Annotated in this window: 32 protein-coding genes (1 of these 32 running past the window's edge); 15 read left to right on the plus strand and 17 right to left on the minus strand. The window is 37.0% G+C overall.

What is annotated here, in order from left to right; all coding sequences use genetic code 11:
* Positions 1-1440 precede the first annotated feature (1440 nt).
* Positions 1441-1944: an invasion associated locus B family protein gene (locus PVV63_RS00800; protein WP_273790192.1), complete on the plus strand. Its 504-nt coding sequence runs from the start codon at positions 1441-1443 to the stop codon at positions 1942-1944.
* Positions 1945-1986: 42 nt separating this feature from the next.
* Positions 1987-3213, plus strand: a complete 1227-nt coding sequence (rlmN, locus tag PVV63_RS00805; protein WP_273790193.1) for a 23S rRNA (adenine(2503)-C(2))-methyltransferase RlmN — start codon at positions 1987-1989, stop codon at positions 3211-3213.
* A gap of 779 nt (positions 3214-3992) precedes the next feature.
* Here the strand turns inward: rlmN and PVV63_RS00810 are convergent.
* Positions 3993-4634, minus strand: coding sequence for a LysE family translocator (locus PVV63_RS00810; protein WP_273790194.1), 642 nt, complete (start codon positions 4632-4634; stop codon positions 3993-3995).
* Positions 4635-4805: 171 nt separating this feature from the next.
* Between PVV63_RS00810 and PVV63_RS00815 the strand changes: the two genes are divergently transcribed.
* The 3 genes from PVV63_RS00815 (at position 4806) to PVV63_RS00825 (ending at position 9641) form a co-directional block, all read left to right on the plus strand.
* Complete coding sequence (locus tag PVV63_RS00815; RefSeq protein ID WP_273790195.1) at positions 4806-6041, plus strand: argininosuccinate synthase; 1236 nt, start codon at positions 4806-4808, stop codon at positions 6039-6041.
* A 364-nt stretch (positions 6042-6405) separates the two neighbouring features.
* Positions 6406-8067, plus strand: coding sequence for a lysine--tRNA ligase (locus PVV63_RS00820; protein ID WP_273790196.1), 1662 nt, complete (start codon positions 6406-6408; stop codon positions 8065-8067).
* Positions 8067-9641 (plus strand): peptide chain release factor 3, encoded by a 1575-nt coding sequence (locus PVV63_RS00825; RefSeq protein ID WP_273790197.1) that lies wholly within the window; start codon positions 8067-8069, stop codon positions 9639-9641. Before PVV63_RS00820 ends, PVV63_RS00825 begins: the two co-directional genes overlap by 1 nt.
* Before the next feature lie 547 nt (positions 9642-10188).
* Here the strand turns inward: PVV63_RS00825 and PVV63_RS10420 are convergent.
* Positions 10189-10305, minus strand: a complete 117-nt coding sequence (locus PVV63_RS10420) for a type II toxin-antitoxin system RelE/ParE family toxin (protein ID WP_375645451.1) — start codon at positions 10303-10305, stop codon at positions 10189-10191.
* Between the two features lie 318 nt (positions 10306-10623).
* On the opposite strand from PVV63_RS10420, the gene addB reads away from it, so the two are divergent.
* From addB to trxA, 3 genes are all read left to right on the plus strand, one after another.
* On the plus strand, positions 10624-13743 hold the full coding sequence (addB, locus tag PVV63_RS00830) for a double-strand break repair protein AddB (RefSeq protein WP_273790198.1): 3120 nt from the start codon (positions 10624-10626) through the stop codon (positions 13741-13743).
* Positions 13744-13745: 2 nt separating this feature from the next.
* Positions 13746-17222, plus strand: coding sequence for a double-strand break repair helicase AddA (addA, locus tag PVV63_RS00835; RefSeq protein ID WP_273790199.1), 3477 nt, complete (start codon positions 13746-13748; stop codon positions 17220-17222).
* Positions 17223-17399: 177 nt separating this feature from the next.
* A complete protein-coding gene (gene trxA / locus PVV63_RS00840; RefSeq protein WP_273790200.1) occupies positions 17400-17723 on the plus strand; it encodes a thioredoxin in 324 nt (107 codons plus the stop codon).
* 687 nt (positions 17724-18410) lie between these two features.
* On the opposite strand, the gene tsaE is transcribed toward trxA, so the two are convergent.
* The 6 genes from tsaE to accD all read right to left on the minus strand — a co-directional run bounded on the left by tsaE (position 18411) and on the right by accD (position 26830).
* Entirely contained in the window at positions 18411-18881 is a 471-nt protein-coding gene (gene tsaE / locus PVV63_RS00845; RefSeq protein ID WP_273790201.1) for a tRNA (adenosine(37)-N6)-threonylcarbamoyltransferase complex ATPase subunit type 1 TsaE, read from the minus strand.
* A gap of 51 nt (positions 18882-18932) precedes the next feature.
* On the minus strand, positions 18933-21398 hold the full coding sequence (locus PVV63_RS00850) for a PAS-domain containing protein (protein WP_273790202.1): 2466 nt from the start codon (positions 21396-21398) through the stop codon (positions 18933-18935).
* 34 nt (positions 21399-21432) lie between these two features.
* Positions 21433-22830 (minus strand): adenosylhomocysteinase, encoded by a 1398-nt coding sequence (gene ahcY / locus PVV63_RS00855; RefSeq protein WP_273790203.1) that lies wholly within the window; start codon positions 22828-22830, stop codon positions 21433-21435.
* Between the two features lie 713 nt (positions 22831-23543).
* Positions 23544-24542: a complex I NDUFA9 subunit family protein gene (locus PVV63_RS00860; RefSeq protein ID WP_273790204.1), complete on the minus strand. Its 999-nt coding sequence runs from the start codon at positions 24540-24542 to the stop codon at positions 23544-23546.
* Between the two features lie 43 nt (positions 24543-24585).
* Entirely contained in the window at positions 24586-25905 is a 1320-nt protein-coding gene (locus tag PVV63_RS00865) for a folylpolyglutamate synthase/dihydrofolate synthase family protein (RefSeq protein WP_273790205.1), read from the minus strand.
* Positions 25906-25909: 4 nt separating this feature from the next.
* Entirely contained in the window at positions 25910-26830 is a 921-nt protein-coding gene (gene accD / locus PVV63_RS00870) for an acetyl-CoA carboxylase, carboxyltransferase subunit beta (RefSeq protein ID WP_273790206.1), read from the minus strand.
* A 974-nt stretch (positions 26831-27804) separates the two neighbouring features.
* On the opposite strand from accD, the gene PVV63_RS00875 reads away from it, so the two are divergent.
* Positions 27805-28524, plus strand: a complete 720-nt coding sequence (locus tag PVV63_RS00875) for a sulfate transporter family protein (RefSeq protein ID WP_273790207.1) — start codon at positions 27805-27807, stop codon at positions 28522-28524.
* A gap of 1852 nt (positions 28525-30376) precedes the next feature.
* On the opposite strand, the gene coaBC is transcribed toward PVV63_RS00875, so the two are convergent.
* From coaBC to gyrB, 4 genes are all read right to left on the minus strand, one after another.
* Complete coding sequence (gene coaBC, locus PVV63_RS00880) at positions 30377-31798, minus strand: bifunctional phosphopantothenoylcysteine decarboxylase/phosphopantothenate--cysteine ligase CoaBC (protein WP_273790208.1); 1422 nt, start codon at positions 31796-31798, stop codon at positions 30377-30379.
* A gap of 68 nt (positions 31799-31866) precedes the next feature.
* The gene (ubiB, locus tag PVV63_RS00885; RefSeq protein WP_273790209.1) at positions 31867-33453 is read right to left on the minus strand and encodes a 2-polyprenylphenol 6-hydroxylase; all 1587 of its coding nucleotides are present in this window, start codon (positions 33451-33453) and stop codon (positions 31867-31869) included.
* A gap of 2 nt (positions 33454-33455) precedes the next feature.
* A complete protein-coding gene (gene ubiE / locus PVV63_RS00890) occupies positions 33456-34238 on the minus strand; it encodes a bifunctional demethylmenaquinone methyltransferase/2-methoxy-6-polyprenyl-1,4-benzoquinol methylase UbiE (RefSeq protein ID WP_273790210.1) in 783 nt (260 codons plus the stop codon).
* A gap of 118 nt (positions 34239-34356) precedes the next feature.
* Positions 34357-36789, minus strand: a complete 2433-nt coding sequence (gene gyrB / locus PVV63_RS00895) for a DNA topoisomerase (ATP-hydrolyzing) subunit B (protein ID WP_273790211.1) — start codon at positions 36787-36789, stop codon at positions 34357-34359.
* A gap of 1304 nt (positions 36790-38093) precedes the next feature.
* On the opposite strand from gyrB, the gene PVV63_RS00900 reads away from it, so the two are divergent.
* Positions 38094-38999 (plus strand): transporter substrate-binding domain-containing protein, encoded by a 906-nt coding sequence (locus PVV63_RS00900; protein WP_273790212.1) that lies wholly within the window; start codon positions 38094-38096, stop codon positions 38997-38999.
* Positions 39000-39010: 11 nt separating this feature from the next.
* On the opposite strand, the gene PVV63_RS00905 is transcribed toward PVV63_RS00900, so the two are convergent.
* Positions 39011-40543, minus strand: a complete 1533-nt coding sequence (locus PVV63_RS00905) for a YifB family Mg chelatase-like AAA ATPase (RefSeq protein ID WP_273790213.1) — start codon at positions 40541-40543, stop codon at positions 39011-39013.
* 407 nt (positions 40544-40950) lie between these two features.
* Between PVV63_RS00905 and PVV63_RS00910 the strand changes: the two genes are divergently transcribed.
* Together PVV63_RS00910 and PVV63_RS00915 are read left to right on the plus strand one after the other, a co-directional pair.
* A complete protein-coding gene (locus PVV63_RS00910) occupies positions 40951-42915 on the plus strand; it encodes an autotransporter assembly complex family protein (protein ID WP_273790214.1) in 1965 nt (654 codons plus the stop codon).
* Complete coding sequence (locus tag PVV63_RS00915) at positions 42915-47573, plus strand: translocation/assembly module TamB domain-containing protein (protein ID WP_273790215.1); 4659 nt, start codon at positions 42915-42917, stop codon at positions 47571-47573. The genes PVV63_RS00910 and PVV63_RS00915 overlap by 1 nt, the downstream gene beginning before the upstream one ends.
* A 1439-nt stretch (positions 47574-49012) precedes the next feature.
* On the opposite strand, the gene PVV63_RS00920 is transcribed toward PVV63_RS00915, so the two are convergent.
* From PVV63_RS00920 to infC, 3 genes are all read right to left on the minus strand, one after another.
* Entirely contained in the window at positions 49013-50779 is a 1767-nt protein-coding gene (locus PVV63_RS00920; RefSeq protein WP_273790216.1) for an ABC transporter ATP-binding protein, read from the minus strand.
* A 64-nt stretch (positions 50780-50843) separates the two neighbouring features.
* Positions 50844-51029: a hypothetical protein gene (locus tag PVV63_RS00925; RefSeq protein WP_273790217.1), complete on the minus strand. Its 186-nt coding sequence runs from the start codon at positions 51027-51029 to the stop codon at positions 50844-50846.
* A 345-nt stretch (positions 51030-51374) separates the two neighbouring features.
* Positions 51375-51893 carry a translation initiation factor IF-3 gene (gene infC, locus PVV63_RS00930; protein ID WP_273790218.1) on the minus strand — a complete coding sequence of 173 codons (519 nt, stop codon included), beginning with the start codon at positions 51891-51893 and terminating at the stop codon, positions 51375-51377.
* A 195-nt stretch (positions 51894-52088) separates the two neighbouring features.
* On the opposite strand from infC, the gene PVV63_RS00935 reads away from it, so the two are divergent.
* The 3 genes from PVV63_RS00935 (at position 52089) to dapE (ending at position 55041) form a co-directional block, all read left to right on the plus strand.
* Positions 52089-52868, plus strand: a complete 780-nt coding sequence (locus tag PVV63_RS00935) for a carboxylesterase (RefSeq protein WP_273790219.1) — start codon at positions 52089-52091, stop codon at positions 52866-52868.
* Between the two features lie 31 nt (positions 52869-52899).
* Entirely contained in the window at positions 52900-53646 is a 747-nt protein-coding gene (locus tag PVV63_RS00940) for a M48 family metallopeptidase (RefSeq protein WP_273790220.1), read from the plus strand.
* Positions 53647-53868: 222 nt separating this feature from the next.
* The gene (gene dapE / locus PVV63_RS00945; protein ID WP_273790221.1) at positions 53869-55041 is read left to right on the plus strand and encodes a succinyl-diaminopimelate desuccinylase; all 1173 of its coding nucleotides are present in this window, start codon (positions 53869-53871) and stop codon (positions 55039-55041) included.
* Between the two features lie 1598 nt (positions 55042-56639).
* On the opposite strand, the gene hemW is transcribed toward dapE, so the two are convergent.
* On the minus strand, positions 56640-57671 hold the 3' portion of the coding sequence (gene hemW / locus PVV63_RS00950) for a radical SAM family heme chaperone HemW (protein WP_273790222.1). Its footprint extends 168 nt past the window's final position; only the last 1032 of its 1200 coding nucleotides appear in the window; its start codon lies beyond the right edge, outside the window; the stop codon is at positions 56640-56642.

Raw genomic sequence — 57671 nt, forward strand, 5'->3', positions numbered from 1 at the left:
CTTATACACCAAATTGGGTTAAAAATCTTCACCCTCTGAGGGTGGGGCAGTAATCAATAGAAAAGTTTATTCGTGCATTGAATTTTTTTGTAAATTAAATTTTGGTACTTAGGGATAATATTATTAAGATTCAAGTAGAAAATAGGGGATATTGTATCCCGTGTGTGTCAATATATTGATTTATAAAGATAATTTACTGTTTTACATGTTGAATGAGAGATCCGAATATCATAAGATTCCCTCATGCCGAACCTATTTATGTTAAATCAATCAAAACCATTCACTTACACGATTACAATCAAGGAAAGCCGTGTGGATAAGACTGTATAAGACAAACTGTATGAGACAAGGAGTAAAAATGCTTCTTATGAACCATCTCAAGTGCCAAGGGCTGTAGCAATATTGGAAGCTGGCAAAGTGTGATTAAGTATGATTTAGATGTCAGCTGTTGTATAGAGCTCATACTAAAAAATAATTTTGTACGGTAAGAATGAAAACTATACCTTTAGGTTGGGTGAAAGAGTTTTTGTGCATAAGAAGATTTATTCAAGTGTCTTTAATTGATTAAAATGTTGTTTAAAAAACGGTAATGTTAGAACTTCTATAGAAAAAAGTTTTATATTTCTTGTTATAAATTACTTAGAAATAAGATAAGAGAACTTGTCAAAAAATTCTTAAAACGTTTTTGGTAACAGGAAGAAAGGAATTGTCTAATACATTTAAAATAATATGTTTAAGCTATTATAAGCTACTAGAATCACTTTAGAACTTAAAAATTGGAGATGAAATATATAGGAAGAGTTAATAGGAGCAAAAGAAACAAAGTTACATGTAGTTGTTGAGACAAAATCTAAGTACTTTATGTTTCATGACCAATGTAGTGATAATAGTCTATTATTTTTTTAAGATATTTTGAAGATTATGAAAAGGCGATATGGGAACGATGTTGAATACGAAGTATGAATGCACTATAATGGATAAAAGGTGAGGTATTTACGAACATAAATGTATTGAATGTGTGAAGTCGAGAAGTGATATTCGCAAGGCTGTGAAATTTTTGGGGAGGTCAGGGTGTGTTTGCAAAATTTTGCAGCAGATTTCTTGTGATATTAAAGAGTATAGTTTATTTCTTAACAGAGTGGTAGTGTATTTTCATCTCGTTTTGAAGTTCTATTGCTTAAAGAAATCGTTTTTTATACAAAAACGAAATGAGTAGCATAAAATGAAAATGTTATTTTTTAATGTGGTTATTGAATAAGAAGTTTATATTTTGGTAACACCTAAAAGGTCACAATGAAACGTAGAGATCTATTTTAATTGGTGTGAAAATATTTTGCTTATTGGAAGAATTAGGACAGTGATACATGAGTATCGAGGTTTTTTTGAATTTTTCCAATGAAGAGAATCTTGTTAGAGACTAAAGAAGTGAGCTAAATAAAGATGTTTGAAAAGACTGTTATTGCTGCATCTGTAATGGTTCTGGTTACAGCTGGGGCAGCATGTGCACAAACGCCAAATCGTTTAAATCAATTTGAAGCATGGGGGGTCTATTCTTATAAATCGCCCCAAAATACGATTTGCTATGTGTTATCGGTACCTTTGAAGGCTCTTCCAACGACGGTTAATCATGGTGATAACTTTTTCTTAATTACCAAGCGTTCTCATTCACCTGTTTCGTTCGAACCGCAGTTTATGGCTGGTTATACGCTTCAAGAAGGATCGAGAGTGACAGTGACCATTGGAAATAAGGACTTTAATTTTTTCACGAAGGATTCCTCAGCTTGGTTGGCGTCATCAGAGCTAGAAAAGCAGCTTGTTTCTGCTATACGTGCTGGAAACAATATGACAGTGCAAGCTATATCAAAAAGAGGAACGCATACCACCTATACTTATTCCTTAAAAGGGGTCACTGCTGCATTAAACGCAGCTCAAAAGTGCCATTAAGGTTTCGATAACTTCTAAAATAGTGATGTGAATTGGAAAGCAATGGCCATTTCCTATGACCTTAGACCAGTTGGTTCATGTTTTGCACGAAAAACAGATAATGTGGTCGTGAAGGAGAGTTCTAAGCTCTCTTTAATTGGTTTGTCGCAAGATGAAATGATACAAGCTTTAAAGACAGTTGGTGTACCAGAGCATCAAACGCGTATGCGTATGCGTCAGCTTTGGCATTGGCTTTATGTGCGTGGTGTTTCAAATTTTGATGAGATGCTGAATATTTCTAAAGCAATGCAAGAAACACTTAAGTGTCATTTTTCCATTATGCGTCCAGAAATTGTTGGAGAACAAATATCAAAAGACGGTACACGTAAATGGCTTTTACGTTTTCCTGCACGTGGAGCTGGAAGACCTGTTGAAATTGAAACGGTTTATATCCCTGAAGAAGGACGTGGTACTTTATGTCTTTCATCGCAAGTAGGGTGTACGTTAACCTGCTCTTTTTGCCATACGGGAACGCAGATGCTTGTTCGTAATCTGACCGCAGAAGAGATTTTAGCACAACTATTAGTTGCACGTGATTGTTTGGGTGATTTTCCTGATAAGAATACCCCTGATGGAGCAATTGTTCCCATTGAAGGACGAAAAATTACCAATATTGTTATGATGGGAATGGGAGAACCTCTTTATAATTTTGAAGCTGTTAAAAAAGCTTTATTGATTGCCTCTGATGGCGATGGCCTTTCTTTATCAAAACGTCGAATTACGCTTTCAACTAGTGGGGTTGTTCCTGGAATTATCCGAACCGGAGAAGAAATTGGTGTTATGTTAGCAATTTCACTCCACGCAGTACACGATACACTAAGGGATATGCTTGTTCCCATTAATAAAAAATATCCGCTTGCTTTACTAATGGAGGCTTGCCGTAATTATCCTGGTCTTTCCAATGCAAAACGAATCACATTTGAATATGTTATGCTGAAAGATATCAATGACACTTTAGATGATGCTAAGCGATTGATTCAGTTATTGAAAGGGATTCCTGCTAAGATTAATTTAATCCCTTTTAATCCGTGGCCAGGGAGTAATTATCAGTGTTCTGATTGGGAGCAAATCGAGCGTTTTGCTGATGTCGTTAATCAAGCGGGCTATGCTTCTCCTATTCGGATACCGCGTGGACGCGATATTTTAGCTGCATGTGGACAGCTTAAATCAGCTTCAGAGCGCTTACGTAAATCTGAACGGTTACGACTTGAAAATGCCATTGGTCATTAGTTAACGCAATTTTCAGCGATATCGAGGCCTATGCTTTTTTTCAGTAAATCATCATATAATAGCATGTGTGAGACAGAGATTAAGATAGATAAGTGCTAGACGAACAGTCTCAGCTTTTATATGCTAAAAGGGGTAAGATATTGTCTATAGTCTATTTGCATAATCTCTGAAATAAGAAGGAAGCCTAATTTAGAGGGAATATGAGGTCTTAAGGATTGTAACTAATTTCTACCTTATTATCATACTCTTTAATTCGGTTTTATGTCTTTTAAAAGCATCTACGGTAATATCTTTTAAAAAGTGGAGATGGTGCACTGCCTCATGCTTTTGTTTATTACGTTCTTTAATAAGATCACGCTTCACAAGCACAACAGAGGATCTAAAATATAAATACCATTGTGTTGTCCATTGATATGTTTTTTAGGTATCTCTGAGTGCACTCTTCATATCACGACAATGCCTGTGAAGAGTATAACAAAAAGGCTCTGTGAAATGTACTATACTCCTACACCTTTATGTTTAATAAAGGTGTAAGTTGATACCACCATTCTATTTTTTAGCTCCCAATGTTGTAAACAGCTTTTGGCACTTAAGATGGTTCATAAGAGGTATTTTTATTCTTTTCTTAGACAGTTTTTATCCATACGAAAACTCCAGCTTCGCTTGTGATGTGCAAAGGAAAGGTATTGTTTTATTCAACATAAACGGGTTTGAAATGAAAAAATCTTATAATATTTGTTTTTTTATTTAAATTAAAAGCGATACATTACACATATAAATCAATGTTTTGTAACGATAAGGAGATGGAGGGCAAAGCTGGTAAAAGTACCAGCAATAAGCCAGTCGAGAAAGCGAATATAAAGAGGGTTCTTTTTGAGAGTTTTGGTAAGTTTATGCGCTGTAAAAACGATTGCAATTGTAATGGGGAAAGAAATAGGAATATAAGAGAGTCCTAAAAAGAGCAATTTTTGTGTTGCCATAGGATCATTCGCATTGATAAATTGTGGTAAGAATGTCGCGTTAAAGAGTATAACTTTAGGATTGAGAAGATTAATTCCAATACCAGCAAGATAGTTACGTTTAGCGCTTTGAGATTTAGAAGATGTCTGTTCAAAGGAAAAAGTGGGGTTTTTCCGTAACGCTTGAAAGGAAAACCATAAAAGATAAAAGGCGCCAACAATTTTCAGAAGAACAAAAGTATGTGGTGCAGCAAAAATAAGCGCTGATAAGCCAAGTGCTACAGCGGTAACCTGAATGGCAAACCCTGTTGCACTACCCAAGGCGCACATAATTCCAGCTTTTTTGCTTTGTGTAATGGTTCGTCCTACAGAAAGCATCATATCTGGTCCTGGAATAAGTGCTAAAATCAACGATGCTAAAGCAAATTGTACAACAATAGACCACTCCGGTAGAAATGACACGTAAATCTCCTTTTATTTTTAAGCAGTGTTCACTATTTATACTTTGAGGCACCTTTATTTACGCTTTTTACGTCTTTTTAATGTTGCTTAAAAAGAATTTATTTTTATATTTCTTGTATCGTTTTGATTTTTGGGTAGAAATAAAAAAAGTAGCTCATATAGAACGTTAAAATGAAAAAGTGGCAAAATATTAGAAAAGTTGTTTTGGCTTATTCAGGTGGATTGGATACGTCAATTATTCTTAAATGGTTGCAAAGTACGCTAGGCGTTGAAGTTGTAACTTTTACAGCAGATTTGGGGCAGGGGGAAGAGCTGGAACTTGCTCGTCGTAAAGCTGAAATGCTAGGTGTTAAAGAAATTTATATTGAAGATTTGCGTGAAGAGTTTGTGCGTGATTTTGTTTTTCCGATGTTTCGAGCCAATACCATTTATGAGGGGACTTATCTTTTAGGAACATCAATTGCACGTCCACTTATTTCAAAACGCCTTATTGAAATTGCTAAGGAAACAGGGGCTGATGCCATTGCTCATGGGGCAACAGGAAAAGGCAATGATCAGGTACGCTTTGAGCTTTCCGCTTATGCGCTTAATCCTGATATAAAGATTATTGCTCCATGGCGTGATTGGGATTTTAAGAGTCGGACAGATCTGTTTGAATTTGCTCGTATTCATCAAATTCCTGTAGAAAAGGATAAGCAAGGTGAAGCGCCTTTTTCAGTGGATGCAAATTTATTGCATTCTTCATCAGAAGGAAAGATTTTAGAAGATCCAGCACTTCCTGCTCCTGAATATGTATATATGCGTACTCTTTCGCCGGAAGATGCTCCAGATCAAGCAACCAGAATTACTCTTGGCTTTAAAAAAGGCGATGCTGTTTCAATCAATGGAAAAAATTTATCTCCTGCAACTTTACTTGCAGAATTAAATCATTATGGGCGCGATAATGGTATCGGTCGGTTAGATTTGGTAGAAAATCGCTTTGTGGGTATGAAATCGCGGGGTATTTATGAAACACCAGGTGGAACCATTCTTTTGACGGCTCACAGAGCGATAGAATCTTTAACGTTAGATCGTGGCGCAGCTCATTTGAAAGATGAATTGATGCCACGTTATGCAGAACTCATTTATTATGGATTTTGGTTTTCGCCGGAACGTAAGATGTTGCAGGCAGCTATTGATTTATCTCAAGAACATGTTGAAGGTGAAGTCACGTTAAAGCTTTATAAGGGGAATGTAATTATTGAAGGGCGCCAAAGTAAAAAATCACTTTATTCTAGTGAGTTGGTAACTTTCGAGGATGATCAAGGTGTTTATGATCAAAGAGATGCAACTGGTTTTATTAAATTAAATGCTCTACGTTTGCGTACATTAGCAATGCGTCATCAAGGTGATAAAGAAAAGAAATAGAAAATTACGGTGACAAGTGTAATATGGATTAGTGCTTTTGTATGAAATGCCTAATTTAAGCATTTTTTCTGTTGGTTTTTACCGTTCTTTCATTCAATGTTAGAGGCTTATCTTTTGCGCTAATAAATATAATAAGCATAATAATAGCAATGAAGGCTTCGATAATCAAAACAAGTCAATTTTGCTTTATAATATTGAATGTTTTTGATTTTTATCAGAACAAAATATGTTTATAACGAGGGCGGTTTTTGTATTGTGACTTAAGAGTATAAAGAAATTTTCATCTTTTTGCTTGCTATTATTGACGAATAAATTCAAGAACCATACACCCTATTTTAAAAGAGTGTAATTTTTAGGATAAATAATGATGCGTGATCAGTGTGATACCCTCAACCTTACGCCTGAATTAAAAGATGCAGCTTCTCAATCGAGAACTTGGCCATTTGAAGAAGCACGTAAGATTATCAAACGGTATGAAAAAACGGGTTATCCAGACAATGTGATATTTGAAACAGGTTATGGCCCTTCTGGTTTACCGCATATTGGAACTTTTGGGGAAGTTGCACGTACAACCATGGTGCGTCATGCATTTCATATTCTCACGGAGAATAAAGTAAAAACAAAATTACTTTGTTTTTCTGATGATATGGATGGTTTGCGCAAGGTTCCTGAGAATGTGCCTGATCGCGAAAGGATGGAACATTATCTTGGTCAACCGTTGAGTCGTGTACCCGACCCTTTTGGAGATGATTATCCTTCTTTTGGGGCAGCGAATAATGCGCGGTTACGGGCTTTCCTTGATCGTTTTGGTTTTGATTATGAATTTGCAAGTGCTACGGATTATTACAATTCTGGTCGTTTTGATGAAACACTTTTGAAAATCCTTGCCTGTTATGACAAGGTTATGGCAATTATTTTACCAACATTAGGTGAAGAACGGCAAGCGACCTATTCACTCTTTCTACCGATTTCTCCCTTTTCTGGAAAAGTATTACAGGTACCGATGATTGCGCGTAATGTTGAAAAAGGTACAGTCACTTATATTGAGCCAGAAACAGGAGAAACTATAGAAACAGAGGTTACGGGGGGCAAAGTTAAGTGTCAGTGGAAGGTAGATTGGGCAATGCGTTGGACAGCACTTAGCATTGATTATGAAATGGCCGGAAAAGACCTTATCGATTCCACAAATCTTTCTTCTAAAATTTGTAAAGTATTAGGTGGAAAGCCCCCAGAAGGATTCAACTATGAGCTCTTTTTAGATGAGAAAGGGCAGAAAATTTCCAAATCCAAGGGAAATGGCTTAACCATTGATGAATGGCTTACTTATGCCCCAACAGAGAGTTTAGGGCTTTATATGTTTTCAAAACCTAAAACAGCAAAAAGGCTTTATTTTGATGTTATTCCTAAAGCTGTAGATGAATACTATGCGCATCTTTCAGCCTATGGTCGTCAAAAATGGCAAGAACGGCTTAGTAATCCTGTATGGCATATTCATAATGGTTGTCCACCGCAGGTTGATTTGCCTGTATCCTTTGCGATGCTTTTAAATTTGGTAAGTGCTTCAAATGCGGAGAATGCAGAAGTTCTTTGGGGTTTTATTTCTCGTTACGCTAAAGGAGCGAATGCACAAACTTATCCAGAACTTGATCAATTGGTGAAGTTTGCTATTAAATATTTTGATGTTTTTGTTAAACCAAACAAGAAATTTCGTATACCAGATGATAGCGAACGAGAAACATTAGCACAAATTGATGAAAAATTAGCTCATTTACCTGAAACTGTTGATGGCAACATATTACAAAATATGCTTCTTGATGTTGCACGATTAACGGAACGCTATCAAGATCATAGCAAAAAAAGCCCTGAAGGTGGGCCTGGTGTTTCTAATGTTTTTTTTCAAATGTTGTATGAAGTCCTTCTTGGACAAGAGCGAGGTCCACGATGGGGATCATTTATAGCGCTTTATGGGATTAATGAAATGCGTGCACTGATTGCTGAAACACTTGCACGGCCGACGGAGGAATAATGGAACGAAGAGTGCAGGAAGTAAAGCGACGCCGTACATTTGCAATTATTGCTCACCCAGATGCGGGGAAAACAACATTAACAGAAAAGCTTTTATTGTTTGGTGGTGCTATTCAACTTGCAGGAGAAGTAAAAGCCAAAAAAGATCGTATTCAAACCCGTTCTGATTGGATGAATATTGAGCGTGATCGTGGTATTTCCGTTGTGACTTCGGTGATGACGTTTGAATATGAAAATCATATTTTTAATCTCCTAGATACTCCAGGACATGAAGATTTTTCAGACGATACCTATCGCACACTCACAGCTGTTGATAGTGCTGTCATGGTGTTGGATGGGGCCCGCGGGATTGAGCCTAGAACATTAAAATTGTTTGAAGTGTGTCGGATGCGGGATATTCCTATTGTTACGTTTATCAATAAAATGGATCGTGAGGCACGTGATCCTATAGAGCTTTTAGATGAAATTGAAGAAAAGCTTGCTCTTGATACTGCGCCTATAACATGGCCAATTGGGTCGGGTAAAGATTTTGTTGGTACCTATGACCTTCATCATAATCGTTTTCGTCAAAAAGATGATGAGATAATACAGCAGATAGTTTCAAATCCCAGAGAGGTTGTCCATTTACTCCCTGAATATCAACGTTCAACTTTTATTGAAGGGGTAGAACTTGCTCAAAGTGTTTGCAAGAATTTTGATCTGCAAGCTTTCCGTGAAGGTCATATGACACCGGTTTATTTTGGTTCAGCTTTGCGAAATTTTGGTGTTCGTGATTTGATCAATGCGCTTATAGATTTTGGTCAAAGTCCTCGTGATCAAAGTGCAGATCAGCGCAATGTCATAGCAACTGAACCTAAAATGACGGGATTTGTTTTTAAAATTCAAGCGAATATGGACCCTAATCATCGTGATCGTATTGCATTTTTTCGGGTATGTTCGGGAACGCTTGAACGTGGTATGAAAACAAAGTTGGTTCGAACAGGAAAACCGATGACACTTTCGGCTCCACAATTTTTCTTTGCGCGTTCGCGCCAAATTGCTGATCAAGCCTATGCTGGTGATATCGTAGGGATCCCTAATCATGGAACATTGCGTATCGGCGATACTTTGACTGAAGGAGAAGATATCCTCTTTAAGGGAGTACCGAATTTTGCACCAGAGATTTTGCGTCGTGTTTGTTTAGGCGATCCAATGAAAGCAAAAAAGCTCAAAGAAGCTTTGCAACAAATGGCTGAAGAAGGGGTTGTACAATTGTTTATTCCTGATGATGGGTCGCCTTCTCTCATTGGTGTTATTGGTGCTTTGCAAATTGATGTCTTAAAAGAACGATTAAAAATAGAATATTCTTTGCCAGTGAATTTTGAGTCTGCGCGCTTTAATTTATGCCGTTGGATTTCAGCGCAGAGCAAAGATGAGTTGCAAAAGTTTCTCAGCAATCACCGCTCTGCTATTGCGTATGATTTAGAAGGTGATCCAGTTTTTTTAGCGGAGAACCATTTTTCATTGAATTATGAGGCAGAAAGAGCTCCTAAAATAAAATTTTCTGCTTTTAAAGATTATCAAGTACGCTCTTAAAATAAAGAAAAATCTTTTCTACAATAATTTGATTTATAATGATAATTTATCGTTTTTTATATGGGAACAATCAAAATCATTTGTTTAAAAATCATAAGTATGATTGGTGTGTGCGTAAAACACTTGAAGCAAGAAATACAATACCTCTTATAGATCTTCTCTATAGCCAAGAGCTTTCAAAATATTGGGTGAGGGTAAAAATGATGATGGTGGTTATAGCGTTATGATGTAACGATGGTGGTGTGTGATGTATCTCATCCCATTCACGGAAGTTTACGTTATACTATTCATTTATATTATTTACGGGATGACATGACGAGGTAAGATCAAGTACAATAAAAAATGTCCCTTTAAAAACAAACATATAAAATTGCAACATAATGATATTTTTGGGCATTCTATTTTGCATAAGGGATGTAATTCTAGCAAGATAGAGGCTTGCACGATAAAATTTCGCAAAACTCTCTCTCTCAAAGTAATCTGTTTTCGCTGTGAAATGTGGAAATATTATTATTTTTTTCCAAGCTTTTTATGGGATTCTAAAATATTATTTATGAAACTGATTTTTTAAGTTTTGCAATATCATGATATCTATTTTTTTCTGAAAGTGATGGAGTATGTAAAGGATATTTTTAGATTGAACTGTATAAAAAATACGGTAAATTTATTTATTATTAAAAGAGTTACAGCGCACTGGTACCTCTAGAACCTTTTAAAACTTTAATATTTATTTTTATATTACCTATTTGAGTTAGAGAATAAACTGTAGCCAATTCTACGTTGAAAAATATCAGAAAAATTTTATATATTTTTTCGCGATGACTTAAGACATATAATTTATTTCGATATTTTTTAAATCTAAACTAAAAAATCTGCTTTATAAACATAGCTTTTCAGTTTTTCCTTGTATAAATATTGTATACAGTCAAAATAATACAAATAATCAATAAGCTGAAATTTGTTATCCCAAATATGAGATCATATGACCTATAAACCGCATGTCTTTTCTATTTCTCCGGGAACTGCTTTTTTGCCTCACTTTGTTGATGCACTACTTTCTGGTAGCCTTATTGATAATTTCGCTTCAAGTGGAGACATTCAAACTGCCCTTGCCGATAGCCTTATTTATGTTCCGACACGTCGTGCTGCTCGCGCTTTGCGTTTAGCCTTTGTTGAAAGAAGTGATACACAATCAACATTTTTGCCAACCATTCGTGCTCTAGGAGATGTCGATGAAGACAGTTTTCTTTTTGTTGAAAATCATACCAGCGCTCTCGATCCACCTATTGGAGAAAGCGAACGTCTTTTACTTTTAGCGCGTCTTATCCGTCCATGGCGTGAAAATTTGCCTGCGCATCTGCGTGCCATGTTTGGTACAGAAGATGTACTTATTCCGGCTCATAGTGCTGATGCGATTTGGCTTGCGCAAGATTTAGCACATTTGATGGACGAAATTGAAGCAGAAGGAGCAGATTGGTCAGAACTTAAAAATATTGCACCTGATATGGTCGCTGAATGGTGGCAAATAACGCTCGATTTCTTGACTATTGTTACGCAAAATTGGCCAAAAATCTTGAAAGAAAAACAACGAAGTAATCCCGCTGAATGGCGTAATCAAGTACTCACAATGCATGCAGAGACTTTACGATGCATGCAGCCTGATAAACCGATCATTGCAGCTGGTGTGTCAGGTTCTATGCCCGCAGTTTCTCATCTTTTAAAGGTTATATCTTCTCTGCCCAAAGGGGCTGTTGTTCTTCCTGGTCTTGATCTTCATATGGATGAAGAACAATGGAATGCACTAAGCACAAGCAATAAAGAAAAAACAGCTTGTGATTTTTTTGATCCTGCAGAAAATGTTTTTAGCCATCCTCAATATCATTTAAAAAAACTTCTAACTCTCATGGAGTGTCAACGTCATCATGTTTGCGAAATTGGCCAACAGAGTAGCATAAAGAAAAAACGAATGGCTCTTTTATCAGAAGCACTCCGACCAGCTTCTACAACAGATAAATGGGTACAAATTGTCCGTAACGATTATGAAAATCTTTGTGCAGATTGGTCATTTATTGAAGCTATAAATGAACGTGAAGAAGCTCTTGCGATAGCTGTTACCTTACGCAAAGCTATTGAAGAACCCAAAAAAACTGCAGCCCTTATTACAAATGACCGTAATTTAGCACGCCGTGTTGCTGTGGAATTACAGCGATTTGGAATTGAAGCAAATGATTCAGGCGGAATACCACTTGCACAAACATTGCCTGTAACTCTCTTACGACTTATTTTAGAAAATGTATTGCAAGCTGATGATCCCATTGCTTTTCTTTCTCTTCTTAAACATCCCCTTACAACACTCCAACAAAACCGTCATTGTTTACGGGAAATGGCAGAAAATTTTGAACTTTTTGTTCTTCGAGGGAATACAGGGCGCATCAATCTTTGCGAGTGTGATCAATTTCTCGAAAAATGGATTGATACATCCTTTCATAATAGTTCTGAAGTCAACACCCTTGATCAGCAGAAATGTGAAGAAGCACGTCTCCTTTGTCATCTTTTGAAAAAAGCTGTTGAACCTTTAACATCTCTTATGAAACAAGAGAAAGAATGCACCATCAATGAGGCTGCAATAGCAACTGTTGAGGTTTTTGAAAATTTTGGTCGCAATGAGGATAATTCTCTTGCACATCTTTATCAACACGAAGCAGGACAAGCCCTATCAAATTTTTTGCGTGAATTGGTCAGTGATCAATCGGGATTAACATTTCATCTTTGTGAATGGCCCGCTATGTTTTCTGCCATAATAGCAACTCGTTCCGTCGCACCTTCGCCTGGAGGACATCCACGTTTATTCATCTGGGGTACTTTGGAATCGCGTTTGCAAACGGTTGATACAGTGGTCATCGGCGGTCTTAATGAAGGGTCATGGCCGATATCAACCCGAAATGATGCTTTTTTATCGCGACCGATGAAAATGATGTTAACTCTGGAACCACCAGAGCAGCGTATTGGTATTTCTGCGCATGATTTTCAATGGGCGATGGGAATGGAAAAAGTGGTGATGAGTCGCGCATTGCGCGTTAATCATACGCCTTCCATTCCTTCACGCTGGCTACAACGCATGGAAACAGTTGTAGGAAAACAGGTTTGGGAACAAATCCGTGAACGAGGTGAAATACTACGCCATTGGGCAAAGATGCTTGATCATACAAGCATAACTTCTGAGGTGGAACGTCCTTGCCCTGCTCCGCCTCTTGATATACGCCCGCGTCATTTTTCAGTTACTGAAATAGAAACATTGCGATATGATCCCTATGCTATTTATGCTAAAAAAATCTTAAGGCTCAAACCACTTAAAGAACTTATTCATGATCCTAGCGCTTCAGAACGAGGAACACTTTATCACGCTATTCTTGCAGCTTTTTGCACACAAATGAAAAATCCAAATGCTGCAAATGCACTCAATGTACTGCTTGCTATTGGGCGTAAAGAGTTTGATAAATTCAATTTTCCACCCGATATTGAAGTAATTTGGTGGAATAGTTTTGAAAACCTTGCTCCACGCTTTATTCAATGGGAACAAAGTTTAGGACTGCGAGAGCGATATTCGGAAGTGGTATCACAAAAAATTCCTATAGGAACAACAGGAGTAACCCTTTCAGGACGTGCTGATCGTCTTGATGTTTTGCCAGATAAAACGGTTGAAATTCTAGATTTCAAAACCGGAACCCCTCCTTCATCAAAACAAGTTCGTGAATTATTATTTCCGCAATTGGCTTTAGAAACAGCTTTACTCATACAAGGGGGCTTCCCAGATTTTCAAGATTTTACCCCCTCAAATTTATTTTACATTCCTCTTAACAAAAAAGGTGAAATTAAATCCCAATCAATTCTTTTAAAGAAAAAAGACGGAAAAACTCATCTAAGTGCTGTTGATCTTGCTGACAATGCATGGGAAAATCTTATCGCACTCATAACTTATTATCAAAATCCACAACAAGGTTATCTCTCACATGCTGTCCCCATGTCAAAACGATATGAAGGTGACTACGACCATTTGGCTCGGTTGTGGGAATGGTCAAGTGGTTTTCATAAAGAAGAGTAATCATGACGTTTTTTTCTATTCCTGAAGCCGCTCTTGATGCACAAGCAACAGCAACACATCCCCAAAAAAACGTGTGGGTTTCTGCAAATGCTGGATCTGGAAAAACCCACGTTTTAAGTGAACGTGTTATCCGTTTGCTTTTAAACGGTACGCCTCCAGCACGTATTTTATGCCTTACTTATACAAGAGCTGCTGCTGCTGTTATGCAATCACGAATTTTTCGCACGCTTTCCAGTTGGAATGAGCTCGATGATGCACAGCTGCAAGAAACCTTAACACGGTTTGAAAAAAAGCCTGTTAATGCGCAAAAACTAACTTATGCACGACAACTCTTCGCGCGTGCTCTCGAAACGCCTGGTGGCTTAAAAATTCAAACGATTCATGCTTTTTGTGAAGCTCTCTTACATCAATTTATGTTAGAAGCCAATATTGCAGGACATTTTGAACTTCCCGATGATATCGGTCGAAAAAAATTACGACAAGAATCCCGTCGTCAACTTTTAGCCCGTCGTGATGTACAACCTGCTTTGCAACAGTTACTTCAAGTTATTAGCGAACATACTTTTAACCAATTGCTCTATGAAGCAGTTGAAAAGCAACATAAATTGTCTGATTTTTTATCTTCTCTTTTATCTGAAAATGGAGAAGAAAAATTGCGCGCGCTTTTTAACTTAGCGCCCAATGAAACAAATCAATATCTGCTGGAACAAATTAAACAAACAGCGCGCCTTCCTCTTTATGCTCTTAAGCATTGTGAAATCAATGGTAGTCAAAGCTTTAAGGATATGGTGGAAAAACTTTCCCAATTAGAAAAGGTGCATGATGAGAAAAATATTCTCAATATTATTTCTGATATTTATTTTACAATCAAAGGTGAGCCGCGTAATTTTTCAAATTTATCTCGTAAAAAATCAGACGAAATTTGGCCTTTTATTCAACAAATGCTTGAAGATAAACAAAACAAGCTTTCTGTTCTTTTAGAAAAATATCAATGCGCAAAGGTTGCCACTCTCAATATGGCTGCTTTTCAGCTTTGTGCTATTTATCTCAAAATTTATAAGAATCTAAAAAAGTCCAATGGCTTCTTAGACTTTGATGATCTTATTGAGCGTACACTTCATTTGTTACAGCGCAAAGGTGCAAGCCAATGGGTGCACTATAAACTTGATCAGGGACTTGATCATATTCTACTTGATGAAGCACAAGACACCAACCCTGAGCAATGGCAAATTATTCAACTGTTGGCACAGGAATTTTTTTCAGGGTATAGCCAACGAACAAACATACGCACTCTTTTTGCTGTTGGAGATGAAAAGCAATCTATTTATTCTTTTCAAGGCGCTGCTCCAGAAAATTTTGCTGCAAATGGACGAATTATTCAAAAAAAAGTGCAGCAAACAAATCAGCAATTTGAAAAAATACAACTGCATTATTCTTTTCGCTCTACAGCAGATGTTCTTAAAAGTGTTGATCTTGTTTTTGAAACACCAGAAAACTATAAAGGACTTTCGGCAGAAAATACAAAAACGGTGCATGAAGCTATTCGTATTCATAGTCCCGGTGAAGTTGTTATATGGGATGCCATTTCCAAAGAAACGAGTGACTTTCCTCAAGATTGGCATGCAACTGTTAATCATTTAGATACACCTGAAGTGCGTTTAGCAGAAAAAATTGCTGAAACGATTGCCGACTGGTTACAAAAAGGCGAAATGCTTCCAGCAAAAGGACGCTTAATACGTGCAAGTGATATTATGATCTTGGTCCGTAAACGTGATCAATTTGTCTCAGCTCTTTCTCGTGCTCTTAAACACCGTAATATTCCCGTAGCAGGGGCTGATCGTTTACAGCTTACCAAACATATTAGTATCCGTGATTTAATGGCGCTTGCACGTTTTGTTTTACAGCCACAAGATGATCTTTCTCTTGCTTGTGTTTTAAAAAGCCCACTTTTTGCTCTTAGTGAAGAGGAACTCTATCAGCTTGCAGCACACCGCACCGGCTCTCTTTGGCAAAGTCTGTGTGCGCATACATCATCGCAGGTATCTTTTAAAGATACTTTTGAAAAGCTAAACCATTATCGCGCTTTAGTGGATAAAATACCGGTTTTCGAGTTTTATAGCCATATTTTGAATAATGATAAGGGAAGACAAAAAATTCTGTCTCGTTTAGGATCTGAAGCAAATGATGTGCTCGATGCTTTTATGGATTATACGCTCACTATTCAAAAAACAGGATTACCAGGATTACAAGCTTTTTTAGAAACATTAAGTGCAAGCGAACCAGAAATTAAACGTGAATTTGAACAAAGTAATGAAGAAATTCGCATTATGACTGTTCATGCTGCAAAAGGACTAGAGGCTGCTGTTGTGTTTTTAGTCGATCCAGGTAGTGCGATTTGGCATCCTCAGCATGCGCCTCACTTGCTTAAAGTTCCTTTAAACAATGCACAATGGAATGGAAAACAAGCCTTTATTTGGCATCCCAATGAAAAGTTTGATACAAAACTCTCTAAACAAGCAATTTCATATTTAAAAGAGCGTGCAGAAGAAGAATATAGGCGTCTTCTTTATGTAGGAATGACACGTGCTGAAGATCGCTTGTTTATTTGTGGATATAAAGGCCCGAAAACGCCATCTCATACATGGTTACAACTCGTAAAAAAAGCCCTCGAACCGCATGCCCTTGCTATAAAAGATTCTTCGGAAGATATTGCAGCTTGGCGTTATTGCATTACACCTGCTTCTTCTGCTTCTATAAACTCAAAAGTCCCTTGTGCTGAATGCCAAACCTTACCACCGTTACCTGCTTTTTTCTCCCATAAAATACCAGAGGAACCAGTGCTACCAAAACCGTTAAGACCCTCAGTTGCTAGTCTTTCCATTGAGGCTGATACCGATATTTCTTCTAATTCAAAATATCATAGCGTCTCGCCTGTTTTGGGAGAAAAAAATACCAACAGGGCTTTTTCCATTGAATATGGTAATCTCGTTCACCGATTGTTACAATACTTACCCGATTGTCCCCCACAAAAACGTCGAGATTATGCTCGAAACTATCTCAATATCAAAGCCTCTCATTGGGATGAAAGCCAAAGAGAAGATGCTCTTCGCCATGTTTGGAAAATATTAGATCATGTTTACCTCAAGCCCCTTTTCTCTGAGCATTCACGTGCTGAGGTCTCCTTAATGGGTATTGTGAAAATTCGTGGAAAAGAACAAGCAATTTCTGGTCAAATTGACCGTCTTTACATCACGCAAAACAGTATTATCTTTGCCGATTTTAAAACAGGAACCCCGCCAGAAAATGAAGCTGCTATTGCTTCCCATCACTGGTTGCAAATGGCTCTTTATCGAAAATTGTTGCAAGCTATTCATCCCGATAAAGATATCCAGGCTCTGCTTATCTACAGTAAAGAAGCCAAAATTTTTAAACTTCCTCCAGAAAAACTTGAGGCATTTCTTAGTGAAGTTGCTTTATAAGCTACTCTTTTCCTTGCAAATCATCTTTACACTTTATTTACTTTCATAAAATCGCCCAAACAAACACAATGCACAATCTCTAGTGTAAAAAAGTCCTTTAATAATTTATCTTTGCAATAACTTGATATGAATTGTTATTATACCAATCTATAAAAAGTGAATATAAAGGATAAATCAATGACGTGTATAAAAGTTGATAAGGACAATTTCGAAAGTGAAGTTCTAACCTCTTCCACCCCTGTTGTGGTTGATTTTTGGGCAGAATGGTGTGGCCCTTGCAAAGTGATTGCTCCAATGTTGGATGAGATTTCAATAGAAATGCAAAATCAAGTTAAAATTGCTAAGGTAAATATTGATGAAAATCCGGAACTGGCTACCCAATACGGAGTACGTTCTATCCCTACATTATTAATGTTTAAAAATGGAAATATTTCATCGAATATGGTTGGCGCTACCTCTAAAGGACGTCTTTCTGAATGGATAAAAGATGGGCTTAGTTAATTCCACATATAATCACTATAAAGGAGAGAAGTTTTGTCTCTCCTTTTGACTTTTTTAAAATATTCTTTTTTGCATTATATTATAATGAAAAGACAATAAAAATCAAAATTTTAAATGAATTTAAGAATTCGTGCTTTTATGCATGATTCAATTGACCATTTTTATAAAAAATTACTTTGTATGAAGAATATAGGCAATTCTTTCCTTATATGCGTGTTAAAAATATTGGGTGAATGATAATTTCATAAAGGTATTTTTTCTTAGATAAGACTATTGAGATAGATAGTGCTTTCAACACATAAAAGGAGATTTTAAGCAAAAACTTTGCAAATTACTTTTCTGAAGCTCACAATTTTTAAGCAGAAAGAAACAAGCAATTCACTACAGGTTATAGAATGCTCTTCTAAAGGGTTACCACTTCAATTTAAAATTCTCTTATACTATTCTCTAGAATCAAAATTGTAGGTATCAGATTCTCTAAAATAAATTGATGAATTCCTATAAATTAACGGCTGTCCTTTGCAATTTATGTCATTGTTATATGAAAGAGTCAGCACTTCGTTTCATCTTCCATGGTCGGTGCCTCCATGAAGCCTTATTTATGTTGTTCATCATCTCAAATTTCATAGGTACGTACTGAGGTATTATAAATTAAAATGATGATGCCCATGATTATATCTATGTTTTTTAAAATGTACGAATTGTAAAAGACTGTTGCAAACATTCAATGGAATGTTGTGCTGATTTAACTGTTACATGACGCCCATGTTCTTTATAGTGTAAGGTGAGTGCAAAAGTGGCAAGCTCTAAAAGAGCTGTATTTCTTTCTGGCCATTCAACAAGTAAAATATTTTTCTCACGAGCTTCATGAAGCCCTAATTCATCAATTTCTTCTGCCATAGAAAGGCGATAAAGATCAGCATGAATAATTTCAAACTTTGGAAGTTGATAGCTTTGCACAAGAGTAAAAGTAGGGCTTGGAACATCCATAGTGTTATCGTTTGCAAGTGTTTGGATGATTGTACGTGCAATGGTTGACTTTCCAGTTCCAAGATCCCCTTGCAGCGTTACAAGATCTCCTGGCTTTAAAGAAAGAGCTAAATTTTGTGCAAAAAGCTTTGTTGCCTCTTCATTTTCAAGAAAAAAACTAAAATTCATTAAAAGTTCCATGAAATGGATGAAAAATTTTTGTTATCATAAGAGTTAAAATTAAAAAATCTTATCTCCTTTGGAGAGTGGGAAAAAACATTTAACTGTTGTTCCTTTTCCAGAACCGGTAAGAATTTCAACATGTCCACCGTGTAGTTCAACGAAACTTTTCACAAGGGAAAGGCCAAGACCCGCTCCCGCACGCCCACCATGGTGTGAATGGGAAGAAAAACGTTTAAAAATACGATCAAGGACGTCTTCTGGGATGTCAGAGCCCTGATTGTGAACGCTAAAGACAATGTTATCATCTTGTTCATCGACGCAAAATTCAATAGTACTCGCCTCCGTTGCAAAATTAATAGCATTGCTCAGTACATTCACAAAAATTTGATGCAAGCGTTTTTCATCAGCAGAAATAGAATTTAAGGAAGGGGAAATTTGTTGTAAAAGCGTAATATGACGTTCATTAAGGCGATCTTCTACGCGTGCTACTGCTTGTATCATAGCATCGGCAATGTTAACCGATTTTATGTCCAACTCCATAATGCCTGCATCAAGGGTAGCAAGATCAAGAATATCGTTAACAATATTTAAAAGAGTTCCTGATTCTGAATGAATGTGTTCAAGATATTCTTGTTGACGTTCATTGATAGAGCCGAAAATTTGATCACGTAAAATATCGGAAAATCCAATAATATTTGTGAGAGGTGTGCGCAATTCATAAGAAACATGTTGGACAAATTCATTACGCAAACGATCAGCACTTTCTAATGCTTCATTTTTTTCTTGAAGAGCACGCGCAACATGGACAGTATCCGTAACATTCACAAAAGTAAGCATCGTTTGTCCATTAGGAAGAGGGACCAGAGTATAGTCAATAATCATATCATTTTTAAGATCTATACGACCTGAAAATGTTTCACGTTTTTCAGCAAAACCGGTAATGAACTTGGTAAACTGATCCCATTCTGTCCCCAAGGTTAAGGCTGAACAATGGCTTTGTAACTGTGTAATATGGGTTCCTTCTACCAGTAAATTATAAGGAAGAGACCACAATTTCGACAAGGCAGGATTCGATAAGCGAAGGCGTCCATCAGTACCAAAAACGACCACGCCTTCAGAAAGTTTATCAAGTGTTTCACCTTGTATTTTAATAAGTGTATTATAACGGCGCTCAAGATCAATTTTTTCTGTAAGGTTTTCGTAAAGCCAAGTGACACCTCCTTGTGGATGAGGGTTCGAGACAACACGCACCGTACGCCCATCTGGAAGATTCCAAATTTGTTGGTTTGATTCTGTTTGCCAATAGGCTTTTAAAAGTTCTTCTTTCCATGCGCGCCAATCAGGGTGTTCAGCAATGAGCCCCTTTTCACGTAAACGTTCAAGAAACAATGTATGGCTTGGTTCACTTTCTAAAAAAGAACTCTCCAACGGCCATAAAATTTTGAAAGCATGATTACAGAATTTTAATTTTTGGTTTGTATCAAAAATGGCTACAGCTGTTGAAATTTGGTCAAGTGTTTCACAATGGCTTTGAAGAACATATCTTAATTCATGAGCAAGATTTTCATATGCGCTGTCATCACGTGCAAAAGCTGCCATTCCTTCAGCTGTTGTAATACGTGTGAGATGAAAACGGTGCCGTTCTCCACCAATAACCGTATGAACATGTTCTTGAAAAATTGTTTCTGTTTCATCTGTTTTGCGTTGTGTATTTTCATTGAAAAGATCCCCCACGTCATCACTGTCTTCAGGAAAGTCTGTCATTTCTCTAAAGGCGCGATTGATAAAACAAACTTTTCCTTCACAATCTTTTATCCATACGGGCTCTTGAATAAGATCAAGAAGATTACGCTGCATTCTCAGTTCAGTAAGAAGGCGGGCGATATCTTTCTGTAAACGAGCATTTTCACTCTGTTGTTTTGAGATATCTTGAAAACGAGCAATAGCGACTGTTCCTGCGATGACTCCTGTAACTTGTAGCAGTACATTGTTTGTGGTGGTGATAGAAAGATCAAAAGGGTGACATTTACAACGTAGTTGAGTCAATGCATAATCAAGTTCTCGCAGAGAATTTTCTTCAACCCAGAGCTCAAAACGCTGAAAATCTTTCTGATCGATTCCTATTTTTTGCAATGCAGAAAGAGCACCAACAACACGGGGTAAGGTTGTTGGATTTTCCCAAATAAGAAGGAATTGCTCGGTTTCTTTCAGAAGCCATTCATAATATTTAAGTTTTTCAGAAAAATTTGCCTGAAGTATCTTCAAAGGCTTCTGTGCAGTTTTTTTTGCACGCACGGTAACAGCTATGCACGAGAGAAGTGAAGCACAAGAAATTCCTCCACACAGCGCTAAAAGCAGCCATGGACTATTTGGAAAAGTGAAGAAAAATGGTAAATAACCTTCCAATGACTGAGCAACAGCGCATGTTGGAGAAAAAAAGAAAAAAAGGCAAAATATATACGTATAGATTCGGATCACTTTTTGAGCTTTTTCTTTGGGGTTATAGTCACCAAAGCTAGGCACGGCATCTTTCCCTTTTTTAACCCAAGGAAACGTATTAGTAACGGTAATGGTTTGGTTTATAAGGTCCTTGTGGTGAGACTCCAATATAGGCGGCTTGTTCTTCTGATAAAACACTTAATTTTATTCCTAACCGATCAAGATGTAGACGTGCAACTTTTTCATCAAGATGTTTAGGCAAAACAGTGACTTCATTTGTATAGTGTTCTGCACGGGTAAAAAGTTCAATTTGCGCTAAAACTTGATTAGTAAACGAGGCTGACATGACAAAAGAAGGATGCCCAGTCGCATTCCCGAGGTTTAACAAACGCCCTTCAGAGAGCAAAATGATGCGTTTTCCATCGGGAAAGGTGATCATATCAACTTGTGGTTTTATATTTGTCCATGGCAAATTTCTAAGGGCAGCGACTTGGATTTCGTTATCAAAATGACCAATATTTCCAAGAATACACATATCCTTTACTTGTCGCATATGGTCTAAACGAACAACATCTTTATTGCCTGTTGTCGTGATGATAATATCAGCACTGGAAGCAGCATCATCCAAATTAACAACTTCATAGCCATCCATAGCGGCTTGAAGAGCGCAAATGGGATCAATTTCTGTTACTTTAACACGAGCCCCAGCACCAGAAAGAGATGCTGCTGAACCTTTACCTACATCACCATAACCACAGACAATGGCAGTTTTACCGGCGATCATCACGTCTGTTCCACGTCGAATACCATCGACCAATGATTCTTTACATCCATATTTATTATCAAACTTTGATTTAGTGACGCTATCATTAACATTAATAGCAGGAAAAGGTAGAAGTCCTTCTTTTTGTAACTGATAAAGACGGTTTACACCTGTTGTGGTTTCTTCGCTTACACCTTTAATTGCTGCACGCTGTCGTGTAAAAAAACCTGGCGTTGCATCCATACGCTTTTGTATTTGTTTGAAAAAAATTTCTTCTTCTTCTGTTTTGGGATGCGATAAAATATCTTTATTTTGTTCTGCACGACTTCCCATTAAAATATAGTTTGTGGCGTCAGCTCCATCATCTAAAATAAGATTGGAAGGATTACCATCTGGCCATTGGAAGATTGCATCTATATAAGTCCAATATTCTTCCAATGTTTCACCCTTAACGGCAAATACAGGAATGCCAGTTGCGGCGATAGCTGCTGCTGCATGGTCTTGCGTAGAAAAAATATTGCTAGAGCTCCACCGTATATCGGCGCCAATCGCTTTTAATGTTTCAATTAAAACAGCTGTTTGAATTGTCATGTGCAATGAGCCAGAAATACGCGCTCCGCGCAAAGGTTGGCTGGAAGAAAACTCCTTACGACAAGCCATCAAACCAGGCATTTCAGTTTCAGCAATATTAAGTTCTTTACGACCATAAGCGGCAAGTGCAATATCTTTGACAACAAAATCTTGAGCTGCCATTCTTCATTCCTTTAAAATAAGTTTTTCCAAGACGGTAGGAGAAATTAAAAAAAAATGCAAGACAAGAAGAGGACTTCTCTATGTGAAAAAGCTCTTTTAAAATCTCCATAAATTTGTGCAACAAATATGCATTTACGGATCTGAGTAGTGATGTTACTAACAGAATAAGAGATCTTCATGATAAGTCTTATTATATAAACAAAACTCTATCCTTTTCACGTAACTTTAAAGCTTTTAAAAATCTCTAGAGGGAATACCTTTTAAATAATAAAAATGGTGCATTGCTTCACAGTTTTTATATCGATTTTTTATGGGATAATATCGAAAGTAGTATACCCATATTCTACTCACTTATGCGGTTGTTGAAAAAGGAAGTATTACTTTAATCTCATTATTAAGCTTTTTAGCAAAATAATATAATGCAAAGCCATAGGCTATCATGTTTATGAATAGGCAATTCAGAATCGGTTCTTTAGGATTCCAATGTTGCATCTGCTCTTGGATAAAGACAGTTTATAAGAAGTGCTTTTCTCTTGTTTTCAACGATTTTTATCAAAAGATTATAGATATACGATTAAACATTTTTTGTGATACTGAATAGAGTATTTAAAATGTAAAAACATCACTCTATTGAACACTCTGATTTTAAAACTGCTAACAACGAGCGATGAATTATAAATCAAATAATTAACTCAGTTTTAGAAGAATTTATTCTAAACGAATAGGTTTTGGGAAAATTGACCATGTGGACGAAATCGCCAAAGATAACTTGGCAAGAATGCTGCCATTGCTCTGGGGGTAATTCCCACACCTTCTAGAGTATATCCATTCTCTATAGCTTCTTTAGAAACAATGTTATCCATTTGCAAAAAACGTATCTGATTGGCTGTTACGAGTGTTGGTACAAAAGGCAATTTACCGACTGTTCCCAAAATTCCTCCAATCAATAGACCAGCAGAAAGGGGCATGGATAGGATTGTTTTTTTACGGTGAATAATTTTGAGTATATTTTCAAGAGTATTTTGGAAGGTGATAATCTGGGGACCACCAAGATCATAATTTTTTCCCCAAGCAACTTGTCCATCTAAAGCGCGCGCGATAAACTCAGCAACATCACCAACATACACGGGTTGCAATTTGCTTTGCCCACCTCCAAAAAGAGGCATAATTGGTAAAAAACGTGACAAATCTGCCAAGGTGTTAAAGAAACAGTCCTCTGGTCCAAAGATAACGGATGGACGGATAATAATTGCTTGAGGATGCTTATTATGAATGATTTGTTCACCCATAAACTTAACACGTGCATAAAGACATGAAGCATTCTCGTTAGCCACAAGTGTTGACATATAGATTAGCGGAATACCAGTTTCTGCTGTTAATTCAGCAACATTGTAAACACCATCAATTTGTGTTTTTTTAAAATTCGATTGATTTGCTTGTTTTAAGCTACCAGGCAAAAACACTGCTGCATCAGCTCCAAGCAATGCGCGTGCAACAGAAGCACGATGCTTGATATCTGTTTTAAGCATTTGGGTTTGTCCTACTTCTCCTATTTGAAGCATGTAATAAGCTTTTTGTGGACAACGAACAGCGATACGAACGCGATACCCCCGCTTAGTCAAAGTTTCAACGACATGTCGTCCTACAAAACCAGATCCGCCAAAAACAGTAATAAGTTTAGGATGTTGATAAAGTGCACAATCAAGTTGCATGATGAAAAAGTCTATCTTTCAAAGTTTTAAAAATGGCTAATTTTTAGCACGGAGGTGTTTTATTGTCACGCAAAATATCGCCCGCAAGATAAAGGGAACCACCAATAAGGACAATTGCCTCTTTATATTCCACCTTAATCTTATGCAAAGCATCTTGTAGATGAGCTTGTGGAGTAGCAAGGATTCCTGCTTTTTGCGCTGATTCAGCTAAGTTTATTGGAGAGATACTTGCATTATTGTTAATCAGCGGTATCGTATATACTTTATCGACAAGGTTTGCTAAGGAACGAAAATAACCGACAGCATCTTTGGTATTGAGCATGCCAGCAATCATAATAATAGGACGATCTGTTTTTTTTCTCCATTGTGCAAGTTCTGCTCCAATAACTTTTCCAGCAGCAGGATTATGACCACCATCTAACCATAAATCGATATTAGGAGACAGTTGATCAACCAAATGTCCTTGGGTAAGATGTTGCATTCGTGCGGGCCAATAAATATTTTTCAAAGCATCATTTATGGCTTGTTCTGAAAGTTGAAAACCTGCTTGAAAGACTGCTTCAAGAGACGCGCCAGCATTAGCAACTTGGTGGTCTCCAATAAGGTTAGGAAGGGGAAGATCCATGAGACCTTGATTGTTTTGAAAAACCATACGTCCATGTTCTTTATAACTTTGATAATCTTGATCAAATAGAGAATAAGATGCTTTATTTTTATTAGCAAGGGGTATTAGAGTAGCAAGAGTTTCTTCATAATTTTGCTTTCCAATGACTACAGGAACGTTTGGTTTGATAATCCCTCCTTTTTGAAAAGCGATTTGAGCAATTGTCTTTCCAAGAAAGATCTCATGATCATAATCAATGGGCATAATAAGTGATACAGCTGGTTTGTTAACGACATTGGTAGCATCAAAATGTCCTCCCAATCCAACTTCTAAAATGACAACATCAGCTGGATGTATACTAAACAGCATAAAGGCAGCGGCTGTAAAAATTTCAAAAATAGTAATCGGCTCTTGACGATTTACTTTTATAATTTCATGGATTGTCTCAGCTAATTGGTTTTCTGTAACAAGTTGACCACCTCCTTTTTGACCTAACCGGCAGCGTTCATTCCAGTTGACGAGATGAGGTGAGCTATAGACATGAACGCGGTAGCCTGCACTTTCCAAAAGAGCACGGCAAATTGCTGAGGCAGATCCTTTGCCATTTGTTCCAGCGATGTGAATAACAGGTGCAAGTTTTAAATGTGGATTACCAAGACGCTCTAAAAGGTGAACAATACGCTCTAAAGAAAGATCAAATTTCTTCGGATAATTTTTTAGTAAATCATCCACCACCCTTTGTATTTGGCTTTGTTGCATAAATTTAAGCTGCTTTTGTTGTAGAAAGCGATGTTTGAGAGTCTGTTGGGGATGGATCAGAAGGGTTAAAAACAGCAGGGCGTTTCATCATCAAGCGTAAAAGACGTGCAATGGTTGTTTTCATGTCTAAACGCGATACAACCATATCAATCATACCATGTTCAAGCAGATACTCACTACTTTGAAAACCTTCTGGTAGGGTTTCGCGTATAGTTTGTTGAATTACACGTGGACCAGCAAAACCAATCATAGCGCCAGGTTCGGCAATGTGAATATCACCAAGCATGGCGTAAGAAGCAGTAACACCACCGGTGGTTGGATTGGTCAGCACAACAATATAGGGAAGTTTTGCTTCTTTCAACATTTCAATCGCTACTGTTGTACGAGGCATTTGCATCAACGAGAGTGTTCCTTCTTGCATGCGTGCACCACCAGAAGCAGCAAAAAGAACCAGCGGGCGCCTTTCAGCAATAGCAGTATCAAAAGCTTTGATAATAGCTTCTCCTGAAGCCATACCGAGTGATCCACCCATAAAGGCGAAATCTTGAACGATTGCAATAATTGGTAAGCCTTCAATCGTACCACGTGCACTTAAAATATTGTCATCAACACCAAGTTTAGAACGATAATCTTTTAACCGGTCAATATAGCGTTTTTCGTCACGAAATTTTAAAGGATCTGTTACAACTTTTGGATTTTCAAGAGTTGTATAAACACCATCATCAAAAAAATGCATGAGACGATTTTTAGCACTGATACGCATATGATGGCCAGAATTGGGAGCTACAAATTGATTAGCTTCCAGATCTTTATGGAAGACCATTTCACCACTGGTAGGATCTTTAATCCATAGATTTTCTGGAATTTCACGGCGCCCCAATATAGAGTTAATTTTAGGACGAACATAATTTGTAATCCAGTTCATCTTTATAACCTTCCTTTAAATATTGTGCATCTTTTGCATGATTTGAAAGAATATAGAACTTAAGCAGTCACATTTGCTTTACCGGTTGAACAAAGGAGTCTATTTAATACTTTTATCAGTGTACGTATAGCTTGTTTTTTAATTTTTAATTTTTCCCATATCATAACAATCATATGCATCATGAAGAGTATTTCCTATAATAAATTTCTCATAAGTTTTAAGAACTTACATTTTTTTATTTTTTACTTTGGTATTAAAATTCACTCCTTGTGTGGTTAACAAACGCCTTATTTTTTAATAAAAATGAATATCCAATTAATCATTCGTATCAACAGTTTTGAAGAAAAGAAACCTTATAGTATAAGGCGCTAACAAGGCTAAAATAATCCATTAAAGATAATGAATACGACAACGCTATATTAGCGAAACGCTAACATCAGAGCAAGGTTTTTTTCAAAAGGTTTCTTTAAAGCGCATGCTTTTTACAATTAAAATTGAATACGCTCAAAATACTCCTATTCCATTGAACTCAATATTGTTTTGAATAAAAACAAGAGGAAAAAGCATGCCGCCAAATAGTAGAAAAGTACAGAGTATTAGGAATTGTGCAAAACAATTAAGCACGTAGCTAAACGAAGTTAAACAACTCTACTGAATAAATAAAAGTAAACAACTTTCCTCCCAAATAGTTATTATTCCTTAATTTTTTACATATATCATACAAATGCAATAATCTACACTCTGTACAAAAATATTAAAAATTTCTTCTACAACAGCTGCTTTTTAAATTCTTCTTGGTTTTTAAAATTCAAAATTTCTATTCATTAAAACTTTATTTTAAACAAAGAAGCCCTAGCCGTTTTTTATAATGTTCTTGAAAAAAATCTTGTAGTTCAAAGAAAGAAAAAATTATACAGTACATTCTTTAAATATATTTCTTGTTTTTTTTGCGTCTTTCCTTAGTTTATTAATCTATGATTTTTACTGCTGCTTATCGTGCTTTACAACGTCTTTTGACCTCGCAATATCGTATTATGATACTGAAAGCATTGGGGGTTACTTTTTTCACTCTCACCATTTTATGGTTATGTGTGCACCAACTTTTTGTGTCTTACTTTTGGCCCTGGATTGCTCAATTTCTTCCTGGACTCCCTAGTTGGGCAGGATGGATTGGTTTTAGCATGCTTATCATTTTTAATCTTGGTTTGGCTCTTTTGTTGGCTTTTTTGATTGCACCAATCGCAGCTATGATTGGTGGTTTTTTCATTGACTCTGCTGCTGAAATTATTGAAAAAGAGGATTACTCAAACGAGCCTATTGGACAAGCTTTGCCGTTTCGGCGTTCTCTTATCATTTCCTTTAAATTTGTTATTTTAAGCCTTCTTGGTAATGGAATTGCTTTTATTTTATTCTTCATACCAGGTATTAATTTAATTGCTTTTTATCTTATTAATGGTTATTTGCTCGGTCATGAATATTTCTTGTTTGCTGCTTATCGTTTTCGAACAGAGCAAGATGCACGTGCTTTTTTACATACTCATTACACAACGGTTTTTGGTGCAGGATTATTGATAGCGCTTTTTGTTTCAATTCCAATTCTTAATTTAGCAACACCGCTTTTTGCAGCCGCCTTTATGACATATTTACACAAAATGCTTTCCCAAAAGACCATGGCACGCATTACACAAAAATAGTGTTCCTTGGCTTTAAGGTTAATAAAAATTGCTAGCCAAAGAAAGCATAATATAAAATTTTATACTTTATCTTTTATTAAAGCAATATATTGATTTATAATGATAATTTATTGTTTCACAACATGAGTGAAAAACCTAAATATCATGAGGATTTCTCATTTTAGTCCTATTCATATTAGATCAATTGAAATCGTTTGTTAATATGTCATAAACGGAGGTGGTGTGCAGATAAGAGTACTTTCAAAAAGGCGTGAAATATCTTTTATGAATCCTCTTAATGCAAACATTATCGTCGCATTGAAAACTGAAAAAGAGTATGATGGTGCCGCTTTGTACCTTCTATTTCAGTAAAAATGGATAGCATAATGTATTTTATACCATTCATGGAGAGTGTATACTCTTCATAAGAGTGTTTTGGCAATTATTGAAAGATATCTGTGTAAAACAAGCACGTAGTTATATAGGAGTAACGTAGTAGCGCCGTAGATATTCTGATTTTGGACAACAGAATGATTAATATGATAAAAGTGGAAAAAATAAGCTTAGGCGATTGACCGTCCGATCCCATGGAAGAGCTCTTTCTTAAGAAGAGGCAAAGAATGAGAGACACCACTGATGATTAAAAATGATGAGATTTTAAAAGCTATAAGTGCAATGAAATAAGAATTCATTGAAGCACTTTTCGTACAAGTGGTGCACTGTATCAAATAATTTTTAGATAATAACACCATTAATTTATGAAGAGAATTGATCATTTTCAACTTGAATAAGAATCCAAAATATAGAAATATTCTTTAATTTCAAAGTCTCTATTCAACATCAAAAAATTATTTACTTGCACATTATAGACAAGACCAATGTATGGATACAAGGCTTTCGATAGAGGAATAAAAATGCTTTTCATGAATCATTACAATGGAGGATATCATGGATAAAATTCTAATCTTTGTGGTCTTGGTATGCTGGAGAGAGGACACACACATTTAATCTTAAAGACCGATCACTGAGGAAAATAATAAAGGCGTCAGTTTAGACAGTGGTGCAGTGAATTTTGTCTATACTCTTTATAAGCGTTAATGTGAGATATGCTTTAAATTGCATTGAGATATTATAATATATTGATTTATATATTATTTTTCATAGTGAATAAGAGCTCCAAATAAAGTTGTCATATTTTCTCATTAACTGCTCTCATCATGAAACAATCAAAATCATTTATTTGCATATCATAAATATGACCAATATGGGGATAAAAACATTGAAGAAAGAAAATGCTTTTTATAAATTTTATCCAGTGCAAGAGCTTTGTCAAAATTGATGGTAGCCAAAGTAAATGATAGCTTGTTTTTTATAAGCTGGGGAGACAGTGGTGCAAGAGATCCTACTTTTATGAAGGCTAAGGTGATACGGGATTTTAAAAAAATATTTCCCAACGCTCGTCACACCCATTTCGCGACAGCGCTTGTGAATGGTATAAGGGCAAAGTTCTCGTGAATAATATAAAACTTATAGGGCATCACTATCTTTACGCTTAATAAAAAGAGCACGCTGGCACCATCATCCTCAGTGTTGCCCGAGACGGCCCATTATAAGCGTTTTTAGTTCTTTCTTAAACGTTTTGTATTCATACAGCTATCCTTGTTTGCAATGTACAAGAAAATGATTTTTATTGCTTTAACATGAGAGAGATTGGAAATGAGAGAATCTTACGATATTTGGGTTCTAATTTAATATGAACAATGCGAGATTATCATTATAAATCAAAAATATTGTATAACAATCGAGATGAATAGACACCTATTGTCAGTTCTATTTTATAGGTTTTTTTAATATCAACGCGTTTGAAGAGTTATTATTTGCAAAGGGGTATATTTTCCTCATGAGGAGTAGGTGTTTTGGGGGCAAAAAATGATACAATCACGTTTGCTAATTTTTGCGCTACGTGTTGTTTACTCATATGGGGCCATTGTTCAACTTTTTTTCTACTTACGAGATAAACTTGATTTGTATCAGCACCCATGACACTTGTGCCATCTAGTTGAAGAGAAATATCATTAGCAAGAATGAAATCAGCTCCTTTTTCAACACATTTTTTTTGCGCATTGGCAATGATATCACATGTTTCTGCAGCAAAACCAATGACCAGTGAGGGGCGGTTTGGAGCGTGTCCAATCGTTGCTAAAATGTCAGGATTTTCGACCATATGAAGGGATGGTGGTATTTTATGAGCATTCTTTTTAATTTTGTGTAAAGACTGCGTTTGACTGCGCCAGTCACAAACAGCGGCAACAAAGATGGCACCATCAGCAGGCAATGCGGTTTGAACGGCTTGTAACATCTGTTGTGCTGTTTCAACATGAATGGTTTTTACTTCTTGTGGGTCTGCAAGATTAACAGGTCCACAAATAAGTGTTACTTTTGCACCCAAATGCGCAAGAGCGGTTGCGATGGCATGGCCTTGTTTACCTGAAGACCGATTAGCAAGATAACGTACTGGATCAATTGGTTCATGGGTAGGGCCAGAGGTAACGATGAAATGGCGGTCAGAGAGAGGTTTTTCATGCCCATTCAAAAGAGCCTCTATGGTAGCAACAATAGTTAAAGGTTCGCTCATGCGCCCATATCCTATCTCGTCACGTTCAGCCATATTTCCGATTTCTGGTCCGATGATATGAACGCCATCTGCGCGCAGTTGTGCAACATTGCGAATAGTGGCAGGATGCGCCCACATGGACGGATTCATGGCGGGTGCAATTAAGAGTGGACAGCGTGCCGCTAAAAGAATGCAATCAGTCAGATCATCTCCTATGCCATTGGCTATTTTTGCAATGCGATTGGCTGTAGCAGGGGCTAAAATAATAAGGTCAGCATTACGTGCTAATCGGATATGTCCAATATCATGTTCTTCTTCGCGTGAAAATAAATCAGTATATACAGTACCACCGCTTAAAGCTTCAGCGGCTAAAGGCGTAATAAATTTTTGCGCTGCTTTTGTCATTACAACTTTTAAGTGTGCTCCACGTTCTTGTAAACGGCGAATCAAATCAAGTGCTTTATAGGATGCAATACTTCCACCAATAATAAGAAGGAGAGATTTTGATTTCAATGATTTCACTTCAACAGCACTAGCATGAAGGGGTTGTGTGGTGAGAGGAGTGGGATTGCTTAAAAGGCGTCGGACTTCTTCTTCCATAGAAATACCATTTTGCGCGGCGCGTATGCGCAAAGCTTCTTTGGTTTCAGGAGACAGGTTACGAATGGTAATACTGGCCATAAAATACCTCCAAGAAATAAAATGATTGCAATGATTTCATTGTTGATATTTTTAGCATATTAAGGAGATTAGAAAAGATGAAAAAAGTAAAAAGTAAGAAAAGTGCAACAAAGTGCAATGATGAAAAGGCTATAACGACCATAACGGTTTCGATGACTTTGTTCCACAGCAAGTTGTTTGAGGGTAGTAGGAGAAAGATTAAAACCTGTTTTTCTCATTTGATTAAAATCTTCTTCTATCCGTTGGAAATTTTGAACCAATTGTGGTGTTTTGCGTGCCAGCGAAAGGAGAGCTTGTGCTCCTTCACTAAAGTCTTTGGCAACGCCTACGGGTCCTAAATTTTTACTAATCCATTCTTTGACAACGGGTTCAGAAGCTTTCCACATATTAAAAGTGGGGTCTAATGTGCGGGCAACGCCTTCCACAACAACCATCGTTTTTTGCAACAATAAAAGTTCAGGTCGCGTTTGCATGTCAAATAATTCAGTGACTTCAAACAATAAAGTGAGCAATTTAGCCATGGAAATGCTTTGTGCTGATTGTCCGTGAATTGGTTCACCAATAGCGCGGTTGGCTTGCGCAAAGCTTTCAATATTATGGTGTGAAGGAACATAACCTGCCTCAAAATGGGCGCGTGCAACCCGATGGTAATCGCGGGTAATAAAGCCATAAAGGATTTCAGCAAGGAAATGCTTTTCTTTTTTACCAAGCCTTCCTGTAATGCCTAGGTCAACAGCAACAATACATCCTTTTTCATCTACAAATAAATTACCAGGATGCATATCGGCGTGAAAAAAACCATCACGCAATGTATGGCGAAGAAAAGATTGAATAAGCGTAATAGCGAGCGCCTTCAAATCAAAACCTGCTTCTTTAAGTTTGGAAGTTTCGGATATTCTTATACCATCAATCCATTCCATTGTAAGGACATTACGTCCTGTCCGTTCCCAGTCAATACGTGGAACCCGAAAGCCTGTATCATGTTGAATATTTTCAGCCATTTCAGATATAGCTGCTGCTTCTAGGCGTAAATCCATTTCAAGCCGTGTTGTTTGTGCTAAAGTATCCACTACACAAACAGGACGAAGCCTTCGAGAGGCAGGGATATAGCGCTCTTGTAAATGAGCAATGAGATAGAATCCTCTAAGATCTTTAGAAAAACGTGCTCTGATATTGGGACGAATAACTTTTACAGCACATTTTGTCGTATGGCCAGTTTCATCACTGTATTCAGCTGGATGAACTTGAGCAATAGAAGCGGCGGCAATGGGGGGATAAAAATTTACGAATAAATCATCAATAGAGCGACCAAGAGAACTTTCAATTTGAGCAATAGCGGCGGTACAAGAAAATGTTTGGACGCGATCTTGTAGTTGTGACAAATCTTTCGCAATATCATGGCCGACAATATCAGGCCTTGTTGCAAGAAATTGACCAAGTTTTATGTAAGAGGGTCCAAGCTTATTAATGGCATACGAAATATTTTCAGATCGCTGTTTCTTTTTTGTTTTGCGTCTTGCTAATGCGCCCGCTATACGATGACATAGCGCTGGAAATCCTTGAAGATCATCATGAGGAAGAGCACTTAAAACACCTTCACGTGTTAAAACCCATCCTGCACGCATCAATTGAAAGTAAGGGGAAATTTGCACCATTTTTAAATTTTCCAACCTGAATGCAGCGCTGCAATCGCACCGGTGAGATTGCGGTACGATACCCGCGAAAACCCCGCATGCTTGATCATATGGGCAAAATCATCTTGCTTAGGAAATTTGCGGATAGATTCAACCAAATAACGATAAGCATCGCCATCATTTGCGATAAATTGACCCAGCGTAGGGATAGCATGGAAAGACCAAAGATCATAAATTTTATCGAGCCAAGGCATCTCGACATTTGAAAATTCTAAACATAAGAAACGTCCACCGGGCTTTAAAACACGAAAAGCTTCTCTAAGAGCTTGATCAATATGAGGAACATTGCGAATTCCAAAAGCAATCGTGTAAGCGTCAAAGCTTTGATCTTCAAAAGGTAGATTTTCTGCATTGGCTTCAACAAAATCAATCAGAGGGGCAAGACCATTTTTTTGTGCGCGTTTTTTGCCAACGCTGAGCATTGAGCCATTAATATCAAGTACTGTAGCATGGGCTTTTTGGCGTGAAGCATTAAGAATACGAAAAGCAATATCACCTGTACCGCCAGCGACATCAAGAACTTTCCAATGAGAAAGTGCTGGTGGGGAAAGCCAAGCAACCATGGAATTTTTCCACACACGGTGTAGCCCTAAGGATAAGATATCATTCATCTTGTCATAATTTTCAGCGACAGAATGAAACACACCATCCACCATGGATTGTTTTTGCGTTTCATCTACTCTTGTAAAACCAAAAGAGTGCTCCATGCCACCCTTGGTTCCTACACGTTCTGTTTCAATTGCCATGTATATGATCTTCCTTATTTTTCTTTTATCGTAAATGAAATAGAGAGGGAATGTTCAACTACGAAAAAACAACGTATAAAACTACGACATTTACACAGCCAAAAACAGAAGAGTACCTTTAGATATCAAGATTGGCAACGTTTAAGGCATTGTCTTGAATAAAAATACGTCTAGGTTCAACTTCATCACCCATGAGACGAGAAAAAAGTGAATCTGCATCGGTTGCATCATTAATTTTTACTTGTAAAAGAGAACGTGCATTGGGATCAAGCGTTGTTTCCCAAAGTTGTTCAGCATTCATTTCCCCAAGACCTTTATAACGTTGAAGAGTAACACCTTTTTTACCGTTTGTAAAAATGCTTTCTAAGAGGCTCATAGGACCAAAAATACGCTCTGTTTTATCTTTGCGACGTAAAAGAACAGGAGGATGATATATGTCGATAAAATTTTGGGAAATGCGATCAATTTGACGTGCATCAGTTGAATTTATAAGTCCCACATCAAGCGTAACAACATCTTTAACACCACGCAAAATACGCTCAAAACATAAACTTCCATCTGCTGTATATTGTCCACTCCAACCTTGTTCCATATCATCAGCAATCAGATTAAGGCGGTGTGCTATAGTATCTGCTATTTTTTGCGCTTTTTCTTGTGATGCAAAGACTTCAAGATTAAAAGCGCCAACAATTGCTGCTTGTTCAACAATATTACGATCATAACGGGTATGAAGACCATTTAAAAGTTGACGTAATATACGAGCATCTTTAGCGAGTTGATACAAATCAGCCCCTGCACGAACTTCTCCCGTTGAAAGCTCAAGCGTTGTTTCTTCTAATCCAGTATCGATCAAGAATTCTTCAAACGCTGCTTCATTTTTAATATATTGGGAAGATTTTCCACGCGATACTTTATAAAGAGGAGGCTGAGCAATATAAAGATGACCACGTTCAATCAATTCAGGCATTTGTCTAAAAAAGAAAGTAAGCAGCAAAGTTCGAATATGGGCTCCATCAACGTCCGCATCCGTCATGATAATAATCTTATGATAACGTAATTTATCCGGTGAAAATTCATCTTTACCGATAGACGTTCCAAGAGCTGTAATAAGTGTTCCAATCATATCAGATGAGAGCATGCGGTCGAAACGTGCTCGTTCAACATTGAGGATTTTACCACGAAGGGGTAAAATTGCTTGATTTTGACGTGAGCGCCCACTTTTTGCTGAACCGCCAGCCGAATCCCCCTCGACAATAAAGATTTCTGATTTTGCAGGATCACGTTCTTGGCAATCGGCAAGCTTTCCTGGCAGAGAAGTGATATCAAGTGCCCCTTTTCGTCTTGTGAGTTCACGTGCTTTGCGCGCTGCTTCACGTGCTGTTGCAGCTTCTACCACTTTACTAATGAGAAGTTTTGCTTCATGAGGATGTTCTTCCAGCCATACTGAAAGACCTTCATTGACCAAATTTTCAACAATAGGGCGCACTTCAGAAGAGACTAACTTATCCTTTGTTTGTGAAGAAAACTTTGGATCAGGAACTTTGACAGAAAGAATAGCTGTTAATCCTTCACGGCAGTCATCACCGGTTAAGTTCACTTTTTCTTTTTTAGCAATACCTGAAGATTCAGCATAGCCATTAATTTGGCGCGTAAGGGCACTTCTAAAACCTATCAAATGAGTTCCACCGTCACGCTGAGGAATATTATTGGTAAAACACAAGACCTTCTCATGATAGGAATCATTCCACCATAGGGCAACATCAACGCTCATACCATCCTTTTCACTTGCAATATAAATAGGATTATCAAGCAGGGCTTTTTTTGATTGGTCAATATATTTGACAAACTCCGTTAATCCACCTTCATAATGCAATTCAACTGATTTAATATCAGCATGACGCTCGTCAACAAGAAGAATATAAACCCCAGAATTTAGAAAGGCTAATTCCCGTAAGCGGCGCTCCAAAGTTTCAAAATCAAACTCAACCATAGTAAAAGTTTCAGAACTTGGTAAAAATCTGATTTCTGTTCCACTTTCTCTATCGCAATCGCCAATAACTTTTAATGGAGCATCAGCTACCCCGTGGGTAAATGATATTTCATGAATTTTACCATTGCGTTTGATTTGCAATTTAAGCCAAACGGATAATGCATTCACAACAGAGACACCAACACCGTGTAATCCGCCTGAAACTTTATAAGAGTTTTGATCAAACTTTCCGCCGGCATGAAGCTGTGTCATAATAACTTCAGCTGCAGAAATACCTTCTGTTGGATGGATATCTGTCGGAATTCCACGTCCATTATCACGAACAGAACAAGAACCATCAGCATGGAGCGTGACGTTTACAAGAGTAGCATGACCGGCTAGAGTTTCATCAATAGCATTGTCTACAACTTCATAGACCATATGGTGTAAACCCGATCCATCATCAGTATCACCGATATACATACCAGGACGTTTGCGTACAGCATCAAGACCTTTGAGAACTTTGATAGAAGCGGCATCATAGTTATTGCTTTGTACTGGTGAGGTTATTTCATCACTCATAAGTTAGTCCATTCCTGTGTTCAATTTACAATATTTTATCCGCTTTTTTCAAAGCTCAATGTTCTGATCAGTTATTTATGGAATAACCACATTAAATATTTACCGTATATCAGATCTAGATTCAATATCTGTCGATATATAATGGAGAGAATGATGAAATGATAGTGTACTGTTATGCTGTAAAACACGAGGGCGGTGATATAAGGCGAATAAACACTTTTGACTTATACAAAAAGTTGTTTCATAAAACGATGCTATTTACTTTGTTTATTTTTGCATATGCGTAATGTTTTAAAATTAGTTATGCATTTTTGTGTTACTCTAACAGAGGTCTTACTTGTTTTATCCATAAATCAATTTTCAATCCTAATTCTACCATATATTTAAAACAAAGGTTACGAGCTCTCTAAGCAGTTCAAACTTTTGTATGTTAGATTGAGGCGAAAATATTGTGTATATTGGTTGGTGTCATCTTTAAAATGTGAAAAAAGCCTCATTTGAGGAAAATATAAACGCGTAAATATAAAAACACGTTTCCACGATCATCTTTTATATTCAACTTTACAATTTTAAAAAACGTCTACGGTGATGTTTTTGAATAATGAGGGTGATGACGCATTATCTTACGCTTTATGTTTTTCTCATTCCTGTAATGGAGGTTACGTCCCTCATTTAAAACAAAGCACCATTGCGCTGATATTCTCGCGCTTTTTTAAGGAACATCTCTCAATGTTTCCAAACTCATTTTACAACGATGTTTGAATAATATAGCGCAAAATACCCTGTGAATACTACAAGATTCATGTCTCCCACCTTTCCCATCTTGACAATAAAGCACAAACCAGAATCATCATTTTATTTTTCAACTCTTAAATGTTGATGCAACCTTAATGTTGAGAAAAACCTCGGCATTTGAGGGGTATTTTTACTCTTTTCTTCAATAGTATCTATATACTTCCCTAGTTGTGATACGCAAGGAAATGGTCTTAATATTTTAAGATACGCGAGATATTTTGATAAAATAAAGTGTGCCACTAAAGTATATACAGCTTATTTCTTATATTTAAAAAATTAAATCACCTTTCTCTAAAATTACCTTTTATATATTTATTTTGGAAAATTAACATCAGAAATCTAAGCATTTTCAATGGTTTCAAAAAAAATATATGAAAACTGTTCAATTTTTTAACAGTTTTAAAAAATAGCAAGAATTTTATTTATTAAACGCCAGATATTTTGGTGAAGTGCGTTAGATAATAGTTAAGAAGAGTTGCATCTTAGTTTTGAAAAATGGGGGAGAGATTTTGAAAATAAAAAAATCTATATATGTAAAACATCTTCAATTGCGTTTACGGTATCTTTTATTCAATAATCCATACAATATTTTTATTCGTATTTTATTTGTAGCAGGGGGGGTTCTATTTTCCTCTTACGCAGAAGCTGAAAGGCTGCCTTCTTTTTTTGATTCGCATGAACACTTGGTACAACCTGATACAACGGATATCTTTCGTTTGCGTTTTGTAACAACTTTTGATTTTCCTCCTTTTAATTTTATTGATCAAACGGGGCATCTTGCAGGTTATAATATCGATTTATTGCGCGCTATTTGTTCAAAATTAAAATTAGAGAAGCTTTGTGAAGTAGAAGTGATTCCTTGGAAAGAGCTTGTAGAACATGTTGAAAATGGTGATGCGGAAGTCATTATTGCGGGTTTAAAAGAAACAAGTAAAACCCAGCAAGATCTTGTTTTTACAAAGTCATATTTACGTTTTCCAGCGCGATTTGTTGCTTCTCGACGTTTAAATCTCGATGAGCCAATAAGCGATCAATTGATACATTTAACCAGTGGTGTTTTGTCTAAAAGTGTTCACGAAAAACTCTTTCAACATTATTTTCCTAAAGCCAAATGGCAAGGATTTAAAAAGAGAGAAGAGCTCTATAAAGCGTTACAAGAGCGTAAAATTGACCTTATTTTTGATGATGGATTTGCTTTATCATTATGGTTCAAAAAACAAAAATCTGTTGATTGCTGCCATTTTGTTGGGGGGGCATATATGGCGCCACAGTTATTGGGGCAAGGAATGCAGCTTGCTGTTGCAAAAAAGAATGAAAAATTGGTTGATATACTCAATTATGCGCTGAAATCACTAGAAGAAGATGGTAAACTTACAGAACTTTATTTGCGTTATTTTCCAATAAGTTTTTATTGATGAATAGTTTTTTAATTAAGGGCTGTTAATCTTTCTGCGCCTAGTCGATAGGAAATAGCTTCTGCGAGATGATAGCGTGAAAGAGTATCTGATCCGTCAAGATCAGCAATTGTGCGTGCAACTTTGAGAATGCGATGATAAGCGCGTGCAGAGAGGTGCATTTTTTCACTCACATCTCGTAAGAGTATGGTCGCACTTTTATCAGGAATGGCAATCTGTTCTATAATTTTGGCAGGGCAATCGCCATTGGTACGAATATGATCAAACCCCATTGTTGAAAAACGTTTAGCTTGAATGGTACGGCATCGTGCGACGCGTTTGGCAACGTCGCAGCTTTTTTCTGATTGTTCTGGTTGCATAAGGTCCATAGCTGTCAAAGCAGGGACATCAATCCGTAAATCAATTCGGTCAAGCAGAGGACCAGAAATACGGGACTGATAATCGATTTGACAGCGTATTCCTTTAGGGCAAACATGGTCTTTTTCGCCTGCCATACCACATCGGCAAGGATTCATTGCGGCAATGAGTTGGAAGCGAGCAGGATAGCTAATATGGTGATTAGCGCGGGCGATAACTGACTCCCCACTTTCTAAAGGTTGACGAAGAGAATCAAGAACCTGCGGAGAAAATTCAGGCAATTCATCAAGGAATAACACACCATTATGGGCAAGGGAGACCTCTCCCGGTCGTCCTTTAAGCCCCCCACCAATCATTGCGGCCATGGAAGCAGAATGATGTGGGGAACGAAAGGGGCAATGAAGTGAAATGGTATTATGAACCGTTTCTCCTGTAATAGAAGCAATCAGAGAGACATCTAAAAGCTCACGGCTATCAAGAGGTGGCAAAATGGAAGGTAAGCGTTGCGCTAACATAGATTTCCCAGCACCAGGGGGGCCTACAAACAAAAGGTTATGGCGTCCAGCAGCACAAACTTCTAAGGCACGTTTGGCTGTTTTTTGTCCTTTGATTTCGCAAAGATCTGGAAGTTCAGTTTCGATAGTATATTGGCGCGGTTGTGGACGTTTTTGAATTTGGGTTCCTTTGAAATGGTTGACTATAGTGAGCAGAGTCTCTGGAGCAAGAATATTTATTTCTGCATTTGCCCATGCTGCGTCAGGTCCACATTGGAAGGGACAAATCAGCCCTTTATCGAGTGATAAAGCTGTCATGGCGGCTGGTAAAACACCATTAACAGCGGTAAGTGAACCATCCAGTGATAATTCTCCTAAAATGATATAGTCTTGTGCTACTTCAGGAGGGAGGATTCCCATAGCAAGCATTAAGCCTACGGCGATTGGCAAATCATAATGCGATCCCTCTTTAGGCAAATCAGCTGGTGCAAGATTAATCGTAATTCGTTTAGTAGGCATAGAAAGTCCACAAGCGTGGAGGGCTGCTTGTACACGTTCACGGCTTTCTGCAACTGCCTTATCAGCTAATCCAACAATAGCCATTCCTATTTTACCAGACGAAATCATAACCTGTACATCGACAGGGACTGCTTCTAGACCGCGAAAAGCAACAGTTGTAATACGTGCGATCATTTATTTATTTTCCCCCTTTAGACTTGGTAGAGACAATCATATCTATTTATAAAAATCAAGAAGCATCTCTATGGTTTTTTTTATAGAGAGATCTATATACATGGGCAGTTTTTAGCGTTCTCATGGAAAGTCATTTGTACAAATTTAACCATGATAATATGGGACGCAATAAAACATTTATAATAAGCTAAATAAATATGTTAAGAAAAAAAGAATGAGGCTGTTCGTGTTATACAACAGTGCAGAATTTTATGAAAATATAAGGGGAGGGTGACGTTATGTATCGCAGAGTGTTATTTGATGTGATAAAACGCGTAAAATGTGCAAAGTAATTATATTTACCTTTCTTATTTTTATATTATTTAAAGCGTAGTAGATGCAAAGTGTATTATAAGGTATCTGATTTTATGGTATACCAGACAAGAATTTTGTTAAAATCAGGGACTGTGCGCTGTGTCTTTATAGGCTTGTGTTTTTCTTTTTCTTTTCCACAGCCTCTTGCTGCATTTGATTTTTTCGGCATTCCTCTTTTTGGTAAAAAGAAAACAAATTCTCCTTCACATTATGCAAAAAGTACAGAGAGATTTTATAAAGTTGATGTTGTTGCACCGCCAGGTGCGCCATTAGAAGGTATAAAAATAGTTAAATCTGTTTCTTCTCTTGTTGCTGATAAAGAGAAAGCATCCGCCAGTTCTTCTGGTTTGCTAGCCAAGGCGCGTTCAGATTATCGAGCAATTCTTTCTGCTCTTTATGCTGATGGACGCTATGGTGGTGTTATTAGTATTAAAATTAATGGCTTAGAAGTCGCTGATTTAAGTCCGGTAACTCAACTTCCAGCACAATCGAATATCGTTATTACAATTAATGCTGGTCCACAATATGTTTTTAGTATTGCCAATATTGATAAAGTAGCTCCGTTTGAAAAACGTAAAGCGCATAAAATGCCCACAATTGAAGAATTGGGCTATAAAGTTGGGGCTATTGCTAAATCTGAAACCATTTTGAAAGCAGAAAAATGGGCGATAGAAGGATGGCGGCAACAAGGTTATGCTAAAGCTAAAATTATGAAGAGTGAAGTCGTGGCTGATCATGCTACATTGCGTGTTGAAGGACGGATTGTTGTTGGTCCTGGACAAAAGGCTCATTATGGTCCTTTAAGTGTGCGTAATATAAGTAAGAAACCACGTGTAGATTCAGCTTATATCGCGTGGATGACTGGATTGAAACCAGGGCAGATATACGATTCCGATGCGTTAGCTAAGGCAAATGAACGTCTTGCGCGCCTTGGTGTTTTTCGTGCTATCAATATACGTGAGGCTGATACTATTAATCTAGATGGTAGTTTACCGCTTATGCTTGTTGTACAAGAACGTAAACCGCGTCGTTTTGGTGTAGGCGGTAGCTATTCAACATTAGATGGTGCTGGTTTTGAGACTTATTGGATGCATAACAATCTTTTGGGTCATGCAGAGACTCTTAAAATTGAAACAAAAATAAGTGGTGTTGGTAGCAATAAAAAGCAATCATATAATTTTAAAAATTTTGATTATCTTTTCGGTGGCACGTTTATAAAGCCTGGTGTACTCACGCCAGATACAGATCTCAGGTCAGAATTAAAAATACAACAAGATGTTTTAGAAAATTATACGACAAAAGCCATCAAAGGAAAATTAGGTATTACGCATATTTTCAATGGTAATCTATCGGGACAGGCTGCTGTAGAAGTTTCAAATGGTTATTCACGTGATATCTATTTTGGGAGCCGTAATTTTACAACAATCGGTTTCCCTAGCGGCTTGATTTACGATAGTCGTAATAATAAGTTTAATGCAACAAAAGGTTTATATGGTGAAGTTTTCATTGAGCCTTTTTATGAGATGCGTTTTAGCAACTTTGTTGCAAAAGTAACAGCAGAAGGTCGTTCTTATTGGGCGTTGGATGAAGGGGATCGTTTTGTTGTTGCTGCGCGGGCAAAGCTTGGTACAATTCTTGGGAATGATACAGCACAAGTACCCGCAAATACGCTTTTTTTTGCTGGTGGTGGGGGCTCTGTTCGTGGTTATGCTTACCGTAATATTGGTATCAAAATAGAAAATGATGCGGTTGTTGGTGGACGGGCGCTTATTGAGGGATCGGCAGAATTGCGTGTTTCTTTAAATGATAAAATAGGGGTTGTCGGTTTTCTTGATGGAGGTTTAGTAGGGGAAAAGGCGAATTTTGATTTTTCTCAAAAAATTAAATGGGGAGCCGGTATAGGAGGACGTTATATGACGGGTCTTGGTCCTTTACGCGTTGATTTAGCCTTTCCTTTAAAGAGAGAGAAGGGTGACCCTCGCATTGGTTTTTATGTGGGTATAGGGCAAGCATTTTAATGAAAAAAGGTGTACGTTTATCAGCTTTCTTCTTTGTATTTTTGTTTTTTGGGGTGGGTGGTTTTGTTTTTGCGCAAAGAGGAGACATTCTTCCCTCTAGCGAAATGAAAACAGATGATCGCTCATGGTTTGTTTCTTTAATTGAACGAAAGCTTTCAGCGCCTAATCGTCAAGTTCGTTTACACAATATGCAAGGGACACTGTCTTCTCAAACATCAATTGATACTATTACTGTCAGTGATAAAAAAGGGGTTTGGCTTAAAATTACCAATGCTAAAATGGATTGGAATCGTCTAGCATTGCTGAGAGGGCGGATGGATATTAACCAGCTTTCGGTAGAACAGGTTACATTTTTACGCAAACCGCAAGGCAATTCTTCTTTTGTTTCTTCCCTTGAAACGGGTAAGTTTTCTTTACCAAAATTGCCGCTTGCTCTTTCTATCAATACGCTTACTGCTCAACATGTGACATTTGAACAGAATCTTTTTGGTTTTTCTGCTGATATGTCCTTAAAAGGCAATTTCACCTTGGCTAGTGGTAATTTTGATGTCGATATAGCGGCGCATCGTTTAGATGCACCGGGTTCTTTTTCTGTTCTCACCAAGATATCTGATAGTAATCGTACAGCTCAAATTGATATTTCTGCTAACGAACCACAAAATGGTATTTTGGCGAATATTTTTAACATTGAACAATGTCCAGCATTAAATCTCGTCCTGAAAGGTGATGGTACTTTTGATGATTTGGTTATCAAACTTTCTTTAGAGTCTGATCATCATTCTATTGTAGATGGTAATGTTATTCTTGCAAGTGTTCCAGAAGGACAGAGTTTTTCTACGAAACTAGAGGGAACACTGAGCCCTTTAATACCTTCTCAATATCGTAGTCTCTTCGAATCTAATATAACATTAAAAGCAAAGGCAAGAAGAACAAAAGAAGGTGTGACACACCTTGATCAGATGGTTATTCAGAACAAAGCAATGAACGTTATAGCCAATGCTGAAATAACCGCCGATGGATTTTTGCGACGGCTTTTTGTTGATGGAAAAATGGCTCTTGATAACGAAAAGGATTCTGTTCATTTACCTATATCAGACGTGCCAAAATCTGCGAATACTCTTGCTTTGAACATTGATTATGGTCGCGAAGGTCAACAATCTTGGAGTGGGCGGTTGGTTGTAAATCATTTAAGCAATAAAAATATTTATATTCGCGATGCAATTTTTGATATGGGAGGAGTAAGCGAAAATCTTGATAATGCAGCTTCTCGTCATGTTGGTGTTCAGGTTAAAGGGACGCTTCAAGGGGTTAAAAAGATTAAGGGAGCGTTAGTAGAAAATTTAAGCCAAGCGGTTCATGTGCATTTAGATACGGATATTGTTTCGAACAAACCAATTTTGATTCATGATCTGAGTGTTACGGCTCAGGGTTTTTCTTCTTGGTTAAAAGGGACAATGGAGAATTTTGTTTTTAAAGGCGATCTCGGTTTAAAAGCTCAAACATTAACTCCTTTGGAAGTGTTCAGTAAACAATCACTTTCTGGTAGTGCAGATATTAAAGCCAAAGGAACGATCAGTTTATTGAGTGGTATTTTTGATCTCCAATTATCAGGAATGGCTGACGATATGAAAATAGGCATGCAGTCTTTTGATCGTTTATTCAAAGGAAACATCACTCTTTCAGGTGGTGTTACTCGAAATACGAGGGGTGTCATTTTTCGTCATTTTAATTTGAAAAATCAATATACAAACATAGAGGCTAATGGTTATTTTTCAGATGAAAGCGCTAAAATGGATCTATCTGCTCAAATATCTGATTTGTCCAAATTAGATCCAAAGATAAGCGGTGCGCTTACAATTCAAAGTACGGCGAGAGGGCGCAATAGCCATATAAAACTAAATACACGTGCCCATATTGCTGAAGCATTAATTGTAGGGAAGAAACTTCAAAACACAACACTTAACATAGATGCATTTGTAGATAATACAGCACCAATCACTTCTTTAACGGGGGTGGTAAAAGGTGAAGGGATTTTTGCTAAGAAACCTTTGCATTTATCGGCCTCTTTTGAAGATTCTCATAAAATTCGAAAACTTAAAAATATCGATATTAGAGGGGGAAGTGCAAAAATAACGGGTGATCTTTCTCAACAACTTGGCGGTTTTTTGAAAGGAGCGCTGCATATTGATGCCGATGATATTTCCGTACTTTCAGCGTTATTTTTGCAGGATGGTAGTGGAAAAGTAAAAGGAGATTTTATTTTTGATGAACAAAATGGCAGACAAAAAACCAATGTGAAGGCGCATGTTAACCATTTGAATTTTTCCAAGAATAAAATAAAAAAATTGGCAATAGATGCTGACATATTCGATCCTTTTGGCATGACTCAGTTTGAAGGAGTTATCAATGCAGAACATATTCAAACACCTTTGGTAATGGTCAATCGTTTAAATGCTCACGCTGATAGGAATAATGGACAAACGGTTTTTACTGTCCAAGCGATGTTGCATGATACTCTCAATGCACGGCTTTCTGGTCGTTTAATGGTTGAGGAACTTCCAGAAAGTATAAAACGAGAAGTGCAAATTGAAACTGTGGACTTAAAACAACATACTTTTCATGCAACATTGCCGAAGCCATCCATAATTGCTTTTGATAAAGATGGAATGACAATCAATGAATTAGGAATTGCAATAAATGGAGGCAACATCATCTTAGCAGGGAATATTCAAGATACCATGAATTTGCAACTTACAATGAATGCGCTTCCTGCTGCTTTAGTCAATCTGTGGAAATCTGATCTTGGAGCAGCAGGGAGTGTAACAGGGCAGGTTATGATTCGTGGTCATTTAAAAAAACCTAATATAACTTACGATATAAAAGGTGAGGGACTGACAACCGTTGCTTTTCAAGATAAAAAAATTATGCCTTTTTCTCTTTCTGCTACGGGGAACACTGTAGATCAAAATCTTACTTTGAATGCAAATTTAACAGGAGAAGGAGTACAAGCACAAGCTCAGGGGCATGTATCTCTAGAGAAAAATGCGCTTGATCTTCATATTAATTTGCAAAATTTATCTGCACGTTTGGCGAATGGTTTTATTGCAGGACAAGCGCTTGATGGGACAGTGATAGGTAAAGTTGATATTGGTGGAACAATGAAGGATCCATCTGCTCATTTTGAGCTTTCTAGTCAAAATTTAACCTCTATGACGCATAAAGGACCGATGTCAATCAATATAAATGCTCGTGGTTCTTATAAAAAATCGACATTTCATATTGAAAATATGATAGCTACTGGAGATAAAGGATTAGATCTTTCCATCCATGGGCCTGTGTCTCTTAATGGTTCAGAGGCAAAATTAAACGTTAAAGGGATAATGCCTCTTGATTTTGTTAATCTCTTATTAGCCAAGCGTGGTGCACATATAACGGGTACAGCAAGAATTGATACAGCTCTTAATGGGGCGTTATCAAAGCCACAATTGTTAGGAAATATTTCTATAGGCGACGGTAGCTTTTTTGATTCACAAACAAATGTAGGATTGAATAATATAAAGCTTGAAGGCAAATTGAAAGGTGATCATATCCTTATAGAGAAAGCTTCAGCTTCTTCGTTTGAGGGGGGGGGAATTTCTGCTTCAGGTCGTATCTCTAATAGTCTAGAGACAGATTTGATATTTCATCTTGATAATGCCAATTATAATGATGGTTCTATGATTCTGGCAACATTATCAGGTGAGATGACAATGACAGGTCATTTTTTAAATAATCTTGTTCTTGGTGGTGATATCATCGTTGAAAAAGCTGAAGTTTTTGTTCCTGATCATTTTAAAAGTGCCAAGTTTCTTGATGTTAGAAATAAGAATTTAACTAAATCGATTCAAACAACACTTGAACGTGCTGATGTTAAGAACACGAACAAAAGCAAAAGCCGTATAGTTACACAAGAATCGTCATCTGTCGTGCTATCAAATATGCGTATTACAGCACGCAATCAATTTTTTGTACGCGGAAAAGGCTTAGATGCTGAACTGGGAGGACGCATTAATCTAGCAGGTCCATTGAATGATGTGCATCCAGTTGGTGAATTTAGAATGATTCGTGGACGTTTTGATATCCTGTCGCAACGTCTTAATTTTGATCAAGGACAAGCGAGTTTTAGTGGTAATCTTAATCCTACGGTTTATTTTGTAACCAACAATAACAGTGGTGATATTCGCGTCACTGTAACTGTAAGTGGGACGGTTGATAATCTTGATATTAATTTTTCTTCACAACCAAATTTGCCTCAGGATGAGATTTTGGCTCGTTTGATTTTTAATCGCTCTCTTAATGAATTATCACCATTTCAGATTGCTCAACTTGCAGCAGCAGCGGCTGATCTTGCAGGTGCTTCTAATACATCTTTGTTGAATACTTTACGAACTAAAATTGGACTTGATGATCTTGATGTTATCGTTAATGAGAAGGGTAATACAGGCTTACGTATTGGACGCTACATACACAATAATATTTATTTGGGCTTTGAAGCAGGGTCTGATGGAACGACGAAAGGGACAATTAATTTAGATATTTCGCGTCATCTCAAAGCTAAAGGTGCTATAGGAAATGAACAAAATTCTAGTATAGGTCTCTTTTATGAAAGAGATTATTAAAGATTGAATTTTAAAAAAACAATTTCTTCGTTTTTTGTCTTTCATTTCTAAATCTGAGGAAGGAGGCATAGACTAGAAATCCTATAAAAGAAGAAGCTTTTTGTTGAGGCGTGAAGAGATATATCTGAAATATTCGATTTTTTGTTATGCTATTCTCTAAAGGGACAAAATCTTCACGAAAGATAGTATATTATTTTGCTGCTATATATTTATTCTAGAGAAATACCTTACCTTGTTTTCAAGCCCATATCGTGCTGTTGCCTAAAGAATGTAGTGTGTGCAATATATTGATTTATAAAGATAATTTATTGTTATTCAACTTGAATTAGAACTTTGAATATCGTACGAATCTCTTTCGTATTGAATCAATCAAAACCATTCGGCTTGTATGCTACAAGCGGGGAATCCTGTGTGGATAAAACTATTAAGAAATGACTAAAAATGCCTCTTATGAATCATCTCGAGAGCTAAGAGCTGTCGCAACATTAGGGACTGGCAGAATAGTGTGAATGGTGCCGGTTTATTACTCCATAAGCGTAAAGATAGAGGGGGTTAATGGATTTATCGTTATACAATTCACGAATGTTATCGCGAAATGGGCTTAGGGAAGACTTTGAGAGAGGTCTCTTTAAAACAAGTACGTGAATTTGCAACACAATGGCATTCTGTTTTTACGTGAAGGACATGATTCCATTAAAGACCGTCAAAAGCATGAGGCAAGCAGAGAATTCATAAGATATCGATTTTATTGTCAAACGCATTTAAAGCAATATTTTTTAATAATAAAAATTACCTATTATTTTAGATTTTTGTTTATTGTGTCTTGAATGAGATCACTTTTCTTATAACGAATAGCTCCCCAAACAGAATACTCCAAAATATAACATTATTGTGTTGCAAGTTTATGTACTTGTTTTAAAGGAACATTTCTCAATGTGCGCTTGAGTCTATTTCATAAGATTGCTTGTGAAATGGTATAAAGTACCTCTTATGAATGGTATAAAATCTACACTACCGTTATTAATAAAGGTATAAGTATTTGCTAAAGCTATAAGCCGGCATTATCATTCTATTTTCCAGCTTTTTATGTTGCTGACAATCTTTTCACTTGAAAGTGTAGAGGTATTTTTATTGCTTATCTTAAGAGTTTTTATGCATATACCAATATCTCTTATGACGTACAACAAGCGCTTTTGATTGATTCATCATAAATATAAAGAAAATTTGCAATAAGCAAATTACATCTTATCTTTTGCATTCAACAAAACAACGAGTAAAGTTTTCATCTAAATCCAAGGATTTTATTTTCAATAAACCATAAATTCTTTACCAATTCTTGATTGAAGTAATGCTTTTTCTTGATAACAAGTCTTTTTTTATAAATGGAGCATTACCTTCTATCCATTTTTTATTTCAAATCTTATTTAAGGATCTAGAAATTAGGAGGTATGTTTTTTGAACTGGATATTATGAAGTTTTTTATAAAACCCATTTTCTTTTGCTAGCAATTCTTTTTGAGTACCTTGTTCAATTAGTTGTCCATTTTGTATGACCACAATTTTATGAGCACGAGCAATCGTTGAAAGGCGATGAGCAATAATGATCGTTGTGCGTCCTTTAGTAAGGTGGTGAATGGCTTCATTAATTTGTGCTTCTGTGTGTGAATCGAGCGCACTTGTTGCTTCATCAAGAATCAGAATTTCACTATCGTGAATCATTGCTCTAGCGATAGCGAGTCGTTGTTTTTGCCCCCCTGAAAGATTACAGCCATTATCACCTATCTGTGTATCATAACCATTTGGCAAACTCATAATAAAGTCATGAGCATTTGCTGCTTTTGCTGCTTCGATAATTTCGTCATCACTAGCCCCTTCTTTTCCAAGCCCGATATTATATTTAACAGTTCCTTGAAAGAGAAAAGTATCCTGTCCTACATAGGCCATCAGGTTTCTCAGAGAGCGAAATGTTGTGTAGCGAATGTCTTGATCATTAATCAATATGCGTCCTTTTGTGGGGTCATAGAGGCGCATAATAAGGTTGATAAGGGTTGATTTTCCCGAACCGGATGGTCCCACCAATGCTGTCATTTTTCCGGCTTCTATTTCTAGGTTGATGTCTTTCAATATCATTTTGTTATTAGTGTATGCAAAAGAAACATGTTCGAAACGAATAGTTCCTTGCGTTTTATTCAGATCTTTAGCTTCTTTATGTTCTACAACTGTAAGGGGACAATCGAGTATTTCAAACATCGTACGGATATTGACCAAGCCAGATTCAATTTTAACACGTACATTTGCTAGTCTTTTTGCGGGTTCATAAGCTAAAAGTAAAGCAACAATAAAGGACATAAATTCACCTTGAACACCTGCGCGTTGGGTTGCAAGATAACCGGAAAAACAAATAATACCTGCAATGGCAACACCCGTGAGTGTTTCCATAATTGGATTGGTAATAGCTTCGAGTGTTGCAATACTGTTTGTTTGTTTTTCAACATCACAAATGGCTTTGTCCATCCGTTTTTTCATGACTTCTTCTAGTGAAAAGGCCTTGATGATTCGAATACCAACAGCCGTTTCCTGTACGATTTTGATAATTTCACCAAGTGAAAGGAGCTCTTTTTCCATCAAGCTGCGAACGCGTTTTAAAGCCATTCGAACGCCTAAAAAAGCTAGTGGTCCTACGATTAAAGTAATGGAGATTAACACAAAGTTTTGAATGAACATGACAAGCAACAGACCACTAACGGAAAGCAAATCACGTACAAAAGTTGTGATAATAGTATCAATTATATTACGTACGGCTGTTGCATTATGAGTTACACGAACAAGAAGATCAGATGAAGTATTATTATGATAAAAAGAGACTCCTTGTTCCATAAGTCGTGCAAAAATTTTACGCTGTTGTTCAGCAATGATACTGTTGCCTGCTTTGTTTAGAAAGTAAGTTTGGAAAAAAGTTGCAACTCCTTTGAGAATAAAGATAAAAGCAATGAAGCTAGAAATCAAAACAATCATAGGAAAATTTTGTGCATCAATAATCTGATTAACAACATCCCGCATAATCCATGCACTGGTTGCTGTGGTACAAGAAATGATGATCATTGAGAAGATAGCCGCACTGTACCAACGCATATGTTTACGAAAATTTTCTCGTAAAAGGCGGATAATAAGATGTTTGTCGAAAGAGGAAATTTGTTTTTTAGCCATGAAGTGCTTCTATATTCTCTCATTATTTTATGCAAGATTGAAACACTCTTAATTAAAAAGCCCCTTAATCTTTTTTACAAAAATAGTCTTTTCTTTCAAGGCTCATCATATCAATTTCACGACGGCGAGAGTGAAGAATGTAGTGCAAAGTTTCTGTAAAAGGTATAACGAAAATTCGTTGTTCATCATTATTTTTAGTTTTCAATAAAAGATACCGGCGGGTTTCACTATTGTATTTACCAATTTCCATATTGTGATAGCCTTTGGCACTTGAAATGGCTCACAAAAAACATTTCTGCTTTTTTAATAATTTTTTATGTATCATCTCCATTTGTGATGTGTAAGCAAACAATTTCGCCGCATTGCATGATAAGAGTGCTTGAAATAAGAAGGCCTTACAATGTTTGAGCTTTCTCATTTAATATGCAAAATAACGAATTCTTCTTATAAATCGATCAAGCATTATTAAACTCTTAAAAGGCTTTATACACATTTATAAAACCTTAAAAGCACCACAAAAACTCTATGTGGTGCTTCTAAAAATACCATACGCTCATGCTGATGAGTTGCATGCGAATATTATTCCAATGCAAAACTATTTAGGTGCTATCACCATCATCATTTGCCGGCCTTCAAGCTTTGGCTCCAATTCGATTTTGGCAATTTCACTTGTATCTTCTTTCACACGCTGAAGAAGCTTTAATCCAAGATCTTGGTGAGCCATCTCACGACCACGAAAACGCAAAGTAATCTTTACTTTATCACCATGATCAATAAAGCGATGAACAGCCTTGAGCTTGACTCCATAATCATGGACATCAACATTTGGGCGCATCTTAATCTCTTTGATTTCGATGACTTTTTGCTTCTTACGTGTTTCAGCAGCTTTTTTTTGGGTTTGATATTTTAATTTTCCCAAATCGATGATTTTACATACGGGTGGCTCTGCATTTGGTACAATCTCAACCAAATCAAGTCCCGCATCTGCAGCCATAGCAAGAGCTTCTTGTATCGCAACAACTCCCTGATGTTGTCCCTCATCATTGATAAGCTGAACATGAGGTACCCGAATATCCTTATTTGAACGTGGTCCGTCTTTTTGGGTAGGTGTCATTTTAAACGGTTTACGAATGGTTTATGCTCCTTAAATTTTGATTCAACTACAGTTAATTTAATATACAATTATGCACCTAAAAACAACTATAATTCGTGTTATTTTCATTATTTGATTTATTACTTTTTGGAATGATTTAGATTATAAAAGTTTTCTCTTAATTTAAAGAAATTGTTTTATGGAGGATAAAGAATCATGGATCAACATATTCCTTGTCAGTTTTTTTCGTTTGAGAACACCACACTTGCAGTACGCTATCGCAAGGGGCGCCAATCTCCAGGTTTGGTTTGGCTTCCTGGCTATCAATCCGATATGTTGGGAAGTAAGGCAACGTTAGTTGATCAGTTTGCTCAGAAGAATGATTTGTCTTGTTTACGTTTTGATTATTCTGGACATGGAGAATCTGAAGGTGATTTTTTTCAAGGAACAATTTCGCGTTGGGTTAAGGAAAGTTTAGCGACTTTTGAAACCTATTGTGAGGGTCCACAAATTTTGATTGGTTCCTCTATGGGTGGGTGGATTGCACTAAGGCTTGCTATGATGCTAGCACAGAAAAATAAGAAGCTTGCTGGCATGATATTGATTGCTCCAGCGCCTGATTTTACACAAACATTGGTGGAACCAAAATTAGGCCCAGAAGAATGGAAGATTTTGGAAGAAAAAGGCTATATTGAACGACCTTCTGTTGATGATACAGAGCCAATGCCCTTTACAAAAACATTAATTGAAGATGGGCGCGAAAATTGTGTTATGAAAGGATGCATTGATGTTGGGTGTCCAGTCCATATTCTACAAGGGATGGAAGATGAAGATATTCCCTATCAGCATACATTGACTTTACTTGATCATTTACCTCTCCATGATGTAACGTTGACACTTGTTCGTGATGCTGATCATCGCTTTTCTCGTCCACAAGATTTAGATTGCCTTGAAACAGTATTGAGATCTTTTATTAATCAGATTAATGCAAAATAAGGGGTACATTTATTGATGAAGATAAAAATATATGAGCATTTCTAAACAGCATTTTATTTTTTCTGATCGCTCTGTACCTGTACGGGTGCGGGAAAATAAGTATGCACGCCGTCTTACCTTACGTATTGATGCCAGCAGTCAAGAGATTTGTGTAACAACACCACCAGCGATAAGTCTCTGTACGATTCAAAGTTTTATTGAAAAGCATCGATCTTGGATTGAGGCACGTCTTGCTCGTTTACAAATCTCTCATGAAAATGCTTATCTCAAAGAGGGGGCAATGATTCCTTTATTAGGTGTTTCCCATACCATAAAGCATAGAGAAGGGCGTGGGGTAACAGAAATCCTTACAGCAGATGCGGAGCAAGGACCTAAAATTATTGTTTATGGTCAATTAGAATATCTCCCAAGACGCATTGCTGACGTTTTGAAAAAACAAGCAGCACTTATTATAACACCTTTGGTGGCACATTATGCCCATAAAGTAGAGCGTAAAGTCAAATCAATTTGTTATAAAGATACGAGAAGTCGTTGGGGATCTTGTTCAATAGATAAGCGTCTTTCTTTTTCTTGGCGCCTTGTTATGGCACCAAAAGAAGTTGTGGAATATGTTGTTGCTCATGAGGTTGCTCATCTTGTTGAAATGAATCACGGACCAAGATTTTGGGCTCTTTGTGAAGAGCTATGTCCTGATAGTAAAACGTACCGTGCTTGGTTGAAGGAAAATGCCCATAGATTGCAAGCAATTAATTTTGATTCATATAATTTAGAGGCGTAAAAAACTTTCAAATGAAGGCAACATTTAACGGAACTTTTTGTTGAGTGTTTTGTTGTGTGTGTGCTTGCTCATGTATAATGAGGAAGCCATTGAAGCTCTCAGCACGATTGTTCTCCCCTGCTTGGTTTGCTGAGTGTCTTCAATGTTTTTTCTTTATCTTTTTTGTAATTCAGCGTAATAACCTTAAGTTCCGATGACTTATAAAAAATGGGAAGGGACCTTATGCCTGTTCTTACAGATCCACTTCAGCTACTAAAGAGACTTATCCGTTGTCCTTCTGTTACACCTCATGAAGCGGGGGCTTTATCAACTTTGGAACAATTTTTGAAAAAAATGGGATTTCACGTCGAGCGCCCTATTTTTACGGATAAAAATACAGATAATGTTGAAAATCTTTATGCAAAAATGGGAAATGAAGGACCCCATCTTATGTTTGCGGGTCATACAGATGTCGTACCACCAGGTGCATTGGAAGATTGGACTTATTCACCTTTTGAAGCTGTCATAGATCAGGGGAAATTATATGGGCGGGGTGCTGTTGATATGAAGGGCGGAATCGCTTGTTTTATTGCGGCGCTAGCGCGAGTTCTTGAGAAACGATCCATTAAAGGAATGGTAAGTTTTTTGATTACCGGTGATGAAGAGGGACCTGCTGTTAATGGTACCGTCAAACTTCTCAAATGGGCAGAAAAAAAAGGCGAAAAATGGACTGCGGCTCTTGTGGGGGAACCAACAAGTGTAAAGACTGTTGGGGATGTCATCAAAATCGGTCGCCGCGGATCGATTTCTGGTATCATTACCGTGAAAGGTCGCCAAGGTCATGTTGCTTTTCCAGAGCGGGCTGCTAATCCCTTGCCTTTGGCAAGTAAGCTTATTCAAGCATTGACACAAACTGCTTTAGATAAAGGGACAGAGAATTTTCAACCCAGTAATCTAGAGCTAACAAGCATCGATACTGGTAATTTAGCGGTCAATGTTATCCCAGCGCAGACAACAGTTCATTTTAATATACGCTACAATGATCTTTGGACAAAAGAAACACTGATGAAGGAAATTGAAAAGCGTCTTGCTTTGGTGCAATCAAAAAACAATGGTGACCAATATCCCTCTTATCAGCTTGAATGGATTCCAAGTTTAGGAGATGTTTTTTTGACCAAAAATGATAAACTCATTCAAACTTTATCCAATGCTATTAAAAGTGTAACAGGGAATATACCAGAATGTTCCACTTCTGGTGGTACTTCAGATGCGCGATTTATTAAGGATTATTGCCCAGTGATTGAATTTGGCTTACCAGGGCAAACGATGCATATGGTAGATGAGTGTGTGGCCCTTGATGCAGTGGAAACTCTTACTACTATTTATGAGCGTTTTATTATTGAATTTTTTGCATAAAGAAAAGATTTTTGGTTCAAAAATACCTTTATCTTGTTGAGCTATAAGATATTGACATTTAAGGTGTGGTGATATGAGTCTCGTAAGACTTAATATATTAAGTGGTTTTAGAGTAAGTGATGAATATTCTTAAGTTGGGATTCTTGCCTGTAGAGTTTTTAGTTAAGTGAATTACATAATTGGAAAGCCAAGAGAGACCTGCTTGAAGAAGTAGAACTGTTTAGACCATATTGGATTGAAAATATTCGTTCTTTAAAGTGTAGAAAGGAAGTCACACGCAATCATATATGGAAAACAATGAATATTATATCATCATTGTGTGATGACAGGTTGAAGCCATAAAGATACACAAAAACATGCTGCTATTGTCAAAAGTCCGTACAACATAAATGCGCTCATTCACAGCTCATGTTTTGATATGTTTTCTGCACTCTCATAAAAGGTACTTCTTGTTCCAATTAGACTCTCTTAGAATAAAGCCTATAGGAAAAGCGCTTTAAGTTTGTTTTATTTCATATATTTTGCCATGCTTTTTTTGTCCCCAAGAACTTCCGTTGCAAAATCATTACGAGATAGAAGGTGAGCTTATTTAATCAGCTTGAATCTTGGTTATGATAAAGATACACAGAATTTTTTGTAGCAGCACGTTGACTTCTTGAGCCAAGGATTGTCCTAGTATTATTCTCAATTTTTTAATAAAATAACCTTAAAGGACGCGTACAGATACTCATAAGTATTATGCATACAAGTAAGATCATATGGGATTAACATCGTTTCGCTCGCTAACAAAGCAATCTCGATTCATATCTGGTATATTTGCTATTTGAGTGCATTATTTGTTTAATAAAGCTCGTGATTTTGCTGTGACCTATAAATCAATACCAATCATACAGCCGCGTATCTCAAATAAATATTGGTTCAGTACTTTTTGCGATAACCGCTTTTACATGCCAGAATAGGATAAAAGTATTGCGTATATCTATTTTTTATAATCTCTGAAACAGACATACAATCTCATTGAGGAAAAATATAAAGGTATAAAGGTGAAAATCAGCGTGCTTTTTTACTTTCTTTTTTATTCGGCTTTACGGTTTTCAAAAGTAAATAGAGTAAGATCTTTTTACATAATCAAAAATTGATGCATGGTTTCATGCTTATTTCTATGGTTCTTTTAATGGTGCCACGATTTCATAAAGAAAAAATACATTATCGTGTTATGCATTCACGTATTTGTTTTAGAGGAATTTTCTCAATGTTTGTCACATTTGTGCTACTACGGTGCTTATGAATGTTGTAATATAAAATCTATAATGCCTCCCCATCTTTATGTTTATGAAAAATAAAGTTAGAGCACCATACACTTTCTAGCTCAAAATATTGCAATAGATTTTAGCACTTAAGAGTGTTCATAAGAGGCCTTTTTACTCCTTTTTTATAGTTTTTATCTACATGCTTCTCTATTTTTAAGGTGTAAGAAAACGGCGATAACTAACTTGCTATAAATAGTTTTGAAATGAGAGAATCTCACAATATTCTAATCTCACCTTGCTATGAAAAATGATAATTATGATTAAAATAAGTATGTTGTTATAAAAACTTTAATTTGCGAGTTGGCTGATGATGTGATCAAGAACAATACGTCCTTTGGTTGTTGCTTTTAAGCGTTGGTTATCCACCATTTCTATCAATTCTTGGTGTTGTAAATCGATCAGTTTTTCCATTGGGATACGTTTAGGGCTTAAGGTTTCATAGCGTATAAGTTCTAAGCCTTCGCAAAGGCGTAATCCCATAAGGAGCATTTCATTTGCCTGTTGTTCAGTGGTTAAATGTTCCGTTTCAATACAGCCATGTCCTGTTGTTTCTACCAAATTAAGCCACTGTTCGGGATGCTTTTCATTTATTGTGACATAACGTTCGCGGTTTTCAAGGTGTGATGACAATGTTTTTGAACAGAAAGAGGAATGATTCGATGCGTGCTCAATGAAACGTCCATGTGCTCCTGGACCAAAGCCTGCATATTGGTGATAACGCCAATAAAGAAGATTGTGTGCTGATTCGGCACCGGGCATTGCGTGGTTTGAGATTTCATAGGCAGGAAGTCCATGTAGTGTCGTTATTTCTTGAGTAAGATGATACAGATCTGCTGCTAGCTCTGATGGGGGAAGGATAAGTCTTCCTGCATCATGAAGCCGTTTAAAGGCAGTTCCTTCTTCGATCGTCAATTGATAAAGAGAAAGATGGTCCGCTGCTAAATCAATTGCTTGTACAAGTTCAGATTTCCATTGTTCAAGGGTTTGTTCGGGGCGGGCATAAATGAGATCAAAAGATAAACGTGGAAAAATTTGCCGTGCTAAAGCAATGGCACAAAGAGCTTGTTCCACATTATGGAGTCGGCCAAGTTTGCGCAATGCTTTATCATTGAGCGCTTGTATCCCTAGAGATAAGCGATTAACACCTGCCGCACGGTATCCACGAAAGCGCTCTGCTTCCACACTGGATGGATTAGCTTCTAATGTAATTTCAACTTTATCATCGACTACCCATTTTTTTGCAAGTGCTTGCAATAGGGCATCGACAGTTTGCGGCTCCATAAGGGAAGGGGTTCCTCCACCAATAAAAATACTTGTAAT

Origin of the sequence: Bartonella sp. CM31XJBT (assembly GCF_028618555.1) — a bacterium.
Lineage (GTDB): Bacteria > Pseudomonadota > Alphaproteobacteria > Rhizobiales > Rhizobiaceae > Bartonella.

What these genes read in the sequence shown, in the direction of transcription:
- PVV63_RS00800 (WP_273790192.1), top strand. Translation starts at nt 1,441, where the DNA reads ATGTTTGAAAAGACTGTTATTGCTGCATCTGTAATGGTTCTGGTTACA.
- rlmN (WP_273790193.1), top strand. Translation starts at nt 1,987, where the DNA reads ATGGCCATTTCCTATGACCTTAGACCAGTTGGTTCATGTTTTGCACGA.
- PVV63_RS00815 (WP_273790195.1), top strand. Translation starts at nt 4,806, where the DNA reads ATGAAAAAGTGGCAAAATATTAGAAAAGTTGTTTTGGCTTATTCAGGT.
- PVV63_RS00820 (WP_273790196.1), top strand. Translation starts at nt 6,406, where the DNA reads ATGATGCGTGATCAGTGTGATACCCTCAACCTTACGCCTGAATTAAAA.
- PVV63_RS00825 (WP_273790197.1), top strand. Translation starts at nt 8,067, where the DNA reads ATGGAACGAAGAGTGCAGGAAGTAAAGCGACGCCGTACATTTGCAATT.
- addB (WP_273790198.1), top strand. Translation starts at nt 10,624, where the DNA reads ATGACCTATAAACCGCATGTCTTTTCTATTTCTCCGGGAACTGCTTTT.
- addA (WP_273790199.1), top strand. Translation starts at nt 13,746, where the DNA reads ATGACGTTTTTTTCTATTCCTGAAGCCGCTCTTGATGCACAAGCAACA.
- trxA (WP_273790200.1), top strand. Translation starts at nt 17,400, where the DNA reads ATGACGTGTATAAAAGTTGATAAGGACAATTTCGAAAGTGAAGTTCTA.
- tsaE (WP_273790201.1), bottom strand. Translation starts at nt 18,881, where the DNA reads ATGAATTTTAGTTTTTTTCTTGAAAATGAAGAGGCAACAAAGCTTTTT.
- ahcY (WP_273790203.1), bottom strand. Translation starts at nt 22,830, where the DNA reads ATGGCAGCTCAAGATTTTGTTGTCAAAGATATTGCACTTGCCGCTTAT.
- PVV63_RS00860 (WP_273790204.1), bottom strand. Translation starts at nt 24,542, where the DNA reads ATGCAACTTGATTGTGCACTTTATCAACATCCTAAACTTATTACTGTT.
- PVV63_RS00865 (WP_273790205.1), bottom strand. Translation starts at nt 25,905, where the DNA reads ATGCAACAAAGCCAAATACAAAGGGTGGTGGATGATTTACTAAAAAAT.
- accD (WP_273790206.1), bottom strand. Translation starts at nt 26,830, where the DNA reads ATGAACTGGATTACAAATTATGTTCGTCCTAAAATTAACTCTATATTG.
- PVV63_RS00875 (WP_273790207.1), top strand. Translation starts at nt 27,805, where the DNA reads ATGATTTTTACTGCTGCTTATCGTGCTTTACAACGTCTTTTGACCTCG.
- coaBC (WP_273790208.1), bottom strand. Translation starts at nt 31,798, where the DNA reads ATGGCCAGTATTACCATTCGTAACCTGTCTCCTGAAACCAAAGAAGCT.
- ubiB (WP_273790209.1), bottom strand. Translation starts at nt 33,453, where the DNA reads ATGGTGCAAATTTCCCCTTACTTTCAATTGATGCGTGCAGGATGGGTT.
- ubiE (WP_273790210.1), bottom strand. Translation starts at nt 34,238, where the DNA reads ATGGCAATTGAAACAGAACGTGTAGGAACCAAGGGTGGCATGGAGCAC.
- gyrB (WP_273790211.1), bottom strand. Translation starts at nt 36,789, where the DNA reads ATGAGTGATGAAATAACCTCACCAGTACAAAGCAATAACTATGATGCC.
- PVV63_RS00905 (WP_273790213.1), bottom strand. Translation starts at nt 40,543, where the DNA reads ATGATCGCACGTATTACAACTGTTGCTTTTCGCGGTCTAGAAGCAGTC.
- PVV63_RS00910 (WP_273790214.1), top strand. Translation starts at nt 40,951, where the DNA reads ATGGTATACCAGACAAGAATTTTGTTAAAATCAGGGACTGTGCGCTGT.
- PVV63_RS00915 (WP_273790215.1), top strand. Translation starts at nt 42,915, where the DNA reads ATGAAAAAAGGTGTACGTTTATCAGCTTTCTTCTTTGTATTTTTGTTT.
- PVV63_RS00920 (WP_273790216.1), bottom strand. Translation starts at nt 50,779, where the DNA reads ATGGCTAAAAAACAAATTTCCTCTTTCGACAAACATCTTATTATCCGC.
- PVV63_RS00925 (WP_273790217.1), bottom strand. Translation starts at nt 51,029, where the DNA reads ATGGAAATTGGTAAATACAATAGTGAAACCCGCCGGTATCTTTTATTG.
- infC (WP_273790218.1), bottom strand. Translation starts at nt 51,893, where the DNA reads ATGACACCTACCCAAAAAGACGGACCACGTTCAAATAAGGATATTCGG.
- PVV63_RS00935 (WP_273790219.1), top strand. Translation starts at nt 52,089, where the DNA reads ATGGATCAACATATTCCTTGTCAGTTTTTTTCGTTTGAGAACACCACA.
- PVV63_RS00940 (WP_273790220.1), top strand. Translation starts at nt 52,900, where the DNA reads ATGAGCATTTCTAAACAGCATTTTATTTTTTCTGATCGCTCTGTACCT.
- dapE (WP_273790221.1), top strand. Translation starts at nt 53,869, where the DNA reads ATGCCTGTTCTTACAGATCCACTTCAGCTACTAAAGAGACTTATCCGT.